The sequence below is a fragment of the Mycetocola saprophilus genome (assembly GCF_000718085.1).
Taxonomy (GTDB): Bacteria; Actinomycetota; Actinomycetes; order Actinomycetales; family Microbacteriaceae; genus Mycetocola; species Mycetocola saprophilus.
Map to the genome: position 1 here is coordinate 1,089,606 of NZ_JOEC01000001.1, position 56,167 is coordinate 1,145,772.

Here is a 56,167-nt window from a genome sequence, read left to right on the forward strand (position 1 = left end):
CGGCACCAGCATCAGCGCCGACTGGGTCGGGGTCAGTCCGCGCACGGTCTGATAGAAGAACACCAGCGGTAGGGACATGCAGGTGATGGTGAACCCGACGGTCGTGATGACCAGGTTACCCACCGAGAAGTTGCGGTCCTTGAACAGGTCCAGCGGGAGCAGCGGCTCGGACTTGGTGATCGCCTGCCAGCCCACAAAGGCTGCCAGCACCACGATACCGGCGATAATCAGGCCCCATACGCTGATCGGCCCCACGATGGTGCCCCAGTCATAGGTGCCACCCTCCTGGATGCCAAATACCAGCAGGAACATACCCGCGGCGCTCAGGAACACACCCACCAGGTCGAAGCGATGCGGGCTGGTAGCCAGCTGCGGCACGTTGCGCCACACCATGATGAAGCCGACGATACCCACCGGGACGTTGATGAAGAAGATCCACTCCCAGCCGACGCCGTCGACCAGGACGCCACCGAGGATCGGACCCACCAGGGTCGCTACACCGGCGGTGGCACCCCAGAGGCCCATGGCCGCGCCGCGACGATCCGGCGGGAAGATGCGGGTGATAACGGCCATGGTCTGCGGCGTCATCAGCGCGGCGCCGAGACCCTGCACGGTGCGGGCGATAATCAGGACCTCGACGCTGCCCGACAGACCACACCACAGTGAGGCCAGGGTGAAGATCGTCAGACCGATCAGGTAGAGGTTTTTCGGACCGAACCGGTCGCCCAGACGGCCGGTGATCAGCAGCGGAACGGCATAGGCCAGCAGGTAGGCGCTGGTCACCCAGATCACGGTGTTGATGTCGGTGTGCAGGCCGCGCATGATCGCGGGGTTTGCCACCGAAACGATGGTGGTATCAATCAGGATCATAAAGAACCCGATGACCAGCGACCACAGCGCCGGCCAGGGCCGCACGGCGGTAGCGGGAGGTGTTGACATGAGTGTCACTTTCTACTGAGGGGGGATCAAAAATTTAGGGGTTTGGAGCGTGTTTACGAGCCTTACGCTCGGCCGTCTGGGCCTTTTCTTCGGGGGTTCGGCTGTCCTGCCAGGACAGCTCACCCGCACGCAGGCGTTCAATCTGGGCTACCACCCACGTGATCTCAGCCTCGGCCATGGTGAGCATGTAGGGAACGTTGATCCAGTACATTTCGGGAACGTTGAGGGCAGTCACGGCGGCCACCTCGGCACGGATTCGCACCACTCGGGCTCGCATCTCCACCAGACGCTCGGAGAGGAGTTCAATTACCTGCTCCACGGGCAAGACGTGCGCCTCGGACAGCGCCTGAAGCACGCTCGGCCGCTCGATCTGCGGGGTACGCAGCAGTTCGGCCACATCGGCATAGAGCCGCTCGCGACCCGCGTCGGTGATCTCAAACAGGGTGCGTTCGGGGCGGGCACCCTCGCGCTCCACCTGGGCAACCCGCGCGTACTCCTTCTGCTCCAGCGCGTACACCGCGCGGTACAGCGAGCCCGGGCTGACCTTCACCACGGTGTCTTCGCGCCGCTGGGTGGCGATCTGATACATCTCATACGGATGCATCGGTCGCTCCAACAGCAAACCCAGTGCCGCGATCTCAATCGGTTTGAGTGTAACCTCTGCCACCATTACCTCCAACAAAACTATTCCACGTGGAATATACCCCGTGGAGGGGTCAATCGCCAAGCCATAGAGTCAGGCTGGTCTAGCAAAACGACAACCAATCGAGTTCACTGGGGATATGGACCCAACACTCACTGTGCGACCGTTCGAGGCAGCCGATGCCGCACCGCTTACCAATCTCCTGCATGCCGCGTATGCGGAGCTGGGCGCGATGGGGCTGAACTACACCGCCGTAAACCAGGACGTGGAGACCACCCGCGATCGCGCCCTCAGCGGTCAGTGCTGGGTCGTCGAGCAGGCAGGGCAGATTGTCGGATCGCTCACCATTTCGCTTCCTCCCTCGAGAGGCCTACGGGAGCTGACCGCTGTGGCCCGTGAGCGGAACCGCGCGTGGCTCAACCAGGTTGCCGTTTCCCCGTCCGTCCGCGGGCGCGGTATTGCAGGCCACCTGTGGCGCCTGGGGCTCACCTGGGCCGCAGGTCGGCACGCAGAATCAATCGGAGTGGACACGGCCATCCCCGCGGATCACCTTGTGCGACTCTACGAGTCATGGGGATTTGAGCGGGTCGACACGATCCACTGGCCCGGCAAGACCTACGACAGCGTAGTGATGACTCGTCCAGTGACCCCCAAGGACACATGATCGAAGGAAAAGCCCTCGTACCCGGGACAGAAAATCTGTGCCAGGCACGAGGGCGTACACGAGTCAGATTACGCGGGAGTGGCCTCCGCGGCGGCGCGGGCGGCGGCGGGCAGCGCCGCGAGGATCTGGGCGACGGCGTCCTCATCGTGCGCGGCCGAGACGAACCAGGCCTCGAAGACGCTCGGCGGCAGGTTGATGCCGGCATCCAGCATCGCGTGGAAGAACGGTCCGTAACGGTAGGCGTCCTGCGCCTGAACCTCGGCGTAGTTCACCGGGGCCTCCTCGGCGAACACAAACGAGAACAGGTTGCCGGCGCGCTGCACCACGTGAGGGACCTCGGCGACCGTAAGCGCGGCGGACACCGCGGACGAGAGGGTATCGGCGACGATGTCCAGGTGGGCATAGACCTCGGGAGTCGCGCGGCGCAGGGTCTCCAGGCCCGCGGCCACGGCGACCGGGTTTCCCGAGAGCGTTCCGGCCTGATACACCGGTCCGAGCGGGGCCAGGTGGTCCATGACCTCGGCGCGGCCCCCCAGAGCGGCTAGCGGCATGCCGCCGCCGATGACCTTGCCGAAGGTGAAGAGGTCCGGCACATAGTCCTCCCCCGCCGCGGCCTGCAGACCCCAGAATCCGGCCGGTCCCACGCGGAATCCGGTGAGCACCTCGTCCAGGATCACCAGGGCACCGTGGGCGTGGGCGAGCTCGGTCAGCGCGGCGTTGAAGCCCGGTGCCGGCGGGACCACACCCATGTTGGCCGAGGCGGCCTCGACGATGATTCCGGCGATGTTCTCGCCGTGTTCGGCGAAGACGGCGCGCAGCGCATCCAGGTTGTTATAGGGCACCACCAGGGTCTGCCCGGCGGTGGCCGCGGTCACCCCGGCCGAACCCGGCAGGGCCAGGGTCGCCAGGCCCGAACCGGCGGCGGCCAGCAGGCCGTCGGAGTGTCCGTGATAGTGACCGGCGAACTTCACCAGCAGCTCGCGCCCGGTGAACCCGCGCGCCAGCCGGATCGCGGTCATGGTGGCCTCGGTCCCGGTGGAGACCAGACGCACCTTCTCGATCGGGCTCACCCCGTTTACGCTCACACGCTCGCGGATCAGCTCGGCCAGCTCGGTCTCCGCCGGGGTCGATGCCCCAAACGAGAGTCCGCGCGCGGCGGCCTCCTGCACCGCGCGCACCACGTCGGGCTGCGCGTGGCCGAGGATCGCCGGCCCCCAGGAGCACACCAGGTCCACGTACTCGGTACCCTCGGCATCGGTCACCCGGGCACCCTGGGCGGATACCAGGAAACGCGGCGTTCCCCCCACCGAACCGTAGGCCCGTACCGGGGAATTCACCCCGCCGGGGATCGAGGACTTGGCGCGGGTGAAGAGGTCGGCGTTATCGGCGTGGGTCATGGGGGCTCCTAGATATCGGGAACGGGAAAGTTTAGGCGCGCAGCCAGGTGGCCAGCTCGGTGGCCCAGTAGGTGAGCACGGCGTCGGCACCGGCACGGCGGATGCCGATCACCGACTCCTCGATGGCTCGGCGACGATCGATCCAGCCGTGTGCGGCGGCGGCCTCGATCATCGCATACTCACCGGACACCTGGTACGCCCACACCGGGACGGTGGACATCGCGGCCACGTCGGCGAGCACGTCGAGATAGGACATCGCGGGCTTCACCATCACGATGTCCGCGCCCTCGGCAAGATCCAGCAGGGTTTCGCGCATGCCCTCGCGGCGGTTGCCGGGATCGAGCTGATAGGTGCGACGATCACCCTGGAGCTGCGAGTCCACGGCCTCGCGGAAGGGACCGTAGAACGCCGAGGCGTACTTGGCCGAGTAGGCCAGCAGTGCGGTGTCGATGTGACCGGCGCGGTCCAGGGCCGCGCGGATCGCGCCGACCTGGCCGTCCATCATGCCACTGAGGCCCAGCAGTGCCGAGCCGGCCTCGGCCTGAGCCAGCGCCATCGAGACGTAGCGCTCAAGGGTTGCGTCGTTGTCCACGGCACCGTCCTCGGTGAGCACGCCGCAGTGGCCGTGGTCGGTGAACTCGTCGAGGCACAGGTCGGTCTGTACCACCAGCGCGTCACCCACCTCGGCCTGCAGGGCGCGGGTTGCGCGCTGCAGGATGCCCTCGGGCGCATCGGCCTGACTTCCCACGGCGTCGCGCACGGTCGGGATTCCGAACAGCATCACGCCGCCCACGCCCGCCGCGGCGGCCTCGGTCGCGGCGGCCCGCAGGCTGTCCAGGGTGTGCTGGAATACGCCGGGCATCGAGCCGATCGCGCGCTTCTCGGTGAGGTCCTCATTCACAAACAGCGGGAGGACCAGCTGTGCGGGATCCACCCGGGTTTCGGAAACCAGGCGACGCATCGCCGGGGACTGGCGCAGTCGGCGGGGCCGCTCGGGCAGGGAATTCATGGGGTGTCCTCTCCGCCGTGATCGGGCACGGCGAGTCCGGGAGTGGTCTGAGAATAGTGGGTTTCCAGGGCCGCGACCATGCTCTCGGCATGTCGGATCGGCGCCTCGATGGTGATCGCCAGCCCGGCGACCTCGGCCGCCTCGGTGGTGCGATCCCCGATGCTGACCCGGACCACGTCGGCGGACAGGTCGGGCACCTGGGTGATGATCTGGACGGCAACGCTGCCCGAGGTCACCAGGATCGCGTCGATGTCGCCGACGGCCAGCGCGGTGCGTACCTCGGGGGTGAGCTCCACCGGGATCGTACGGTAGGCATGCACCCGGATCACGTCGGCACCGAGAACGGTAAGGCCGTCCACCAGGGTGGGGCCGGCGAGGGCCGAGTCCAGTACCAGGACCCGGCCGAGACCGGGGTGTGCGTTCAGCTCACCGAAGCTCGCGACCATACCGCGGGCGGTGTGATCCTCGGGCGGCATCAGATCCACCCGGTAGCGAGCCTCGGCCAGTGCGGCGGCGGTTGCGGTCCCGACCGCGGCGATCCGGGTGGTTTCCGGAATTTTTACGGCATGGGCACGCAGCACCCGGACCGTGGTTGCGCTGGTCACGGTCACCCAGTCGAATGTCCCCGCTGCCAGCGCCTCGAGCGCACGCTCCAGGGCCGCCGCGTCGGGGGCCGGCTCGAAGTCGATCACCGGCGCGATCACCGCGGTGGCACCGTGGGCGGCAAGGTTCTCGGCGACCTGCACACCCCAGCGTCCGTCACGGGGCACCAGCACCCGGCGGCCGGCGAGGGCCGAACAGGTGGCGTGAGTTTGGGGTTCTGCGTGCGTGTTCATCGGTCTAGGTCAGCGGCGCAATCTCGGCGGCACCGTCGGCGAGCAGCGCATCGGCCAGGTCGGATCCCAGCCCGGCGGCGACGCTCAGCAGCGTGTCCGCCGAGACCGCGACACCCTCGGTGCGCTCGCGCAGGTCGGTCCCGGTGGGGGCATAGACGGCCGCGTGCAGCGCCAGGGTCCCATCGGAAAGTAGCGCGTGGGCCCCAATCGGTGCCGCGCATCCGGCTTCCAGGCGGGCGAGCACCGCGCGCTCGGCGGCGGCCTCCGCACGGGTTTCCGGGTGCTCGATGGCGTTCAGGGCTGCGCGGATCGGATCGGTCACCGGTGCGGCCACGGACTCCGCCCGCACCTCGATCGCCAGCGCACCCTGGGCGGGAGCGGGCGGCCACTCGGACAGCTCGAAGCGCTCGGTGATCGCACCGTCACGGCCCAGGCGTTCCAGCCCGGCCACCGCGAGCACGACCGCATCCAGCTCACCAGAGCTCACAAAGCCCAGGCGGGTGTCGATGTTGCCACGGATATCCACGATCTCCAGATCGGGACGGCGACGACGCAGCTGGGCGATCCGGCGCGGGGATCCGGTCCCCACCCGGGCACCCTCGGGCAGCTCGGCGAGGGTCAGCCCGTCGCGCGCGCACAGCGCATCTCGGGCATCCGCCCGCACGGGAACCGCACCGATCGCCAGGCCCGGGGCCGCGGCGGTGGGCAGGTCCTTCATCGAGTGGACCACGAGGTCGCACTCCCCCGCGAGCAGGAAATCGCGCAGGGCAGACGCGAAGACGCCTGTGCCGCCGAGGCTCGCGAGCGAGGCCCGGGTCACGTCGCCGTGGGTGGTCACCGGGATCAGGACGGTCTCGATGCCGGTGGCCTCGGTGATCGCGCGGGCGATATCGCCGGTCTGCGCCAACGCCAGGGCGCTGCCCCGGGTACCGATCCGCAGAACGGTACCCGGGGCAGCGGGAGAAGACTGCTCGGTCACGGGGCGATTCCCGCCAGGGCCGGCTTGAAGCCCGCCCGCACGTTCTCGCAGCATCCCGGACGGCATACGTCATACCAGGGACCGAGGTCGGTCATCGCCGGACGCTCGGACACCGGGGTGCCGTCGCGACGCTCGAGAACCAGATCCACCAGACCCTTCACGAACTCGTGGTGGGTACCCGGGGTGGGCACCCGTAGCGAGTACAGACCGGCGTTTTCGGCCGACTCGGTGGCCTCGTTGTCGAGGTCCCAGAGGACCTCCATGTGGTCGCTCATGAAGCCCAGCGGCACGATCACGACGGCGCGGGTGCCGGTGGCCGGCAGCTCCTCGATCACGTCGTTGATGTCGGGCTCGAGCCAGGGCATGCTCGGTGGGCCCGAACGGGACTGGTAGACCAGCTCCCAGGGCACATCCTGGTCCAGGGCCAGCTCCTGCTGCACCGCGGCCATCACCACCTCGGCGACGGCCAGGTGCTGGGCGGCATACGCGCCACCCTCGCCGAAGTTACGCTCGGACGGACCCGAGCGCACGGCGTCGGTGGACGGAATCGAGTGGGTCGCAAACAGGACCTTGACCTCGCGGGCCAGGTCGATATCGCGCACATCCTGGACAATCTTCGCCAGCGCATCGCCGACACCCTCGATGAACGGGGTCACAAAACCGGGGTGGTCAAAGAACTGACGCACCTTGTCGATTTCGATCTGGCCCTCCAAGCCGGTCTCATCCAGCGCGATCGCGAAGTCCTCGCGGTACTGACGGCAGGAGGAGAAGGAGGAGTAGGCGCTGGTCGCGATCGCGATGAGCTTGCGGTAGCCCCGGTCGTGGGCCTCCTGCACGGCGTCGCGCAGGTAAGGGTTCCAGTTGCGGTTTCCCCAGATCACCGGCAGATCGATGCCGCGGCTGGCCAGCTCGGCCTCCAGGGCCGCCTTGAGCTCACGGTTCTGGTCGTTGATCGGGCTCACTCCGCCGTGGTGGCGGTAGTGCACGGCCACCTCTTCGAGGCGCTCCTCGGGGATGCCGCGGCCGCGGGTCACGTTGCGCAGGAACGGGATGACGTCGTCCTGACCCTCGGGTCCGCCGAAGCCGGCAAGCAGGATCGCGTCATAGTCCACCGGGGTCTCGACCCAGGGGGCACCGGAACGGGCGGCCTCGGTCGCACCGGGCACGAGAGCGACGGGCGCAGCAGTCTGGGACGGGGCGGCCTCGGTCGCACCGGGCACGATGTCCGCGGGAGCAGCAGCCTGGGGCACGGCAGCCTCGGTTGCCAAGGTATCGGCTGCGGCCGGCGCGGTTTCGATGGTCACGGCCTCGGCCGAGCCCTCACGCGAGCAGGCACAGTTGCCGCCGCAGCCGCCGGTCTGGGCGGGGGTTTGCAGATCACTCATCGGATCACCTCAACAATCTCGGCGGCCGGAATCCGCCGGCCGGTATAGAACGGTACCTCTTCGCGCACGTGACGACGGGCGTCGGTGGCGCGCAGTTCACGCATCATGTCGACCAGTTCGGTCAGCTCATCCGACTCGATCGGCAGAATCCACTCGTAGTCCCCCAGGGCAAAGGAGGACACGGTGTTGGCGATGGCCCCACGGAAGCTGGCGCCCATGCGGCCGTGCTCGGCGAGCATGCGCGCACGCTCGTCCTCGGGCAGCAGGTACCACTCGTAGCTGCGCACAAACGGGTAGACGGTGATCCACTGCTTGGGATCCTTGCCGGTCAGGAAGCCGGGCACGTGACGCTTATTAAACTCGGCCTCGCGGTGCACACCCAGCGCGTTCCAGGTGGGCAGCAGCTCGCGCAGCAGCTCGGTGCGGCGCAGCACGCGGGCGGCCGACTGCAGGTCCTCGGCGCGGTCGCCGTGGATCCAGATCATCAGGTCGGCGTCGGCGCGCAGGCCCGAGACGTCGTAGAAGCCGCGGGTGACCACACCGTTTTCGGCGAGGGTGTCCACGGCGGCGTTCAGCTCGGCCACGGCGGCATCGGAGTACTCGCCGCGGAAGGCGGGATTCCGGCGCAGGACAAGCCAGAGGGTGTAACCGAAGGGAGAGTCCGGGGTATTTACCGGGCTGGTGTCGATGGACAAAGCTACTCCTTTGAATTCGGACTGTTATCGGATGTGGGGGTCTGGGTGGGAGCGGCCAGTTCGCCGTTCTCCAGGTATTCGGCGGCGATCAGGTGGCGCACGCGCTTCGCCGCCGCGTGGGCGTCGGGGACCACCGAGGCAAGCCCGGTTCCCGACAGCCAGGCACCGGTGACATCGAGTCCCGGAACCGCGGCCACGGCCGCGCGGATCCGCTCGGCACGCTCCCGCGCGCCCTGGGCGGAACCCGGCGGGGTGCTGCGCCAGCGGGTGCGGGCGAATCCGGCCACGGTTTCGGCGGGCAGGTCCACGCCGAGGATCGCGGCGGCATCGGTGCGGGCGATCTCGGCCAGCTCGGCATCGTCTCGCTCCCCCAGGGCTACCGGATCGTAGGACAGCCGGACCGCGTGACGTCCGGGATGCTCGGCCAGCGCCTCGGCGAGCCAGGCCCACTTGGCACTCGAGTGGGTCAGGGCCTTCGCCTGGACGCCGCTCTGTCCGGCATGACCGGCGATCAGCACGCCGCTGCCGCGCGGGTGCCCGTCGAGGTTCGGCGCGTCCAGCAGCAGCGAGGCGAGGACCACCTCGGGGGAAACCTGAGCGGTCTCCTCGGCCAGGGCCGAAACAACCGGTCCCAGCAGGTCAAACGCGGGCAGCTCGGCCGTGGCCACGATCACCCGGTCGGCGTAGAGCACCGAGTGGTTTTCCAGGCGCAGGGTCCACAGCGTGTGCTCCCCCGGGCCCTCGGGAATCGAGTAGCCCTCGGTGGCCACAAAGTCTTCGGAGTCGATGATCGGCAGGTCCTCGGCGGACACCGCACCGGCGTGCAGCCCGGCCACCGGCGTTCCGGTCTGGATCACACCGCCACGGCGGATGATCTCCGCCGCCAATACCGAAACCAGCCGATGCATGCCGCCGATGATGCCCTCGACCTTGGCACCCGCGCGGGCGGGGCCTGCGGCATCGGTCAACTCGGCCACGGCAGCACCGAGCGAGCCGGTGCGGGTTAGTGCCTGGTTGAGACCCGGGGCGACGCGATCCACGTCGATCTCCTCGGGACCCACCGAATACACCCCGCGCACCACGGGCGTCACCAGCTCGGTGAGCACCGCGTCACCCATGCGCTTGCGCACGAGCTCGGCGAGGTTCTTTTCGCGGCCGATGGTCAGCACCGGACGCACGCGGTCCAGGTAGGCACGCATGACACCCTTGGAGCCGATGACCCGGCGCACGTCCTCGGCCAGCGGGTTGGCCGGGATCCCCAGCAGCGCGGTCTTGGGCAGCGGCACCGAGGCACCGTCGGTGCGGCGCAGCCAGGCACCGGCCGGGTTCGGAGCGACGATCTGCTCCTCAAGTCCCAGCTCCACCAGCAGTTCACGCACGTGACCGCCGCGGGTCGCATAGCTCTCGGCACCGCCATCCAGGACGATGTCGCCCACGGTGACCGGGGACACCGATCCGCCCAGCAGCTCGGCGGCCTCGATCACCGTGACGCGGATACCCACGCGCAGGCAGTCGAGTGCGGCCACCAGGCCGGCGACCCCGCCGCCGACGACCACAACATGACGCGGTTCGATCACAGCGAGTGCACCAGCTCTACCACGCGGGTCAGCACGGTCGGGTCGGTCTCCGGCGGGACGCCGTGACCGAGGTTCATCACGTGGGCGGGGGCATCGAGTCCGCGGCGGTGCACGTCTCGTACGTGCGCCTCCAGAATGTTCCAGGGGGCGGCGAGCATCGCCGGGTCCACGTTGCCCTGGACCGGGACGGAGGCGCCCAGACGGCGGATTCCCTCATCCAACGGCGTGCGGTAGTCGATCCCCACCACGTCGGCCCCCACGTCGCGCATCTGCGGGAGGATCTCGCCGGTGCCCACACCGAAGTGGACGATCGGCACGCGGGTTTCGGCGCCGGAGGTCTCGAAGGTCAGATCACGCACGAAGTCGAGCACGCGAGCGCTGGCCGGGGCCACGTGACGCACGTAGTCCTCGGGCGAGAGCGATCCGGCCCAGGAGTCGAACAGCTGCGCGGCCGATGCGCCGGCGAGGACCTGGGCACGCAGGAAGCGGCCGGTAATCTCGGCGGTCCAGGTCATCAGCGCGGCCCAGGACTCGGGGTCGGCGTGCATCATGGTGCGGGCGCGGATGTGATCCTTGCTCGGGCCGCCCTCCACGAGGTAGGCGGCGAGGGTGAACGGCGCACCGGCGAATCCGATCAGCGGCGTGGCGCCGAGCTCGGCCACGGTGCGGGCGACGGCGTCGATAATCGGGCCCAGGGCACTATCCAGCTGGGCGGGATCGTTCTGCACCAGCTCGGCCACGTCGGCGGCGGTGCGCACGGCCTTACCCATCACGGGTCCACGACCGGGCACGATCGACACATCCACGCCGACCAGCTTGAGCGGAACAACGATGTCGCTAAAGAAGATGCCCGCGTCCACCGCGTGGCGGCGCACAGGCTGCAGCGTGATCTCGCTGGCCAGCTCCGGGGTGAGGCACGCCTGGAGCATTTCGGTGCCGACACGCAGTTCGCGATACTCGGGCAGGGAACGTCCGGCCTGACGCATGAACCAGACGGGGGTCGTGGCGGGACGGATGCCGCGGTACGCCGAAATCAGCGGGGATTCGGCGGTGAGGCCCGCCTGAAGCGGGTGTGTGGTGGGGACAAGCATGAGTCCATCTTCTCAAACCTCGCGGCAAAAGTTGCCGACACCCGGTCGAGTCGCCGCCGACAGAGTGTCGGGAAGTATGTCCCGGTCAGACGCAAAAAATCTGGGGTTAGTATGGATGGGTGCTGATCTGTTTGACCGCGAGCCACAAGAACTCCTCCTTCGACCTTCTCGAACGTCTCTCCGCCGCCGAGGGACGCCTTGAGCGCGCCCTACTGGATGCCGACCCAACCATCGCCGGGGCCGTCATCATCAATACCTGCAACCGCTTCGAGGCGTATGTGGAACTCGACAGCGCGGGCACCCCACCCCAGGCACGCGCGGCCCTGACCGCGGCCGCCGCGTCCTCGGCCAATCTCGACTCCGCCGAGCTCGTGGACACCTGGGATCTGCACGTGGGCGAGGAGGCCGCGCGCCACCTGTTCGCCGTGTCCTCGGGCCTAGAATCCGTGGTCGTGGGCGAGGGAGAAATCGCCGGTCAGGTGCGCCGAGCGCTGGAATTTGCCCGCGCCGAGGACACCACCACGAGCGATCTCGAACGCCTGTTTCAGCGCGCCTCGCAGACCTCCCGCGCGGTCAAAAACAAGACCCCGCTGGGACGCGCCGGACGATCCCTGGTGCGTCTGGCCCTCGATCTCAGCGACAGTCGTGTCTCCGACTGGTCGGCCCTGCGGGTGCTGCTCATCGGTACCGGTGCCTACGCCGGAGCCAGCCTGGCTGCCCTGCGCGATCGCGGCGTGACCCAGGTGTCGGTCTACTCCCCCTCGGGGCGCGCGGCAAAGTTCGCCCAGGGTCACGATATCGAGCCGGTGGCCGCCACCGACTTTGAGACCGCGGTGGCCGAAGCCTCGCTGATCGTGACCTGCACCACGGCCACCGACTATGTCCTGGATGCCGACATCGTGGCCGCCGGAAGGCGACACGCCCCGCTCGCGCCGCCGCAGCTGGGGCATGAGGATGCACCCGGCTGCCCGGTGATCGCCCCCGCCCGCCAGCTGGTGATCGATCTGGGTCTGCCGCGCAACGTGAACCCCAACGTGGTGGAGGCCGGGAGCATCGAGCTACTGGATCTGGAGACCATCCGCCTGCACGCCCCGCTCGAGGAGGTCCAGGCCACCGATCATGCCCGCGTGCTGGTCAACCGGGCCGCCAAGAAGTTCATTCAGGTGACCTCCGAGCAGGGCCTGGACCCCGCCGTAGTCGCGATGCGTCGACACGCCCATGCGATCCTCGAAGAGGAGGTGGCCCGAGTGGCCCCGCGCGACCCCGACGGCGTGGCCGAACGCGCGCTGCGCCACCTGATGGGACGGATGCTGCACGTGCCCACCGTGCGCGCTCGGGAGCTGGCCCGCGCCGGCGAGCACGACCGCTACCTGGAGGCGTTGGAGACCCTGTTGGGGCTCGCGGTGCCCGCCGCCGCGGACCAGGTCGAGGTCGAGGTGCCGGAATCGAACCGTCGGGCGTCGTAGCGTCGACACCACGTCGGCACAATCCCCCCGGATTCGCGCTAGCGTGTGGTGAGGATCCCCTTACTACCCCACCCATCCACGTCGGGAGAAACATGACCCAGCAGGCATCGACGCTCGCCCCCTCAAGCGCCAAGCTGCGCACAGACGCGGTCTCGATCGGGTACGATCGCCGGGTCATCAGCTCCGAGCTCTCGGTCGAGATTCCCGACGGCTCGTTTACGGTGATCGTGGGCCCCAACGCGTGCGGGAAATCCACCCTGCTGCGCTCGCTGGCTCGGCTCATCACCCCGAGCGAGGGCACCGTGCTGCTGGACGGGGGCGACATCGCCAAGCTCGGCACCAAGGAGCTCGCGCGTCGCCTGGGTCTGCTTCCGCAGACCTCGATTGCGCCCGACGGTATCCGGGTGGCCGATCTGGTGGCCCGCGGACGCTACCCACACCAGGGCCTGTTTACCCGCTGGTCGGCCGCGGATGAGGCCGCCGTGTCCGCGGCGCTTGCCGCCACCAAGACCACCGGGCTGGCCGACCGCCTGGTTGAGGAACTCTCCGGTGGACAGCGCCAGCGCGTGTGGGTCGCGATGGTCCTGGCCCAGGAAACCGGTGCGGTGCTCCTGGACGAGCCAACCACCTACCTCGACATCGCCCATCAGATCGACGTGCTCGAGCTCTTCCGCGACCTCAACCAGGGTGGACAAACCCTGGTGGCCGTGCTGCACGACCTCAACCACGCCGCGCGCTACGCGACCCACGTGATCGCGATGAAGGACGGGGCCGTGCGTGCCAGCGGAACCCCGACCGAGGTCATCACCGAGGAACTGGTCGAGGATGTCTTCGAGCTGCCCTGCCGCGTGATCACCGACCCGGTCACCGGCTCCCCGCTGGTGATCCCGCTCGGCCGCTCCACCACAACCGAGGCCCCCGCCACGCTCTAACGTCGGCCCCGGCTACGGTACCGACCGCGTGGCGCAGGAACCACCCGGTTGCGCGCAGGGCGAGCATTCCACGATGCGTGGTCGCCAAGGAAACGCCCTAGCGCAGTCGCCGGTAGCGCTCGACCGCCTGCAGGTCCTGGTGCTGACCGCCGGAGTGGGTGATCGAGGTCTCGGCGAGGCTGAATTGGCTCGCGTGGGCGGCATGGGCGGCGCGCACGCGCACCGTGTGAGCGTCGCGGCGAATCTCCAGGTCGAAGTCCGTGTCCGCAGGATCCAGCACCACAAACAGCGGCACATCCAGCGCGGTCGCGACCCGCAGCGTGGCCTCGTGGGTGGCGAGGTGATCGGGGTGTCCATACCCGCCGTCGGAATCGTAGGTGACCAGCGCTCCGGGGGCAGACGTGGCAAACGTCGCGGGAGCAGCCGAGGCGGCCGATCCGACAGAAGCTCCGGGGGCGGGCGCGGCAAACGTCGCGGAAGCAGCCGAGGCGGCCGAACCGACAGAAGCTGCGGGAGCGGGCACGGGGACGGCCCCGAGCAGCGCGCGCAGGTCGGAATCCACCTCGTCCGGGTCGGCGGCGGTCAGAGCCTCGGGATCCCGGTCGGGGGCGGGTGCCGCCCGACCATCGGCGCCCCAGACCATGCCCGAGTCGCGGTAGTGACGTCGCCCCTCGCCCAGGTAGTGGTGCCGGGTCACGCCGAGCGCCGCCAGTGCCGCACGCAGCTCCTCGGCGCGCACGGCGGTCAGGTCGGCCCCCTCCGGAACCGAGCCGGGCACAATCTCTCCGCGTTCGCCACGGGTCGCGGTGATCACGGTCACGGGAATCTCCGCCTCGGCGAGCGCGGCGATCAGCGCCGAGGTGGTGAGCGTCTCATCATCGGGATGCGCGTGAACAAACACCACCCCGGTGGCAAACTCGGCGGGCAGCGCCCCCGTGCCGGCCGGATTAGTCACGGGCCGGAGCCGCAATCAGTTCGGTGTACAACTCGCGTACGCGGGCTGCGGCCACCCGGGAGTCGGTCTCCGCCGAGTACTCGCGGCCACGCTGACCCAGCTCGCGGCGACGCTCGGGATCATTCATCAGCGACATAATCGCCTCGGCCCACAGCTCGGGGCTGCGCTCATCCACCAGGAGTCCGCTCACCCCCTCACGCACCGCATCCTGCAGCCCACCGGCGCGCGAGGCGATCACCGGGACACCGCTGGCGGCACCCTCGGTGGCCACCAGGCCGAAGGTTTCCGAGTAGGAGGGGATCAGCACGATCGCGGCCGAGCGCATGGCCGCGGCCAGGTGCTCACGGTCCAGGCTGCCCAGCAGACGGATCTCCACGCCCGCGGCCGCCGCGTGATCGGTGATGCGGCGTCGGTGCGCGGGGGTTCCCCCGCCGGCGATGCGCAGCTCGGGACGCTCCTCCACGGGGATGTGGGCGAGCGCGTCGATGGCCAGGTCGATGCCCTTGACCGTGCGCAGGCGCGCGGCGATCAGCAGGTAGTCCCCGGCGGGTCCACCCGGGTGGAAGAGTTCGCGGTCCACGCCCGGGGCCACCACGCGCACGTTGCCCTCGGTGATCTGCGCGGCCTCGGCCCGGCTCAGCGAAATGACCAGGTCACTCTCGCGGGCGAGCCAGGCCTCGCCGCGGAACCGCTCGGGCTCCTGCGGGCCGGCCCCCGGCGGACGCAGGGTCGCGGTGAGGGCCGCCAGGGTGTGGAAGGTCTGCACGTGCGGGACGCCCCAGGCGCGGGCCACCGGCAGTGCGGCCATGCCCGAGTACCAGTAGTGCGAGTGGATCAGGTCGTAGCGCTCCCCGGCGGCCAGCTCGCGCGAGAACGCCTCGATCAGCGGCGGCAGCAGGTCCGGCTTGTCCAGATAGCGGGGGTCGCCGTCATCGATCAGGCGCACCCGCAGGCCCGGCTCAAGCTCGACCACGGCGGGGTCGGCGGGATCGGTGCGTCGCGTGATCAGATCCACCCGTTCCCCGGCGCGCACCAGGGCGCGGGCGAGGGTCAGCAGGTAGATGGTCATCCCGCCGGCCTCACCGGATCCAACCGGTTCGAGCGGGGACGAGTGCAGGGCGACAAGCGCAATGCGACGAGCGGTCACGGCGATATTCCTTCCGAAGGCTCGCGGTTTCTGAGGGCGAGCCACGGGTCAACGTTACCGGCTTCGCCACCGACTTCGCGCACCCGCGACGGGCGCCCCCACAAATACCCGACTTCGCGCACCCGACCTCACATTTTGCCGGTCCCGCGCGTTAGCCTGACAGAACATCCCAACCACCCCGAGGATCCCATGCCCACTCCCCTTCCGTTTGAAACCGCGATCGATGCGCACGGCGCCACCGTGCTCCGCGTCTGTCGCGCGGTCCTCGGCGGGCACGTCGATGCCGAGGATGCCTGGGCCGAGACCTTCGTGTCCGCGCTGGCCGACTGGGATCGAATCGCGCGGATCGAGAATGTGCGTGGCTGGCTGGTCACCGTGGCCCATCGCAAGGCCATCGACGTTCTGCGGGCCAAAAGCAGGCAGGGGCCCAGCCTCGATCTGGTGCCCGAGTCCCCCACCACGCGGGGACGCCCAGAGGCCACCCATCTGGACCTCTACCGCGCCATCGCCGCACTCCCACCCGGGCAACGCACGGCGATCACCCTGCACTATCTGGCTGGACTGCCCTATGCCGAGGTGGCCGCCGAAACCGGCATCAGCCCGGCCGCCGCCCGGCGGGCCGGTGCCGACGGAATACGCGCCCTGCGCGCCTCCGCCTCCCTCACCCTTCCCTTCCCGATCGATCCGGACGGAGAATCCGCATGACCTCCCTCACCACCGCCCCCGAGGAAACCGACGTGCTCACCCGGCTGCGCGGCGACCTACTCACCCATGCCACAACCACCGGGGCCCGCGAGGTGGCCTATTCGATCATCGAGACCCCGCTGGGCCGCCTGCTGCTGGCCGCGACCCCCGTGGGGCTCGTGCGAGTCGCCTTCGAACGCGAGGATTTCGACACCGTGTTGGGCACCCTCGCCGAGAAGATCGGACCCCGCATCCTGCGTGATGCCGACCCGGTGGATCGCGCCGCCCACGAACTGGCCGAATACTTTGCCGGCGAGCGTCGCGACTTCGATGTGACCCTGGATCGCCGCCTGACCACCCCCTTCCGCGGCGAGGTCCAGCGCTTTTTGCCCTCGATCGAGTTTGGGCACACGCTCAGCTATCGCGACGTGGCCGAGGCGCTGGGGCGTCCGCGGGCGATGCGGGCGGTGGGAACCGCCTGCGCGACCAACCCTCTGCCGATCGTGGTGCCCTGCCATCGGGTCCTGCGCACCGACGGGCAGCTGGGCGGCTACATTGGTGGGCTGGACGCCAAGCGAGCGCTCCTCGAATCCGAACGGACCCGCGCATGACCCAGGAATCCGACGCCACCACAACCGACCCGATCAGCATCGACCTGATCATCGGCGAGGACGGACTCGCCCGCCCACCCTGGGCCGCCGGGGACCCGCTGCTGCGCGCATACTACGACACCGAGTGGGGCATGCCGGTCCGCGATGAGAGCGGGATGTTTGAGCGCATCAGCCTCGAGGCGTTCCAGTCGGGCCTGTCCTGGGCCACGATCCTGCGCAAGCGTTCGGCCTTCCGGGCGGGCTTTGCCGGATTCGATCCGGAGCGCGTGGCGGCCTTTGGCGAGAAAGATATCGAGCGACTCCTGGGTGATGCGGGCATCATCCGCAACCGGCGCAAGATCGAGGCGACCATCACCAACGCCCGGGCGACTCTCGCCCTGCGTGATAGCGGCCCGGGCCTGGCCGAGCTGGTGTGGTCGTTCCAACCCGATCGGACCCCGCGGCCGCTGCGTTTTGCCGACATTCCGGTGCGCTCGGCCGAGTCCGAGGCACTGGCAAAACGGCTCCGCGCCGAGGGATTCACCTTCGTGGGGCCCACCACGATGTTTGCGCTGATGGAGGCGTGCGGGATCGTGGACACCCACCTGCTGGGCAGCCACCGCCGCGGCACCTCGGGGATCTGGCCCCGGTAGCGGTCGAGCCCTCGCGGTCGGCACCCCGTTCGCCCCGGCCCGCGTCACGCCGAGCCGCATCACTGCCGCCGTCCGACGGTCCCCACCGCGGCGTGGACAGGTGAATCCCCAGCTAAAAAACGGCATACTGAATCCAGCGGTGGCGTCCACGGCCCTCCCCCGGCACATTCGTGCGGGGCCGGCCCCGCGGAAGGACTGCGGATGACGACGACGCCGGTGCCCCCGGACCCACGCACGCGTATGACACGCCTGGGTGCCGAGCTCATGGGGTGGGGATCCGCCCTCCTGCTCACCGTCATCGCCCTGGCCCACCTGGTCAACACCGACCGTGCCTGGCTCCTGTTCCACGACGGCGACTCGGTGTTCCCGCTGCTGGTTCACGCCTCGATCGCCGCGGGCGAGCCGCAGCACTGGGCGCTCTCCAGCGTGCTATTCATTCCCGAACTCGGGCTCTACTTCGTGTTGGCCGCGGTGTTTGGTTCGGGACCGACGGCCCAGCTCGCCTTCGCCGTCTGCGCGATGCTGCTGATCTACGGGGCGCTGCGTTTTGCCGCGGGTGCTCTCCGACGCGACCTCGCCCAACCCGGACACACCAACCGGGCGATCATCGCGGCCCTGGCGGGTTTTGCCGTGCTGGTGTTTCTCACCCTGACCGAGTCGAGCATCAACCGTGGCAGCTTCGAGCTGACCACGCTGGTCATGACCGCCACGTACTATGCGGCCACCACGATCGCGCTGCTGTACGGGGCCGCGCTGTGTGCCTGGATCCTCGCCTCCGCCGGAGGGGACGCGCCCCGCGCGGCCAGCCGCCCCCGGGTGGTCCTGGTCTTTGTTGTGCTGGGTCTGCTGGTGGCGGTGTCCACCCTGAGCAATCCCCTGATCGCCGGATGGCTCTGTGCGCCGGCGATCCTGGCCCTGGGTTTCGGGTGGCTGCTGCGGCTCCCGCGCTCCCCCAAGGTCCCGATCCTGCTGGCGCTGACGCTGATTCTCGGGACCGTGCTGGGATATGCCACCCGAGCCGCGCTGGGTGACCTGATCGCCAAGTCCGCGGACACCTACGTTCGCCCCGATGGCCTCTCGATCTCGCTCGGTGCCTATGGCAAGGCCGCCGGCGAGTATCTCTCCACCGCCGGTGGAATCATCGGTGCCCTGATCGTGCTGGTGTGCCTGGGGACCGGCGTGTTCCTGATCGGCCGCTCGGTGCGCGAGCGCCGGCCGGTCACCCTGTTTCTGGCCCTGCTCTCCGTGGGCGCACCGCTCGTGGTGGTGGGCGGCGGACTCCTGCTGGGGACCGACGCCCCGCGCTATCTGACCCCGATCTTTTTTGCACCGCTACTGGCAGTGACCGCGCTGTTCGCCGATCATCGGGTGTGGCCCGGCTGGTTGGTGCGCACGGCCGAGGTCACTGCCCGCCGCTACTCGGTCACCCAGCGTGGCGCCTCGGTTGTGCTGATCGCCGCGGCGATGATCGTGATCACCGTGTCGGTTGTGCCCGATCGCACCCGGGCGAATCAGCACGAGGCGGATGTGGTCTGCACGGCCACCTGGCTGTCCAACCACGAGGGGGTCGCCGTGGGATCCTTCTGGGACGCCCGCCCGGTCAACGGTCGGCTTGCCGAACCGGGCAAGCTGCTGCAGGTGGACTACGCCTTCAACCGCTACATCTGGCTCGATAACCGGGCCACCCCGACGCCGCAGCGGGCATCCGTGCTGATTCAGGGACCCTGGGGCGCGGTAAAGACCCCGACCCTTCCCGCGGGCACCCGGGCTCCCGAGGTGACGCGCTGCGGACAGTACACGATCACCGATTACGGCACCCCGGTGATCCCGATCGGCCCGCCGCACGCCTAGCGTGTCGGTGCGGGGTGAGAGAATACCGGTATGCCCGATCCGTCGTCCCGCTCCGTGAACTGGCGCGACCGACTCATCCCGCTCGCGGCCACCCCGCGCCCGGACGAGCCCAAGCTGGCGCTGCGGGCCGAGCTGCGGGAGACGATCCCTCGGACGGCGGCGCGCTGGAATGGTCCCACCTCCCGGGCGGCGACCGCGGCAACCCTGGCAAATCCCGCCCGACACTCGCTGCTGCGCCTGGCCGTGCGTCCGGTGCTGCGCGGGGCGCGCGGATGGGTTACCACCGGGGTGGGCTGGACCACGATCGCGCATCAGCGTCACCGGCTGGGCCTGGGGGCCGCCGAACAGCAGTGGTTTGCGCAGTTCACCGCGCTGTACCGCTCAAGCGTGCCTGCAGAAACGGGCCAGGATCCGCAGTGGTACACGCTGGACAATTTTGATAATCCCCTGCTCTGGCCACTGCTGGCCCAGGCCGCCGCACTGAACATTCCGCTGGTGGGATCACGCACCACCCCCGAGGTGCGGATGGCCGCCTCCGCCCAGGTTTCGCTTGACCTGGCGCGAACGGATGGTGACGTCCTGGTGAGCCCGCGGGTCCTCGTCGACGAGGCCTCCGTTTCCCCCACCCATGCCCGGGCGCTCGGCACCCACGGCCTCTACGCGCTCTCCGAGGCGGCCCCCTACTCCCTCACCCTGGCACCTCTGAGCACACCGCTGCCCGCCGAGTATGCCGATCTACTCAGTGGGCCTCCGCTTCGCATTCCGCGGACCGAGCGGGCCGAGTTTGAGCGCGATTTCCTGCCGGCGCTGGTGGAGCGCGTGGAGGTCCGCAGCGCCGATGCGAGCATCCGCATTCCCGAGCCACGTGCCACCACCCTGGTGTTGCACGTACAGCACGAACCGCGGCACGTGATGGCGCTGCGCTGGGAGTGGGAGCACGTGCGCGCGGGGGTCATCCCGGACCTTTCCGCGGTGCTCCCCGAGGGCACCCTGCCCGCGGATTGGCCGATCGATTCGGCCCCGGGCGCGGTTTCGAGCACCGGCTCGGGCAGCCTCCCCGCCCCGCGCAAGCTGCGCGACTTTGACGCGGCCGAGTTCTCCACCGAGCTGCTGCCGACCCTGCGAAACCTCCCCGGGGTCCGCGTCGAGCAGCACGGGATGTCCCCCGAGTATCGTCACCTCACCGGCACCCCGATCATCAGCGTGCGGGCCGAGCCGGGAACCCGCACCGACTGGTTTGATCTCGGCGTCACGGTCACCGTGGACGGTATTCAGATCCCGTTTGAGCCCCTCTTCCGCGCCCTCGCCCGGAACGCCCGTCGACTCAAGCTGGTGGACGGCACCTACTTCTCGCTCAGGCACCCGGCCTTTGCCCCGCTGGCCGAGCTGATCCACGCGGGCACCGATGCGCCCGAGTGGGAGACCGGAATCGGCGTGGGCCCCGCCCAGGCGGGTCTCTGGCGCGAGCTGGCCGACCAGGCGGACCACGTCGAGGCGGATCCCGCCTGGCAGCTGCTGGTCGATGCTCTCACCGCCGACACCCCCGCAGACGCCCCCGAACCCGAGGGACTCGCGGCCACCCTGCGCCCCTATCAGCGCACCGGACTGGGCTGGCTGCGCTTCGGTTATGAGCACGGCCTGGGTGGCATCCTCGCCGACGATATGGGCCTGGGCAAGACCCTGCAGTGCCTGGCGCTGATCCGGCACGCACGCACCCAGAACCCGGAGGCCGGACCCTTTGTGGTGGTGGCCCCGACCTCGGTGGTGGCGAACTGGGCGGCCGAGGCGGCCCGCTTCGCCCCGGGTCTCGTGGTGCGCACGGTGCGCGGCACCCGTGCCTCGGGTGAGGATTCGATCGCGGCCCTGGCCGAGGGTGCCGACATCCTGATCACCAGCTACACGCTGCTGCGCCTGGATGCCGCCGAGTATAACAATCCCGCGCGCCCCTGGGCCGGACTGATCCTGGACGAGGCCCAGGCGGTCAAAAACGCCACCTCGCAGACCCACGCCCGCGTGCGCGAGTTTCCTGCCGAGTGGAAGCTCGCCCTCACCGGGACGCCGCTGGAGAACTCCCTGGCCGACCTGCACGCACTCTTCGCGATCGTAACCCCGGGACTGCTCCCCCCGGCCGCGCGCTTCACCCTCGAATACATTCGCCCGATCGAATCCGAACCCGCGGGCATCTCCCGCGGTATCGGCGCCGGTAGGGGCCCGGCCGATCGTGCCGCACACCGACGGGCGCTGTTTGCCCGGCTGCGCGAGCGAATCCGGCCGTTTGTGCTGCGACGCACCAAGGAATCGGTGGCACCCGAGCTGCCGGAGCGTCAGGAGCAGATCATCGAGGTGGACCTCGCCCCCGCGCACCGCGATCTCTACGATGTCTACCTGCAGCGCGAACGCCAGAAGGTGCTGGACCTCCTGGAAGACCTGGATCGGCAGCGCTTTATCGTGTTCCGCTCACTCTCGCTGCTGCGCATGCTCGCGCTGGATCCGGCCCTGATCGATGCCGAGGAGCACGCGGATATCCCCGCCCGCAAGATCGACCTGCTGATCGAACACCTGCGCGAGGCCCACGCCGAGGGGCACCGGGCGCTGGTTTTCAGTCAGTACCCGTCGTTCCTGCGCCGCATCGGCGACCGGCTGGCTCGGGCGGGCCTGGCCTGGGAGATGCTGGATGGATCCACCACGAACCGCCAGGACGTCATCGATCGCTTCCAGAACGGCGACGCCCCGGTGTTCCTGCTGAGCCTGCGCGCGGGCGGGGTGGGCCTCAACCTCACCGCCGCCGACTATGTGTTCCTGCTGGATCCCTGGTGGAACCCGGCGGCCGAGAACCAGGCCATCGACCGGGCCCACCGGATCGGCCAGACCCGGCACGTGTTTGTCTACCGGATGATCGCCCGCGACACCATCGAGGAGAAGGTCCTTGCCCTGCAGCGCAAGAAGGCGGCCCTGTTTGACGCGATGTTCGCCGGTGACGACGCGGTGGGCGCCGCCCTCACCGCCGAGGACATCCGCGCGCTGCTGAGCTAACGCGCTGGCCGCTCCGAGCCTAGGCCCAGCGCCTATTGGCCCAGCGCGCAAAGAGTCCAATCAGCGCGTCGCTGAGCTTACCGAAACCTGTCTAAGCCCAGCGCTTATTAGCCCAGCGCGCAAAGAGCCCAATCAGGGCATCGCTGAGCTTGCCGATGATGGCCAGCAGCAGGATCGCCAGGAAGATCCGGTCGGTGCGGCCGTTGTTCTGCGAGTCCGAGAGCAGCCATCCCAACCCCATCGAGGCGGCCAGGAGTTCGGCGGCCACCAGGAACAGCCAGGCCTGGGCGAGGGCGAGACGCAGGCCGGAGATCACCGAGGGCAGCACCGCGGGCAGCTGCACGGTGCGGAACAGCGCAAAGCCGTTCAGGCCAAACGCCCGCGCTGCCTCCACCAGGTTCTTATCCACGTGCCGCAGCGCCGCGGACACCGTGGTGTAGACCGGGAAGAATGCGCCGATCGCGATCAGGGTGACCTTGGACACCTCCCCGTACTTGAGCCAGATGATCAGCAGCGGCACCCAGGCCAGCGAGGGTACCGTGCGCAGCGCGCCGAGGGTCGGGGCCAGCAGAATATCGCCGAACCGGGAGAGCCCCACGATCGCGCCGAGGAAGAGCCCCGCCGCCGCACCGAACGCGAAGCCGAGGAACACCCGCTGCACCGAGATCCCGATATTGGGCAACAGCAGTCCACGCTGAGCGAGGTCCACACCGGCGTTCCACACCATCGCCGGGGAGGGCAGCTGCGAGGTCGGCATGACGCCCAGGGACGCGATGGTCTGCCAGGCGGCCAGCAGGATGAGCGGAAGAACGGCACCGCCAAGCACCACGGTCAGGGTGCGGGATCGCGGCGCACGCGTGCGCCGCGCGGGGAGGGTGGGAGCTGAAGCGTTAGTCATGACTCTTCCAAGGGATCATGGGTCGACCGCGCGCGGCGGCCGACCCATGCGGTTAGGAGCGGTTGGTGGTTTTCGCGGCCTGGGCGAAGCTCGGCTCGAACAGGGACTTCAGGGCGTCGTCCACCTGGGCCTGGCCCGCCACATCACCGGTTTCCACAAAGACCGGGCCGATGACCTTGAGGACCTTAGCCTGGGCGTCGCCGGGCACCGGGTCCACGTCGAAGTTGGTGCGGTCGGTGATCACGCTGGTGGCCACCGCATCGTCAAGGCTCGCGGTCTTGGCCAGGATGGTTGCGGTCTCCTCGGGGTTCTTCAGCGCCCACGCCCGTGCATCCGCATAGGCGTTCACCACGGTCTGGGCGATGTCCGGACGCTTCTGAATGAAGGACTCGGTCGCGGCCACCACGTCATAGGAGCTGAAGTCCACGTTGCGATAGAGGAACTTCGCGCCGTTTTCCAGCGCCCCGCCCATGATCGGGTCGAGGCCCGCCCAGGCATCCACCGAGCCACCCTGGAGGGCCGACCAGCCATCGGCGTGCTGCAGGTTTTCGATGGTCACGTCCTCGGGGCTGAGGCCCGCCTCGGCCAAGGACTGCAGCAGGAAGAAGTAGGGGTCGGTGCCCTTGGTTGCGGCGATCTTTTTGCCCTTGAGCTCGGCCACGTTCGCGACCGTGGAGTCTTTACCCACCACCAGGGCCGCCCACTCGGGCTTATTGGCGATCGTGATGGCCTTGATCTGCGATCCGTTGGCGCGGTTGAGCAGGGCCGCGGCGCCCGCGGTGGATCCCACGTCCAGCGCGCCCGCCCGCAGACCCTCGTTGGCCTTATTCGAGCCGGCCGACTGGATCCAGTTGACGCTGACACCCTGGGACTTCAGGTCCTCCTCGAGCCAGCCCTTGTCCTTGATGATCAGCGAGAGCGGATTGTAGGTGGCGAAGTCGATATTCAGGGTGCCGCCCTTGGATCCACCCTCGGCCGGGATACCGTCCTCCCCCGCGCAGGCCGACAGGCCCAGGGTCGTGACCGCGGCGAGCGCGATGGCGGCAAACAGGGTGCGTGAACGGATTTTCATGGGTTCCTCTGTGACTCTCGACGATGATGGACTATCAGCCTGGGGAGGGCTAGGGCGGAAACGGATAGGGTGCCGGCCCGGGAGGGAGCGGCGCGGAGCGCACTAATACGGAAAGACGGGGATCCCAGCCTCGGTTTCGATGCCGCGAGCGCTGCCGTGGCGGTCGATACCCAGTCCCGAAAGCAGCCGCCCGCGCAGCTCGGCGAGCTCCGCCGACCCGCGATCACGGGGGCGTGTGCCGGGCACCGTGAGTTCCTCGATGATCGTGGCCCCGGGTGCCCCGGCCTGGTGACCCAGGACGATCACGCGGTCGGCCAGCTGAAGCGCCTCGTCCACGTCATGGGTCACCAGCAGGATGGTTGCCGGTTCGGCCGCGTGGATGCTCAGCAGCAGGTCCTGCATGCGTAGCTTGGTGAGGGCGTCCAGGGCCCCGAAGGGTTCATCCAACAGCAGGACCCCCGGCGTGCGGGCGAGCGCCCGCGCCAGCGAGGCGCGCTGGGCCATGCCGCCGGAGATCTCTCGCGGACGGTGATCGGCAAACTCGGTGAGCCCCACCAGCTCAATCAGTCGGGCAATCCGCGCACGCCCCTCGGCCGCCGGCGTGCCCGCGGGCAGGCCGAGGGCGACGTTCTGGGTGACCGTACGCCAGGGCAGCAGGCGGGGTTCCTGGAAGCCGATCGCCGTGCGCGTATCGATTCCGGCGATCGGATCACCGTCGAGCGAGACCGCGCCGCCACTGGCCGCATCCAGGCCACCCACGATGCGCAGCAGGGTGGACTTGCCACAGCCGGAGGTGCCCAGAATCGCGATCACCTCGCCGGGTGCTACATCCAGGCTTACATCCCGCAGCACCGGGCGTACGGCCTCGTCGCGGCTGGCCCCGGCGAAGGACTTTTCGACGCGATCGAAGCGAACACGGGCGGCGGTACTGGTGGGCACGGGGACTCATCTCGATGCGGGCGGGCAGGCGGCCTAGGGCGATCCACCTAGCGGATTAGAGACCACGCTATCCACTCGCCGGGAGCGGTTTGTCATCGAACGTCATGAAACGTCATCTTTTCCCATAACACCCGCTCCGTTTATTCGACCCGACGCGGGAGAGGAATCCACGACCACCTTAAGTAACATTTAATGTTACTCTTTCGACATGGGCGCAAATAGCAAACTGACCATCGCCATCCACGCACTCGTCTGGGCCGCTCTGAACGAGCGTCAGGGGAGCACGTACTCCACCTCCGAGGAGATTGCCAACAGCATCAAAACCAATCCGGTTGTGGTGCGCCGGATGATGAGCGACCTCACCAAGGCTGGACTCATCGAATCCCGGCGCGGCGCCGGATGGCGACTCAGTGTGCCGGCCGAGAAAATGACCCTTTGGGACATCAACCTCGCGCTCGGCCCCGAGGAAACCTTTGCCCTACACCGCAACGAGCCCAGCGCGACCTGCCCGGTCGCCCGGGGTATTCGACCGGCCCTGCGCTCCACCTTTGCGCGGGTGGACGAGGTGGTTCGTCAGGAACTCGCCCGCACCACCCTCGCCGATGTCTTCGACGAAACCCTCTCCCCCTCACAGAATTGACGCCACCATGTCCCTCTCCTATGCAGTACTCACCACCACCCGACAGGGCGTGACCCGCAACCTCCCCCACGGACCCGAGGACCTGTTGTGGGTCGCCAACGCGGCCACCCTGATCCTGGGCGAGAAGCACGCGATCCTTGTGGATACGTTCACCACGATCGAGCAGAACGAGGAGCTGATCGCCTGGATCCGCACCTTCGGGCGCGAGCTCACCCACGTCTTCATCACCCACGGCCACGGGGATCACTTCTTCGGAATCGGCCAGCTGCTTGAGGCATTCCCCACGGCCCGGGCCGTCGCCTCCGCCGGCTCGGTGGCCGGTGCCCGCGTCCAGGGCTCCCACGCCACCATCGAGAATTTCTGGGGCAGGCTGTTCCCCGGCCAGATTCCCGCCGTAGTGCTCCCGGAGGCGCTGGATTCCTCTCGGATCTCGCTTGAGGGACATGATCTCGAGGTCATCGAAACCGGGTTTACCGACACCGCCGACAGCACCGTGCTGTGGGTTCCCGATCTCGGACTCATCGTGGGCGGCGACGTGCTCTATAACGACACCCACCAGTACACCGCCGAGACCACCACCGAGAGCCGCGAGCAGTGGGCGCGGGCGGCCGAGGGACTGGCGCGGCTCGCGCCCACCGCCGTGGTTGCCGCCCACAAGCGCCCCGACGCCCCCGATAGCCCCGCCATCCTGGCCGAAACCGCGCGCTATCTGCGCGACTTCAACGAGGTCGCGGCGGCCACTGACAGCGCCGAGGAGCTGTACACCCGCATGCTGGAACGCTACCCGCGCCGGGCGAACCCGGGCGCGCTGTGGGGCGGGGCCCAGGTGGCCAAGCCGATTCGGCCGTAGCGCGGCACTCCGGGGGTGACGGGGATACGATAAGTCACCCGTCACTCCCGCGGGCGGCGACTCCCCCAACCTCGGCGATCAGCGCGAGCAACGCGCGGGCGCGCGCCGATGGCCGGGCACCCCGGGCCCACACCGCACTCAACGGACGGGTGATGCGCAGCCCGCGCACGCACACCGCAACCAGCGTGCACGAGGTCAGCGCCTCGCTCACGGCGAGCACACTCAGCACCGCCGGCGCCTCCCCGGCAAGCACCGTCGCGCGCACCATCGCGGTGGTGGGGAGGACCGCATACGGTGCGACCGGTGCCGAGGCGATCCCCTGGGCCGCGAGCGCCACCTCGAGCGCCCGACGGGTGCCGGATCCCTGCTCCCGGGCGATCAACGGTGTTCGCGCCAGCTCCTCCGCGGTAATCCCCGAGCGACGCCGAGCCCACGGATGCGTGGGGGCCACCACAACCACCAGTTCGTCACTTGCCACGCGCGCGGCCTCCAGCCCCGCGGGAGCCTCGGGGGTCTCCAGGAATCCGAGTTCCACGGTCCCCGCGCGCACCAGATCGGCCACGCCCGCGCTATTGGTCGCGGTCAGCTCGGCACGAACATCTCCGGCCGCCCGCAGCCCGCGCAGCCACTCCGGCACCAGATACTCGGCGATGGTCAGGCTCGCGGCAATGCGCAGCGGGGCGGAGGAGGCCGCGGTCAGGGTTGCCACGGACTCGCCGAATCGATCGGCGGCGGCCAGTACCTCGCCGGCCCAGCCGGCGATCACGGTCCCCTCGGGGGTCATGGTAGATCCGCGTGGGGAGCGCCGCACCAGGGCGGTTCCCAGCCGCGCTTCGAGGGTCCGCATGCGCGCGGAAACCGCCTGCTGGGTGATCCCCAGCCGCGCGGCGGCGGCGGACAGGCTCCCGGTTTCGGCCGCGGCTACCAGAACCCGGAGTGCCGCAATTTCGATGTCCGACATACGCTCCTGTCACAACGCCTGTTTGTATGCTCCCAATCGTATCCGACTACCCGGGCGCGGCTCCCGCGAGCAGGATGAAAATATGAACACCGCCACGCGCCGCCTCGGCGTCTCGAATCTAACCCCCAACTGGTTTGCCACGGTCATGGGCACCGGGATCATCGCCACGTCCGCCGCCACCCTGCCCCTGCGCGCGCCCTGGCTACTCGTGGCCGCGCGGGGCGTCTGGGTGCTGGCAACCCTGCTGTTGCTGGTGCTCCTGGCCGCAACCCTGCGCCACCACCGCCGATACCCCCGGATCGCGCGCTCCCATCACGCCCATCCCGTTCTTGCGCACTTCTACGGTGCCCTGCCCATGGCGATCCTGACGGTGGGGTCGGGAGCACTGCTCCTCGGGGAGCCGATGCTCGGCCGGGCGGCGGTGGGGCTGGCCTGGATCTGCTGGCTGGTGGGCACGGTGGGCGGGGTGGCCTGTGCGGTGATCATTCCGCTGCTGAGTTTCACACGCCTGCACCTCGGGCCGGGCGACGCCTTCGGCGGCTGGTTGATGCCCGTGGTACCGCCGATGGTGTCGGCGACCGGCGGGGCCCTCCTCACGCCCACCCTGGACACCGCCGCCCGGCGCGCCGACATGATGCTGGTGTGCGCGGCACTGTTCGGGATGAGCCTGATCGCCTCGCTGATCATCATCGGGTTTATCTGGATGCGCCTGATTCGCCGTGGCATCGGGGCCGCGGGTGCCGTGCCCACCTACTGGATTGTGCTGGGTCCGCTGGGCCAGTCGGTCACCGCGGCGAGCGCCCTGGCCGCGGCCGCTCGCGGCACGCTCTCCCCCGAACACGCCGACCTGATGAACGCACTGGCGGTGGCCTACGGCGTGCCGGTGCTGGGATTCGCGTTCCTGTGGGCAATCCTGGCCACAGCTATCACCATAAAAACGCTCGTCCGCGGACTGCCGTTTTCCCTCACCTGGTGGTCCCTCACCTTCCCGGTCGGCACCTGCGTCACCGGCCTCAGCGGCCTGGCGGCCCGCACCGGCTCCCCCGCCCTGGCCGCCCTCGCCGTCATCGCCTTCACCCTCCTCGTCGCGGTATGGGCGCTCGTGGCTACCCGGACGGCCTGGGGCACCTTCGTGCGCCGCGACCTCCTGTCCCCCGCGCCCTCGCTCCCCGAGTCTCGGGCGGTGGGGGTAGTCTCCTAGGGCCGCTTCCGCAATGTCCGCATGTGCCTCGCGAATTACCCCCGCACCCCCGGAAACCCGGGGGGCACAACGTGTCGCAACGATCAGAAATTGATTAATTCGAGTTTTTTCGTACTTGTGGGTGGATGGTTGTGCTTACACCATCTCAGAGGAGCTACGAATGTCATCTTCCACCACCCGGTTCCCGGCCGGACTGTACGCGCTCGCTCTCGGGGGGTTCGGTATTGGGCTCACCGAGTTCGGAGTGGTGGGCCTACTTCCGCCCATCTCTGCAGAGTTCGGGGTTTCGGCCGCGCTCTCGGGGGTCCTCGTGTCGGGCTACGCCATCAGCGTGGCGGTCGGGGCAATCCTGCTTACCGCCCTCCTGGCTCGATTTGAACGCCGCGGGGTGCTCCTCGGGCTCGTGGTGCTGTTTGTGTTGGGCAACCTGCTTTCCGCACTGGCCCCCGATTTCTCGATTCTGCTCCTCGGCCGGCTGATCGCCGCGCTCTGCCACGGCGCGTTCTTCGGGGTCGGTGCCGTGGTCGCCGCGGACCTGGTGCCCGTGCAGCGCCGAGCCAGCGCCATTGCGCTGATGTTTACGGGCCTCACCGTTGCTAATGTGCTCGGAGTTCCGTTTGGTACCTTCCTGGGTCAGAGCTTTGGCTGGCGCTCCACGTTTTGGGCACTCACCGTTATCGGAATCCTCACGCTGGTGGGTATCCGTCTTCTCGTGCGGCACACCCCGGCACCCCACAGTGAGCGAGGAATCCTCGCCGGGCTCCGCACCCTGGGGCGGCCGGTCATTCTGGTGTCGGCGCTGGTCAGCATCTTCACCTTCGGTGGTTTGGTGGGCGCATATACGTACATCGCCTTTACGCTGACGCAGGTCAGCGGACTACCCGAGGCGTCCCTCCCCTGGATGCTGTTGCTGTTCGGACTGGGGAGTTTCATCGGCAATCTGATCGGTGGCCGGTTAGCGGATCGAGCACTCAATCGATCCCTGCCGATCATCCTCGCGCTGCTCACCCTCCTGCTGGCAGGGTTTGCCGCCTCGGCAACCATCTGGTGGGTTGCCCCGATCGCCCTCTTCGCGCTGGGTGTGATCGGATTCGCCTCGGCTCCGGGACTCCAGGTACGAATCATGCAGCTTGCACCCGATGCTCCCACCGCCGCATCGGGTGCCAATATCGCCGCCCTCAACATCGGGAACGCGATTGGTGCCGCGATCGGTGGCGCTCTCCTCGCCGCCGGATTCGGTGCCACCGCACCCGTATGGACCGGCAGCGCCCTCGCCCTGTTAGCGCTCATCACCCTCGTCTCGGCGACGGCCTTTGCACGCCGCCGCCTCACACCCTAAGGAACCCACACGAATCATCGAAATCACGGCAATACGAACTTGTTTCCCCTGCTAGCGTTGGCAGTCCAACGCTAAACGCACCTGAGAGCTCGCCTCCTACTCGCTCACTCAGTTTGAGCCCAAGCAACTTACAAATGAAGTCGGTTTCTACTCGGACAAGGCCTTCGGAAGCCTGAGAACCAGGGCAATCAGGATCGCCGCCACGAGGGCAATGACCGCATTGACCGCAATCGAGAGCTGAAGACCAGCGAGGAGTCCCACCGCGAGCTGACTCGCCAGGATTGCAGACATAACAGGCGTCCCGAGGGTGATGCCGACCTGCTGACTCATCGTCACCAACCCCGTAGCCAGCCCCTGCTGTTCGGCGGGAACCGCGGTGGTAGCGGTGACCGTGTACCCCACAATCGCGACCAGGTTGGCGATGCCCCCGATAAACGTGAGGATCAGCAACGGCACAACCCACCCGCTTGATCGGTCCGCGAAGGCGAGCGGTAGCGTGGCTCCGGCCTGGACCAGGAGACCGATGACGATTGCGAACTTGGAGTTGGTTCGACCAATCACCCGAGGGGCAATCAGCCCGCCGATAACGGTCCCAATTCCCAGAACCCCCAACATGAGCCCCGCGGTGACCGCGTTGAACCCCAGAATCTCCTGCAGGTAGAGCGTCAGCACAAACACCAGCGAGGTCTCGGTTGCAAAGGCCAGGAGGCCGGCGATGTTGCCCCAGGCCACATTGGCACCGCGTAGCATCGAGAGTTCCACCAGCGGTTGACCCACTCGGCGCTCAATCAACCAGAAGAGCAGGAAGAGCAGGAGAGCGAGCGCTATTGGTGCCCAGGCGGTGGGGCTCGCCCATCCCGACTGCCCCGCGGAGGTGATCCCAAAGACCAGCGCACCGAGAGCCAGGGTCACGGTAATCGCCCCGGGAACATCCAGCCGTGGACGCTCCCCCGCGCGTTTCTCGTGCAGCACGAAGGGGGCGATCACGATGACCGCGAGCGCCACGACCACGTTGATAAAGAAGGCCCAGCGCCAGCTCACCACGCCGGTCAAGACACCGCCCAACACCGCCCCGCCGGTGAATCCGGCGGCCATCAGCGCACCATTGAGCCCGAGCACGCGACTGCGTGCAGGACCTTCCGGGAACGTGGTGGTCATCAGGGAGAGCGCCGCGGGGGTGACCATTGCGGTCGCGATTCCCTGACCCACCCGCGCCACGATCAGAATGGTGGGATCCGGCGCGAGGCCACCCGCAAGCGAGCTCACTCCCAAGAGCACAATCCCGATCAGAAACAGACGCTTGCGCCCAAACAGGTCCGCGACTCGGCCGAAGAACAGGGTGAAGCCCGCCGCGCACAGCGCGAACGAGGTCACGATCCATTGCAATCCCGCGGTAGGGAAACCGAGTTCGGCCCCAATATGCGGTAGGGCAACGTTGAGGATCGAAAAATCTACGGCCAGGGTGAAGTTGGCCGTGAGGAGTACCGCGAGGGCAAGGCGCTGGACGGTGGTGGGCCGCGTCACCGCGGAGGCTGTCGCATCCGGAGGGGTTGAGTGATGTGTTGACATGTCCCCCATCCTCCGACCATGATCGGGCGCTAGCCAGATCCCCAGGGTTCCTAACACTGGGAGGGATACGGTGGCTTCGCCCAGGCAGAGAACAATGGGGATATGGAAGACTTCGCTTTCCCACTCCCGTCCGCCGCCGATACGCTCGGTGGTAGCGACGCCCGTACCCATGCCCAAGAGCATCAGGCGGGCGAGCTCGGGAGGTTCTTGCGTTCGCGTCGAGACCGGCTGACGCCCGAAGATGTGGGGGTTCCTTCGTATGGACGTCGTCGCGTAGCGGGCCTCCGGCGCGAGGAGCTTGCCCCGCTGGCGGGAGTGTCGGTCACGTATTACACCCGGCTGGAGCAGGGGCAGTCGCAGAATGCCTCGGACTCGGTGATCGAGTCCCTCGCACGCGCACTGCAGCTGCGTCCTGATGAACGGGCCCACCTGTTTGCCCTCGCCCGCCCGGGCATGATCAAACGCCGGGAGATCATCCAACCCGAAATCCCCGACCCCGGCGCGCGACAGCTTCTCTACGCGATGACCTCGGTGCCCGCACTTCTCCTGGGGCACAGCAACGACATTCTGGCATGGAACCGCGCCGGTCATCTACTCCTGGCCGACCATCTCCCCGTCGATGCCCCCGATACCGAGGCGCACCGGCCGAACCACCTGAAGATGCTCTTTTTAGACGCCACCTCCCGCACTCTCTATCGTGATTGGGAGACGGAGGCCTCGGAGGCCGTGGGTTCCCTGCGTTACATTGCCGCACAGTTCCCCGAGGATCGACGGCTCTTCGAGCTGATCGGTGAGCTCAACGATCGCAGCCGTGATTTTTCCCGTCTCTGGACCGAGCACACGGTGCGGTTGTGCACCAGCGGGACCAAGCGGCTCAGGCATCCCCTGGTCGGCCCCCTGGAACTGAACTATGAGCTCCTCCATCTCCCCGACCGCGAGGGGCAGCGGATCCTGACCCACTCTGCCCCGGCCGGGAGCGCGGCGCAGAACACCCTGCAGAGGCTCCTCGACACACTCTAGACTTTCGAAACGCTTCAGACTTTTGACCATCACCCGGTTCCAGTAGCCACTCCCTGCCAAGGGTAGGCACCCAACGGACACGCTGGCCGGCGACGAGGAAATAAAAAACACCCCGTCCGAAGACGGGGTGTTTTTTGTGCCTAGTGCACGTTGGGTGGATCTGAGGGGACTCGAACCCCTGACCCCCTGCATGCCATGCAGGTGCGCTACCAGCTGCGCCACAGACCCGGATTGTTATTCACTCGGCCGTGGCCTCGTGTTCAACATGTTTAGATTACAACACGAGGACACGGCGAGGAAAATCGGACACGCCGCACGGGCGCGTCGCCCGCGCGAACGGGACCTACTGCGTGATGGAGACGGGCTCCGGCAGGGTGATCTCGATCTGCGGGCAGTCCTTCCACAGGCGCTCGAGGTCGTAGTAGGAACGCTCCTCATCGTGGAAGACGTGGACCACAACCGAACCGAAGTCCAGCAGCACCCAGCGTCCGCCGGCACGGCCCTCGCGACGCTTGGTCTTCACGCCGGCCTCGTTGAGCTTGTCCTCAACCTCGCCGGCGATGGCGATGACGTTACGTTCGTTGCGACCGGTGGCGATCAGGAATGCGTCAACAAAGGGCAGCGGCTGGGAGACGTCCAGCGCGATCAGCTCGGATCCGCCCTTTGCGTCCGCCGCCTGTGCGGCGATCTGGATCGCCTCGGTGACGGAGAGTTCGGAAGTCATAAATACCTTTCGGTGGTGTGTGGGGTGGGTCAAATGGACCCGGAAACGATGGCGATAATCACGACGGCCACCAGGGCCACCGCGAGGACTCCGGCCGTAACCGACAGGGTCATCAGCAGTCGATTGTTCTTGACGGGGGCGGGCGGCGCAATCACGTCGCGGGTCGCGGTGTGCGAGCTCACGGCGCGGCTGGCCGAGACGGGGTTACCCGCGGTTACCGGCTGCGGGTCCTCGTCGTGGTCAAACATGGTGTCCAGATCGCCCTTTTCCAGGCGGTTCTGGTTGGTGTTGGAGAGGCTGCCGGGCAGGTCGATGGTGCCGGTCACGATGACCTCACCCGAGCCGAGTACCGGACCGCTCAGCGGACCGCTGCCGGGAACCGAGGGCAGGATCAGCGCGTTGGTGGTGGTGGAGCTGCCGCCGGTGGTGTCGACGCCGCGGGCAATGATGTCATCAAAGCCGGTGGCCTTGCCGCGACCCGCGCCGTTCAGCCCGAAGGCATCGCCCAGGTGAGGCATCGCCTGGGTCTCGTCGATGTTGCCTGGAAGCACCCCGAAGGAGGCACCGGGCAGCTGCACGTCCGGAGTCGCCGCGGGGGCTGCCTGCGCCCGTGCCGCACGCTCGCGCTCGGCCTCGGCCCGCTCGGCGGCGGCGCGCTCCTCGGCGGCCTGCGTCTCCTCGGCAACACGACGCGCCTCGGATTCGGCGGCGGCTTCGGCGGCGGCCTTCTCGGCCTCGTCCTTGCGGGAGGCCTTCTTCAGCGCACGCTTGCTGCGCGCGCTGAGCTGCTCGTTGGCAACCCGATCGGCCTCGGCCTTCTCGGCGGCGGCCCGTTCGGCAGCCTCGCGCTCGGCACGCTCACGTGCGGCCTTCTCGGCGGCCACCCGCTCGACCTCGGCGCGCACCGCGGCGGCGCTGGCTTCGGCCTCGGCGGCGCGATCACGCGCGGGTGCCAGGAAGGCATCGGACAGGGTCGGGGTCTGCGGGGCGTTCGTGGGTGCGGGACGCTCGGTGCTCACGCCCCGGGCGGCGTCGGCGGCGGTTCCGGTCCCCCGGGCCCGCTCCAGATCGCGCATCTGGCGACGGGTTAGCGTCGCCCCGCTGCGCTCGGCCTCGATCAGCGCACGAATCGCACCGGCATCCAGCGGAGCGGTGGTGTTCGTGTCCGGCGCCGATGCTTCGGTGCCGGTCGCCGAAGCGGCTGGACGCGCCTCGGCGGGCGGAGTCTGCGGCGCGACGACGGGAACCTGCGCCGTCTGGCCCGCCTGCGTGCGCTCTCGCAGCTGACGACGCGACAGCGGCTTATCGTCGGATGATGTACTCATGCATTACTCCGATACAGGTGGTGTTTGCTGATGTACTGAACGACGCCGTCCGGTACGAGATACCAAACCGGCGAACCGTCTTTGACACGGGCACGGCAGTCGGTGGAGGAAATCGCCATTGCGGGAACCTCAAGCACGGCGACATCCTTATTGGGAAGCGCTTCCTCGGTGAGCACGTGGCCCGGGCGGGTGACCGCAACGAACTTGGCCAGGGACCACAGCTCGTCGACGTCCTTCCAACCCAGGATCTGCTGGACCGCGTCGGCCCCCGAGATGAAGTACAGCTCGGCGTCGGGACGCTGGCGCTGCAGGTCCCGCAGGGTGTCGATCGTGAAGGTGGGACCCTCACGGTCAAGATCCACCCGGCTCACGGTGAACCGCGGATTGGAGGCGGTCGCGATGACCGTCATCAGGTAGCGGTGCTCCCCCTCGGTCACGCGGCTCTTCTGCCACGGACGACCGGTGGGAACAAACACCACCTCATCCAGGTCGTACGACTGGGCTACCTCGCTGGCGGCCACCAGGTGACCGTGATGAATCGGGTCAAAGGTTCCACCCATGACCCCGATCCGCGGGCGCCGTGTACCGGCCTGCATCCTGACGAACCTACCTTAGTGGTGGCTACCGGCACCCGGCTGTGCGGCCGGCTTCTGGCTGTGACGGTTGGCTACGTCGCGGTAGGTGAAGGTGGTGACACCGAGGATCGCCAGCGCTACCAGCGCAACCACGCCATACATGAAGGGGGGCATGGGCAGCTCGGTGTGCGCCGCCTCAGCAGCGGAAACGAGGATGGTCGAGATCGACATCAGTTCTCCAATTCACAGTTCGGGCAAGAATCGCCTCGGACCAGTCTACCGGTTAGATTCGGGCCTGACCCGCGCCACGCACGATCCACTTGGTGCTGGTCAGCTCGGACAGCCCCATCGGGCCGCGCGCGTGCAGCTTCTGGGTGGAAATACCCACCTCGGCGCCGAAGCCGAATTCGCCGCCATCGGTGAACCGGGTCGACGCGTTAACCATGACCACGGCGGAGTCGACCTCGGCCAGGAATCGCTCGGCGGAGCGCACATCCTCGGTGATGATCGACTCGGTGTGTCCGGTCGAGTACTCGCGGATATGCGCGAGGGCACCATCGAGGTCATCCACAATCTTGACCCCCAGGGTCAGGTTCATGTGCTCGGTGGCCCACGTCTCGGCCGTGGCGATTTCCACGTTCGGGTAGAGCTCGCGGGTGCGCTCATCGGCGAGCAGGCGCACACCCGAGCGAGACACCGCGTCCAGGACCGCGGGCAGGACCCGCTCGGCGGCACCGCGGTGCACCACCACGGTATCAACCGCGTTGCACACGCTGGGGCGCTGCACCTTGGCGTTGTGCACGATGTCCACGGCCCAGTCCAGACGCGCGGACTCATCCAGGTAGATGTGGACCACGCCGGCACCGGTTTCGATTACCGGAACCTTGGCGGTGTTGAGCACCGCCTGAATCAGCGAGGCGCTGCCGCGCGGAATCAGCACGTCGACCAGGCCGCGGGCGGCCATCAGGGCGTTGGCGCCGTCGCGGCCGAAGTCATCCACGCTCACGATGGCATCGGGGTTCAGCCCGTTCGCGGCAAGCCCATCCCGCAGGACACGAACCAGGACGAGGTTGGAGTTCTCGGCGGCCGTTCCCCCGCGCAGGGCGATCGCGTTACCGCTCTTGATGGCCAGCGCCGCGATGTCGATGGTGACGTTGGGTCGGGCCTCGTAGATCGCCCCGATCACGCCGAAGGGAACCCGCACCTGGTCGAGCTTGATGCCGTTGGGCAGGGTGCTGCCACGCACGGTCTGACCCAGGGGGTCGGGCAGCGCGGCGATCTCGCGCACGGCGCGGGCCAGCGCGGCGATGCGCGGTGCGTCCAGGCGCAGTCGATCCAGTAGCCCGGCACCGATATCGGCCCGCTCCCCCGCCTCAAGATCCAGCGCATTGGCGGCGATGATCGCCTCGGTGTGCTCCTCGATCCCGGCGGCGATGGATTCCAGGACCGCGTTACGCAGGTTTCCGTTGGCAATGGCGAGTCCTCGGGCAGCCTCGCGGGTGCCCCGCAGGCGCTCAAATACGACGGACTCTACCTGCTGGGCATCGCGTTCACTCATGCCGTTAGTGTAGCGAGTTCGCGCCGACACGCGTCGCTTCTGTGACAAACCCGAGAAACGGTGCAGGCGGGCGTGTCCCCCGTTGTGGGGCGCTACGCCTGCGGGCGCGGCTCGAACCAGGTACCCAGGTCTTCCCCATCCAGGGCGCGGGCAACGTTCGGGGTCGAAGTAATCAGCACGGCGGTGCCGCTGTCGGCGGCCAGGCGCGCGGCGGAGGCCTTGGTGGCCGCTCCCCCGGTGCCCACGCCGGCCTTGCCGGGCTCGCCAAACTCCACCCCGTCCAGCTCGACACCAAAGGGCACCAGCGGGATCGGCTCGGCCCCGGGCTCGCTCGGCGGCCGGGTGTAGAGGCACTCGATATCGGAGAGCAGCACCAGGGCATCGGCCCCGATCAGCCGCGCCACCATCGAGGCCAGGTGATCGTTGTCACCGAAGCGGATCTCGTGGGTGGCCACGGTGTCGTTTTCGTTGACGATGGGGAGGATGCGCAGACCCAGCAGCCGGGACATGGCCCGCTGCGCGTTGACGCGGTGAGCATCCAGCGCCAGGTCGTTGGCGGAGAGCAGCACCTGCCCGGCGATGATGCCGTGACGGTCCAACTCCTCCTGGTAGCGGTGAATCAGCTGATTCTGCCCGACCGCGGCCGCCGCCTGCTGGGTAGCAAGGTCGGTTGGCCGGCGGTCGAGGTTCAGGAATGGCAGACCCGTGGCGATGGCACCCGAGGACACCAGGACGATCTCGGTGCCCCGGGCGTAGGCCGCCGCGAGGGCGTCCACGAGCGGGGTGATCTGAGCGACGTTATCGCCGCTGATCGAGGAGGATCCCACCTTCACAACCACGCGGCGGGCGCCACGCAGTTCGGCACGGTTCTGCAGGGTCACGCGGTTTTACTCGCTTTCGCCGCGAAGCTGAATGACCTCAACCCCGTGGTCGTCGTCGAAATCGCCGTCCTCATCGTCGTAGTCCACGGCACCCTCGGCGAGGATCGCATCCTCGGCGATTTCCGCGTCCACGTCCCAGAAGCCGGTCTCGCCCTCGCGGCGGAGCTCCTGACGGGCCTCCTCCTTGGCGTCCATGCGGTCCAGGTACTCGGCGCGACGCTGCTTGGCGGTGGGGCGGTGCAGCTGATCGAGGCGCGGGTCGGTTCCACGCGGGGTCGCGATCTCGGCGGAGGAGCTCATGGTGGGCTCCCAGTCGAAGACCACGCCGTCACCTGTACCGATGACCACGGTGGATCCGGCCACGGCACCGGCCTTGAACAGGCCGTCTTCCACACCGAGCTTGTGCAGGCGGTCGGCCAGGTAACCCACGGCCTCGTCGTTGTTGAAGTCCGTCTGCTGGACCCAGCGCCACGGCTTTTCGCCGAGCACGCGGAACAGGTTTCCGTAGGATCCACCCTCGACGCGGATCTGGAAGCCCGAGCGATCCACGGCCTTGGGTCGCAGCACGATGCGCGGCGAGGCCTCGATCGCGGCCACAACCTCGGCGCGGGATTCCTCCACCAGCTCGCCCAGGGCGTAGTTCAGCTGGGTCAGGCCCTCGCGGCTCACGGCGGAGATCAGGAACACGCGGTAGCCGCGCGCCTCCAGGTCCGCCTTCACGAACTCGGCGAGTTCGCGGGCCTCGGGGACGTCGATCTTGTTCAGGGCGATCAGCTGCGGACGCTCGGTCAGCGGCTTCTGGCCCTCGGGGACCGGGTAGGCCTCCAGCTCGCCGAGGATGATGTCGAGGTCGCTGATCGGGTCGCGACCGGGCTCCAGGGTGCCGCAGTCGAGCACGTGCAGCAGGGCCGCGCAGCGCTCGACGTGGCGCAGGAACTCCAGGCCCAGCCCGCGGCCCTCACTGGCACCCTCGATCAGTCCGGGGACATCGGCGATGGTGTAGCGGGTGTTCCCCGAGTCGACCACACCGAGGTTCGGGTGCAGGGTTGTGAAGGGGTAGTCGGCGATCTTCGGCTTGGCCGCGGACATGGCCGCGATCAGGCTCGACTTACCGGCCGACGGGTAGCCCACGAGCGCCACATCGGCGACGGTCTTGAGCTCAAGAATGAGGTCGCGCTCGACACCCGGGGTGCCCAGCAGCGCGAATCCGGGGGCCTTGCGCTTGGAGTTGGCGAGGCCGTTGTTGCCCAGGCCTCCGTGTCCACCCTCGGCGGCCACAAAGCGGTCGCCGGCCTGGGTCAGGTCCACGAGGACCTCGCCCTCGGGGGTCTTCACGACGGTTCCCAGCGGAACCGGCAGCACCAGCTCCTCGCCGTTGGTTCCGCCGCGGTAGTCACCCATACCCGGACCACCGTTGTCCGAGCGACGGTGCGGGGAGCGGTGGTAGGCCAGCAGGGTGGTGGTGTTGGGGTCGGCCACGAGAACGATGTCACCACCGCTACCGCCGGGGCCACCATCGGGCCCGCCCAGCGGCTTGAACTTCTCGCGCTTTACCGAGACGCAACCATCGCCGCCGTTACCGGCGTTGAGGTGGAGAGTGATCTGATCGACAAACGTGGTCACGGTCTGTACCCCTTGTAGAAAATGCGCGGGATCTCGCGCGAAAGCAGGTTCTCCGAAGGTTCCCGGAAAACACGTGAGGGGTAAGCCGAAGCTCACCCCTCACATAATGTAGCGGAAACGCGACTTAGGCGTCGACCGCCACGATGTTGACAACCTTGCGGCCACCCTTTGCACCGAACTCAACCGAGCCGGCTGCCAGAGCGAACAGAGTGTCATCGCCACCACGGCCCACGTTCACACCGGGGTGGAAGTGGGTTCCGCGCTGACGCACGATGATCTCGCCTGCGTTGACGGTCTGGCCGCCGAAACGCTTTACACCGAGACGCTGAGCGTTCGAGTCACGACCGTTGCGAGTGGAGCTCGCACCCTTCTTATGTGCCATTAGAGGATCTCCTTAGCGTCTCTACTTGATGCCGGTGATCTTGAGGCGGGTGAGCTCCTGACGGTGGCCCTGACGCTTCTTGTAACCGGTCTTGTTCTTGAACTTCTGGATGACGATCTTCGGGCCGCGGAGGTCGTTCAGAACCTCGGCGGTCACGGCGACCTTCTCAAGCGACTTGGCGTCGGAGGTGATCTTGTCACCATCTACGAGGAGAACGGCAGCAAGCTGCACGTTCCCGTCCTTGTCGCCCGCGATGCGGTTGGTGGTGATGATCGAGCCGACCTCAACCTTTTCCTGCCGGCCACCGGCGCGTACTACTGCGTAAACCACTGTAGATACCTATTCTCTGGGGAGCTGAGCTCCGATTACGTGCATATCTGAGTGTCACTGCCCTGCCGGAACCCAGTGGGATCAGAGTAACGGCTGTCAGAAAACTTTGGTTTTACGTGTGGGATAAGCACACGCGTTCCAAGGTTCAAGGTTAGCCGATTAACGCCCGCTTACCAAATACCCTCGGGCTCGTGTCGTCGCCCGGCGTGTTTTCGGTGACAACCGGGAATGAAACGGAACACCATCTGCTTAGACTCTGTGACATGACAATCCTGATTGATAACCCGATGTGGCCCAACCACGGCACCCTCTGGTCGCACCTGGTCAGCGATGAGTCCCTCGACGAGCTGCACACCTTCGCCGCCGAGAATCAGATTCCGCGCCGGGGATTCGACCTGGACCACTATGACGTCCCGGCCCGGGTCTACCAGAGCCTGATCGCCGCCGGTGCCACACCGGTCTCCCCCAAAACCCTCACCCGTCGCCTGATCGCCAGCGGCCTGCGCATCACCGAGCGCGAGCGTCGGCTGGCCCGTGCCGAGTCGCGCACCCTGCAGAGCCACTAGCAACACGAAGGCGGGGCGGCATCCATTTCGGATGCCGCCCCGCCTTTTGGGTGGTTAGGCGCTGGCCAGTTCGACCGCATCAACCAGACCCTGTGCCTGCTCGGGCGTGATCGCGCCGAAGGCCACCAGCTGGGACATCGGCATCTGCTCGGCCATCTTGCGCAGGTGCGGGTCGTTCAGCATGCCGCCCACGGCGGGGGTTGCCTCGAGCACCTGGGCGAAGGCCTCGTTGAGGATCGGCGCGCCCACCGGGTGGGCGAACCACTCACCGAGGGTCGAGTTCACACTCAGCGGGATCGGCGAAGGGTCGCCCTCGATCTGAATATCCAGGCGGGCCCGGATGTCGCGGGAAGACGCGGCGATCTCGATGACATACGTTCCCCCCTCGACGCTCCACACATCGGCGGCGGTGGAGAAGTAGGCCAGGTCGGCCACCGGGAAGCTGAGCTCCACCTGCCGGGTCGTCCCCGCGGGGATCTCCACCGAGGTGAAGGCTCGGAGCTCGTGGACCGGGCGCGAGACCTCGGCACCGGGCAGGCCACTGTACACCTGGACAACCTCGCGGCCGTCGCGGGTGCCGGTGTTGGTGACCTGAACGCTCACGTGGACGGTGTCACCCTCAACCCGCACCGCCTCATGGGCGTAGTCAAACGAGGTATAGGACAGTCCGAACCCGAACGGGTAGGTGACCGCGGCCTCGCGGGTGTCATAGTGGCGGTATCCCACGTACAGCCCCTCGGCGTAGCGCACCGAACCGTGCTCCCCGGGGAAGCTGGTGTAGGCGGGGACGTCCTGCAGGCGCTCGGGGATCGATTCGGTGAGCCGGCCCGAGGGGTTGACGACGCCGTAGAGCACATCGGCGATCGCGCCACCGCCGGCCTGACCGAGCAGCCAGCCCTCGACCAGCGCGGGCACCCGCTCGTTCCAGTCCGAGACGCGCACCACGGCGCCGTTACTCAGAACGACAACGATCCGCGGGTTGGCCTCGATCAGACGCTCCAGCAGCGCCACCTGGTCGGCGGGCAGCTCGATGTCCTCGCGGTCAAAGCCCTCGGACTCGGCGCTCGACGGCAGCCCGGCGAAGTACAGCACGGTCTCGGCCGAGGCGGCCAGGCGCACGGCCTCGTCGGCGAGGACAGGATCCGACTCCCCCTCGAGCACAAAGCCCGGGGCAAACGGCACGTCCTCCCCCGCGGCCGCGCGGATCGCGTCCAGCGCGTTGTCGAGTCGGGTGGGCACAATCTGCGAGCTGCCGGCGCCCTGATAGCGCGGGGTGCGGGCGAACTCGCCGATCACGGCCACCGGTCCGGCCCCCGGGGTCAGCGGCAGAATGGCGTCCTCATTGCGGAGCAGGACGATACTGCGGCCGGCGATCTCGCGGGCGATGGCGTGCTGAGCCTCCACGTCGAGTTCGGCGTCCGGCCACAGTCCCTCGTGACCGTTCAGCGCGAGCTCGATCAGGCGACGCACCGCGGTGTCCACCACGGCGATCTCCAGCGAACCGTTCTTCACCGCGGCCACCACATCGGCGTCGGTGCGTCCGTTGGTCGAGGGCATTTCCAGATCCAGACCCGCGGCCAGCGAGGGTACCCGATCGCGCACGGCACCCCAGTCCGAGACCACCACACCCTCAAAACCCCACTCGTCGCGCAGCACGGTGTTGAGCAGCCAGTTGTGCTCGGAGGCGAAGATGCCGTTGACCTTGTTATAGGAGCACATGACCGTCCACGGCTGGGTTTCGGTCACCACGCGGCGGAAGGCGGGGAGGTAGAGCTCGCGCAGGGTGCGGGTGTCGATCTCGGCGCTGACACGGAGACGGTCGGTCTCCTGGTTGTTCGCCGCATAGTGCTTCAGCGAGGTGCCGACCCCCTGGGACTGCACGCCGCGCACAAACGCACTGCCCAGCACGCCCGCGTGCAGCGGGTCCTCGGAGAGGTATTCGAAGTTGCGGCCACAGCGCGGGTCTCGCTTGATGTTGATGCCCGGACCCAGCAGCACGCTCACGCGCTTGGCCTGCGCCTCGCGCCCCAGGGCCTCACCCACACGCTCGACCAGCTCGGGGTCCCAGCTGGACCCGAGGCCCACGGCGGGCGGGAAACAGGTCGCGGGCTCGCCGTCGAGCAGGCCCAGGTGGTCGCCCCCGGTGGACTGGCGGCGCACCCCGTGGGGGCCGTCGGAGACAATAATCGAGGGGATCCCGGCCTCCTCAATACCCTCGGTCTCCCAGAAGGTCGCGCCGCTGAGCAGCGACGCCTTCTGTTCGAGCGTGAGTCCGGCAAGGATCGTTTCGGTCTGCGGGTGTACTGACATGATGACCTTTCTAGGGGGTGGAACTAGCTAGCGAACGGATCGAACGGGAATCACGGCAAGTCCGCCCAGGATTACCAGGACGATGCCGATCGGGAAGAGAAGTGCGTAGCCAAAATTGAGGGCGATGAGTCCGGCGAGGGCCGGGGCGAGCGTCTGGGGCAGCGTGGCGGCAATATTGATCACCCCGAGGTCCTTGGCGAAGTCCTCCTTGCTGGGCAGCACCTCGCTGATCAGCGCGGTATCCACCGACTGGAAGATCCCGAAGCCAAAGCCCGACACCAGGGAGAACAGCGCCATGCCGCCCTCGTTGGGCATCAGCAGCGGGATCAGCAGGGCCAGCGCGAGGAACCCGGCCGAGACCATGACAAATACGCGGCGCCGACGCAGCCTGTCCGAGAGCGGACCGGCCACCAGCGTGGAAACCAGCAGGGCCGCCATGCTCAGCAGCGCAAACTGCGGGGTGAGTTCGATCGCGCGCTCCTTACTGACCCCGATGTACTCCTGCAGGATAAAGATCATGTAGGTGCTGACCATGAGGTAGCCGGCATTGAGCAGCAGCCTTCCGGTGAAGGCCCAGAAGAAGTCGGGGTGCTTGATCGGGTTGACCCAGAAGCCGCCGAGGAATACCTTCAGGTCGAACGGGTCGCGCGGGCGCTCGCGGTTATCCCGATCCGGGTTCAGCGCCACAAACAGTGTCAGCACCACCAGCGCGATCCCGGCGAAAAACACGTAGCCCACCGGGATGTTCCGGGCGAAGAGCGATCCCACCATTTGGCCGCCGACCATGCCGAGCATGAGCCCCAGGCCGATGATCGCCGAGAAGGTTCCGCGCAGGGCGCTGGGAACCCGGTCGGGCATGACCGCGCTCAGCGGGCCCTGGGCGAAGTTATAGGCGATCTGCACGGCGATCCAGGCGATCATGATCTGCCAGACCGTGGTGCCGAGACCCATCCCCACCAGCGCGAGGCCGCCCACCAGGGCACCGCCCACGATCCAGGGGGCGCGGGGCCCGAACCGGCTGCGGGTCCGGTCGGAAACCAGGCCGGCCAGCGGCTGCGCGATCATCGCACAAAACGCCCCCACGGTGAGCACCAGGGAGAGGTTGGTTTCCTTCTTGTCCGGGTCAATCTCCTGAATCTGCAGCGAGAGCAGCAGCGAGGCGGTGGCACCCCAGACCATGAACATCGCGATATTTGCCGGCAGCAGGGTACCCAGCAGAACCCGGAGTTTGGGGTTAAAGCGTGCAGCCTCCGCCCCCGCGTCGGGGGCCTGGGTGGGAAGTGGTGATTGTGTCACGGTGCTCCTTTGGGTCGACGCTGACGATCAAAAGCATACAGTGAACGGTTTTATCACAACAGGGGGTGGCTGATATACGATGGGCCAATGTCTGATCGCTCCCCCCTCTCACCTAAAGGCACCCGGCAGCGCGAAAAGATCCTCACCGTCGCCCTGGAGGTATTTGCCGACGAGGGCTACCGCGGCACCTCGCTGCGCACGGTGGCCGCACGCTGCGAGCTGAGCCTGGCCGGCGTCATGCACTACTTTGAATCCCGCGAGGACCTGCTGGTGCAGATCCTGCAGCGCCGAGACGAGGTTGACGCCGCCACCATCTCGGCCGAGCATCCGATCCGCGACTTTATCGCGGTCCTCGAGGCCAATACGACCCGTCCCGGGCTGGTGGAGCTGTTTGTGACCATGTCGGCGGCGGCCAGCTCCCCCGATCATCCGGCCGCCGCCTATTTCCGCGATCGTTACGCCCGCATCGTTGATGAGCTGTGTGAGTTCCTGGACCAGCGCGGGGACACCCGCCCGCTCGCCGATCGCGCACGGGATGCGCGTGCGCTGATCGCCCTGGCCGATGGGCTCCAGCAGCAGTGGGTCACCAATCGCACCCTCAGCATCGCCGACGAGTTCGCCTACGCGCTGGCCACCCACTCCAACGGCCTCCTGCGCGCGGACTAGTACACCGGGAAACAGCAATCGCCGCCCCGAATCCGGGACGGCGATTGCTGTTGAGGGGTGCTACTCGGCGGTGGGCTGAGCCTCACCGTCGTGACGCACCGGGGTTCCGGTCAGCGCCTGGGTGCTCACCCGACGGTTACGGTTGCGACCCTTGCCCGGCTGCTTGGGCTCGGGCAGGGCGTCCAGGACCGAACCCAGCAGGTCCTCGGCCACCTTGACATCCACCTTGTGGTTCTTCCGCACGGCTTCCAGCGGAATGTCCAGCAGCGGCAGGGTCTCGTGTCCGCCGCGACGGCTCGCACGTCCACGACCCCCGCGGGCCGGACGCTCGGGGCGCTCGGGGCGCTCGGCGGGAGCGTCCTCGGCGACCGGCGCGGACGCGGTCTCGGGAGTGGCCGGGGTACCCGACACGGCCGGGGCCGCCGGGGCGGTCTCGGTCACGGGCTGCAGCAGGGCTGCCAGCTCGGCGGCCGGTGACTCGGTCTGCTCCAGGAGCAGCTGCGAGTCACGGTTCTTTCCGCCGCGACGACGCTTCTTGCGCACCTCGACCACCGGGGTCTCGGCCGAGGCCTCGGCGGCACCCTCGTGTTCGTGGGTTCCGGCGATGGTGCTGGCCGCAATCTGGGCCAGCATGTTCTTGGCATCGTCGGTGATCGCGTGGGTCGCGGCCTTGGCGGCGGGCTGCTGCTGAGCGGCACCGTTGTTGTGGCCACCGTTCTGCTGCTGAGTGTTCTGCTGCTGGCCGGCACCACCCTTGCCGCGACGACGCTGCTCGGGCTGCGGGGTCTGCTTGTGCTTGACCACCGGGTCGTGGTGCACGATGACACCGCGGCCGGCGCAGGTCTCACAGGGCTCGCTGAAGGATTCCAGCAGCCCCAGACCCAGCTTCTTACGCGTCATCTGAACCAGACCCAGCGAGGTGACCTCGGCCACCTGGTGCTTGGTGCGGTCGCGGCTCAGGCACTCGATCACGCGGCGCAGCACCAGGTCGCGGTTGGACTCCAGAACCATGTCGATGAAGTCAACCACGATGATGCCACCGATGTCGCGCAGACGCAGCTGACGAACGATCTCCTCGGCCGCCTCCAGGTTGTTCTTGGTGACGGTCTCCTCAAGGTTTCCGCCCGAGCCCACGAACTTACCGGTGTTGACGTCGATCACGGTCATTGCTTCGGTGCGGTCGATGACCAGCGAACCACCCGAGGGCAGCCAGACCTTGCGGTCCAGGGCCTTCTCGATCTGCTCGGTGATGCGGTACTCGTCGAAGACGTCCTTGCTACCCTCGTAGCGCTCGACGCGGTCGACCAGGTCCGGAGCCACCTGCTGGAGGTAGCTGGTGATGATCTCGCGGGCGTCGTCTCCGGCGATCACCATCGACTGGAAGTCCTCGTTGAAGACGTCGCGGACGATCTTGACCAGCAGGTCGGGCTCGCTGTGCAGCAGGGCCGGGGCGTTGGCCTTCTTGACCTGCTCGGAGATGTGCGCCCACTGCGAGGTGAGGCGGTTGACATCCAGGGTCAGCTGCTCCTCGGTGGCACCCTCGGCCGCGGTGCGAACGATGACGCCGGTGTTCTCGGGGAGCACGGCCTTGAGGATCTTCTTCAGGCGGGCACGCTCGGTGTCCGGCAGCTTGCGGGAGATCCCCGACATGGAGCCGTTGGGTACGTACACCAGGTAGCGGCCGGGCAGCGAGACCTGGCTGGTCAGGCGGGCACCCTTGTGGCCCACCGGGTCCTTGGTGACCTGGACGAGGATCTTGTCGCCGGGCTTGAGCGCGAGCTCGATCCGACGGGGCTGGTTACCGGTGGTACCGGCGGCCTCCCAGTCGACCTCACCCGAGTAGAGCACGGCGTTACGACCGCGTCCGATGTCCACAAACGCGGCCTCCATGCTGGGCAGCACGTTCTGCACGCGACCGAGGTACACGTTGCCGATCAGCGAGGCTTCCTCGTTGCGGGCGACGTAGTGCTCCACCAGGACCTTGTCCTCGAGCACACCGATCTGGATCTTCTGGTTCTTCTCACGCACCACCATGGTGCGATCCACGGCCTCGCGGCGGGCGAGGAACTCGGCCTCGGTGACCACGGCGCGGCGACGACCGGCATCGCGGCCGTCCCGGCGGCGCTGCTTCTTGGCCTCCAGGCGGGTCGAGCCCTTGATCTTCTGCGGTTCGGTGATCAGCACGGCCTCGCGCGGCTCGCGGGCCGGACGGGTGTTCTCGCGACGGTCGCCGTCGCGGTAGTTGTCCCGGGTGTTCTCACGGTAGCCATCGCGGCCACCGTCGCGGGGGTTGTCGCGGACGTTGTCGCGGGCGCTCGGGCGCTCATCACGCGCGTTGTCGCGGTCGCCGCCACGACGACGCGAACGACGACGGGTGGACGAGTACTCCTCGTCCTCCTCCGGCTCAAACTCGGCTCGCGCGGGGCGGGCGGGCAGCGGGGGCAGATCCGGTGCCAGGAAGATCAGGGCGGTGGACGGTGCCGACACAAACGGTACCGGCAGCGGGCTGACAATCTTGGGGGCTGCGGTTGCGGGTGCCTCGGTGGCGGCCTCCGCCTCGGGAGCAGCGGCGGTAGTGGCGGCAGCGGTGGTGGAGGCCGAGTCTGCGGCAGCGGAGTTCACGGCTTCGGCAGGTGCCTCGGCGGCCTCGGTCTCGGTTGCCTCGGTCTCGGTGGCCGGCGTGGAAGCGTCCTCGACGGTTGCACCCTCGGCAGCCTGACGGGCGGCGGCCTCGGCGGCCTCCGCCTTGGCAAGCTGCTCGGCCTTGGTCGGGCGGCCTCGACGACGCTGACGCGGAGCCACCGGCTCGGCGGCGTCCACTGCGGGAGCCTGCTCGGCAGCCGGCTCTGCGCTGTCCGAATCTGCGCTAGCAGACACAGCGCCAGCCGACTCCGCGGCGGCCTGCTCCGTGTCGGGCGTCTCGATGGCGGCCGTGTCGACACCGTTCGCTTCGGTGGCACTTACCTCGGCGGCAGTCCCGTTGGCACTCGAGGCATCGACACTCGCCGTCTCGGCTGCGACGGACTCGGCACCGGCACCGGCACCGGCGGCAGCCTCGGTGGATACCACTGCATCACTTGGCGCGGTTGCGGCACCGGCGGACGCACTCACTCGACGCGAGCCCCGGGTGCGACGCGGGGCTCGTGCCGGCGTCTCCTCGGTTGCCGGGGCCTTCGTCTCCGAAACCTCGGTGGTTGCTGCATCATTATTGTCGGCAGGTACTGCCTCGTTTTTGTTTTTATTCACCATTACTGGTGCACTCCTCATCCGATTAGTAGCCGCGCTACCATCCGGGAATCTTGGGCGAATCTCTACGCCTGGGCGTTCAACTCACCAAATCCTATGCACTACAGCGATCGGCCCCGTGGCTCGGATCGCTTTGCGGGGGGCGTTTCCCAACGCTCACTCGCGCATCAGGCGCGCTCGGCACCTGACAAGCCTTCGTTCATCCAGGTTTCGCGCGGCGAAACCTGCACAGCTCTCATTATCGCATGCGGGAGGCATCAACATGCGAACGGCCTTCGCTTTTTTCCCAAATCGCTATGTCATAATTCGAGCATGACCAGCACCGAAACGACGCGTCAACCACGCCTGCTCGCCATCTTCCTCATTGTGGCCGGCCTGGTGGGATGGCTAGCGGCCTTTGAACTCACAGTCGAGAAGATCAACACCCTCACCAACCCCGGCCAAGCGCTGGGCTGTGACGTCAGCGTTCTCGTTCAGTGCTCGGCGAACCTCAACTCCTGGCAGGGTGCGGTCTTTGGGTTCCCGAACCCGATCATCGGCCTCGGTGCCTGGGTCGCACCGATCGTGGTGGGTGTCGCGATCCTGGCCGGTGCCCGTTTCCCGCGCTGGTTCTGGGTTGTGTTCAACGTGGGCATGCTCGGCGGAATCGTCTTTGTGATCTGGCTGATCAGCCAGTCCATCTTCGTGCTGGGAACCCTGTGCCCCTGGTGCATGCTGACCTGGTCGGTCATGATCCCCTCGTTCCTCTCGGTCACCCTCTACAACCTGCGTGAGGGCAACCTGCCCGCCAGCGCGGGCGTGCGCCGCGTGGCCGGAGCCCTGCTCTCCTGGATCATTCCGCTGACCCTGGCCGTGTACATCATCATCGCCGTGATCGCCCAGCTGCGTCTGGATGTCCTGAACCACCTCTAACCTCGGGCGTGTCGCCCGGCACACAAAAACACCGTGTCCCCCAGTAGGGGTGACACGGTGTTTTTATGTGGTGACGCTAGTCCGCGAGCGATGCCGCCGATTCGGTCGTCGGCGCCGTCGCATCGGATTCGGCCGCCTGCGCGCGCGCCGGATGCTCGGCCGGAATCGCGCAGCCATCGGGACCGCAGGCCTCGGCGGAGGGATCCCCGATCAGCGTGAACGGGCTGCTCATGCGCCACGCTCCGCGCTGACCTGGGTCAGGACCTGCTCGAAGGCCTGCGCCTCCTGAGCCCCGGAAACCCCGTACTTGCCGTCGATCACAAAGAACGGAACACCCTGGATGCCATAGCCCTGGGCCTGCGCCTGGTCGGCACGCACATCGGCCAGATAACGGTCGGCCTCGAGGGCGGCGGTCAGTTCCGCGGCGTCCAGGCCCACGGTGGCGCCCAGCTCGGCCAGATCGGCGATGTTTCCCACGTGCTTTCCGTCGGTGAAGTAGGCGCGGAAGAGGACCTCGGCGAGCTCGCGCTGCTTGCCGTGCGCCTTGGCAAAGTGCAGAGCCTGGTGGGCAAGCACGGTGTTGGTGTGACGCAGCTTGTCGAAGTTGAACTCCAGGCCGCTCTGGGCGGCGATCCCGGTCACGCGCCCCAGCATCTCGGTGATCTGCTCGGCGGGCATGCCCTTGTGGCTCACCAGGAAGTCCAGCTCGCTTCCCTCGAAGTCAACCGGGGTGTCCGGGGCCAGCTCGAAGGAGTGGTACTCCACCTCGACCGGGGTATCGGAACCGGCGGCGAACGCGGCGACGCCCGCCTCGAACTTGCGCTTGCCGATGAAGCACCACGGACACGCGATGTCGGACCAGATGTCTACCTTGATGGGTTCAGTCATACCCAGGCCAACCCGGCACCCGGACAAAACATTCCCAAAAGAAATTCCTCGGACCACTAGTCCATTAGTCGAGTAATGGACTAGAGTGGTACCGTGTTCACAGGTACCACTCCCCTCTTCCAGCAGCTCGCCACGCGGCTCGCCGATGACATCGTCTCCGGAACCTACCCGGAGGAATCGGCGGTGCCCTCGGCGACCGACCTGGCCGTGTTTTTTGATCTGAACCCGGCCACCGCTTCCAAGGGCGTCAACCTCCTGGTTGAGCAGGGAGCCCTCTATAAGAAACGCGGAATCGGCATCTTTGTTGCCCCCGGTGCCCGCGAGCTCCTGCTCGCGCAGCGTCGGGATCGACTGCGCGCCGACTTCGTTGAACCCCTGGTTCGCGAAGCACGCCTCCTCGGGCTGCGCCCCGCCGAGATCGAGCGACTCGTCCGCGACACCCTCGCAAAGGAACCCTCATGACCGACCACCTTGTCCTCGACGGCGTCACCCGACGCTTCGGCTCACACACGGCGCTCGACGACGTGTCCTTCACCCTGGCCGCCGGCAGCATCTGCGGCCTACTCGGGCGCAATGGCGCGGGCAAAACGACGCTACTCTCGCTCATCGCCGGCCAGGACCTGCCCAGCGCGGGCACCATACACGTGAACGGGCACTCCCCGTTTGAGCATGCCCCCACACTCGCCGGGATCAACCTGGTGCGCGACAACCAGCGCTATCCCGACGACTTCACCGTGGGTAATGTCCTCTCCATTGCCCCGCGCTTCCTGCCCCACTGGGATGCGGATTTCGCGAAGCGTCTCGTCGCGGGCTTCCGGGTCCCGCTGAATCAGTCGGTGAAGAAGTTCTCCCGCGGCCAGCTTTCGGCCGTCGCCATCGTATTGGGATTGGCCTCCCGCGCGCCGCTCACGCTGATGGATGAGCCCTATCTCGGGCTCGACGTCAACGCACGCCGCTATTTCCACGAGGCTCTGGTCCGAGATGTGGCCGAGCACCCGCGCACCGTGATCCTCTCGACCCACCACGTGGAGGAGTCCGAGTCGCTGTTTGACCGGGTGCTGATCGTGGATTCGGGGCGAATCCTACTCAATGCCGACATTGACGAAATCCCCGAGATTGCCTTCACCGTGAGCGGACGCGACGATGCGATCCGCGAGCTGACGGCCGGCCTGGACGTCCTGCGCCTGCACACGGTGCCGGGCCTCGCCTCGGCCACCATTCGAGGCAGCGCCGACGACGCGTTTCTGGTCCGGGCCGAAGCGGTCGGTGCGCGCATCCAGGGGGTCAGCGTGGCCGATCTGGTGACGGCTTTTGGCAGCGAATCCGCGGCCGAGGCGGTGGCAGCATGACCGTCCTCGGCACCCCTGCACAGACCCGCACACCGGAAGCCTCCGACGTGACCTCCAACTTCAACTCCAGCTCCAGCTCCACGAAGGGACCCGCCATGAATCCGGTGCTCGCGGTTACTCAACTGCACCTCACACGAAAGCGGATGACGTTCGGGGTGCCGGTGCTCTATGTTGGCGTCGTCGCGGTGCTCTCGATCCTCATCTCTCTGATTGCCTGGCGAGCGGGGAGTCAGCCGGGGTCCACGGGATGGATCGTCAGTTCCCGCTCCAACCCCGGGCTGGTCTGGGCGCTGGGTGGGTTCCTGGGGTACATGGGCGTGTCCTCGACCGCGACCACGTTCCGATTCGCGATCACCCTGGGGGCCACCCGTCGAGCGTTTACGCTGGGCACCCTGCTGTGGAACCTGGTGATCGCCAGCTACCTGGCCGTGGTGCTGACGGTCCTCGCCGCGCTGGAGCTGGCAACCAACCACTGGTTTGTTGGCTTCTACATCTTTGACATCGCCATCCTGGGCAACGGCAACCTCCCCGCAACGTTTGCGATCGTCCTCCTCGGGGTGCTGGCAATGCTCACCGTGGCCGGAGTATTCGGGGCTGCCTGGATCCGTTTCAGTAACCGTGGACCGATCCTGCTGGGCATCGGCATCGGACTGGTAATCGTGGTGGCCGTGCTGATCCTGGTCCCCCAGGCCGCTCAGATTGTCGCCGCATTTGAACCGTGGTGGCTGGCCATAGCCGCGGGCGTCGCCATAATCGCCGCGAGCCTCGGTTCCTGGCGCCTGCTACGCCGCGCGATCATTCGATAGTTCGTGGCAAGGTCTGCCCCCGGTACGCCTCGGTGGCATGGCTGAGGCAACCAAAAAAACGGCACCCCACGGGGTGCCGTTTTTTTGGATGCCTACTAGTCGAACCAGAGACCCAACTCGCGCTGAGCGGACTCGACGCTGTCGGATCCGTGGACCAGGTTCTGCTGCACGGCCAGGCCCCAGTCACGGCCGAAGTCGCCGCGGATGGTGCCGGGGGCGGCAAGGGTGGGGTCGGTGGTACCGGCGAGGACGCGGAAGCCCTCGATCACGCGGTCACCGGCCACGCGGATGGCCACAACCGGGCCCTCCAGCATGAAGGCAACCAGGGGCTCGTAGAACGGCTTGCCCTGGTGCTCGGCGTAGTGCTGCTCGAGACGCGAACGCTCCGGCTGGACCATGCGCAGGTCAACAACCGAGTAGCCCTTGGCCTCGATCCGGCGGATGATCTCGCCACTGAGCTTGCGGGCAACACCGTCCGGCTTTACAAGGACGAGGGTTTCTTCAACGGCCATGGGGACCTCCTAGGTCTGGGAAAGGGGAGGGCAAAAGCCCACACACACGATAACAAGCCAGCAGTTCCGGCGGGGAACCGTGGCGGCGCGGCGAACGAACATCTGTCACCCACGTCCATCCCACGCCCCCTCGAACTGGGGTGTATTCCAGCCGCGGCCGCGCTGTTGCCGCGGCGGGACATGGCGCTACATTCGCAGTAGCGGGGTGGGGTTTCCGCTCCGATACACGTCACCGTCGTCGCGGGCGCGAGGCGCGGGGAACACGGGGAATGAGAAAAACATGACGGATTCGGTACGCACGACCAGCGCATGGGCACGGTTTTGGGAGCGTGGCGGATGGTGGCGGGCGATTGTGCTGGCCGTCGCCTACATCGGGTTGTACAACGTGTTCTCACTGGCCTTTATCCCCCTGGCCAAGCACGTGGCGGAGGGATCGGCCGCGGCCATTCTGGTGGAGTACATCCTCCCACTGGCAATCGGCGGCGCGCTGCTGGTCGGGTTTGCCCTCTCGCTGGGATGGCTCGGACCGCTGTTTGCCCGGCAGCGCATCACCGGCCACGGCTGGATGTGGATCGCCGTCATCGCCGTGCTGACATTCAATATCCTGCACCTTGTCACCATCGACTATGCGGCCATCGGATTTGAGGTGGTTGCCACCTGGCTGCTCGCCGGGCTGTTTATCGGCTTTGCCGAGGAACTGCTGACTCGAGGCCTCGTGATCCGACTGCTGAGAAACGCCGGCTACCGCGAGATTACGGTGGCCCTGGTGTCCTCGGCCGTATTCGCCGGACTTCACGCCAGCAACCTCCTGACCGGACAGACGCTGTTTGCCACCGCGTTTCAGCTGGTCTACACCTTCGCCTTCGGGCTGTGCATGTACCTCGCGCTGCGGGTCACCGGCAACCTGATTTGGCCAATCCTGCTGCACGCCTCGACCGATCCCACCATTTTCCTGTCCTCGGCGCACTCGGTGGACTCCCCGCTGACGGCGATCGCCGGTCTGGGAAACTTCGCGGTCATCGCGGCCGCCCTCGCCCTGGTGTGGTTTATCCGGGACGACCGGAAGACGGAGCTCAAGGCCCCGGTGCACATGCGCTAGGGCGCTCCCTCGGGTGCCTTCCTCGGGGCGTTTTCCTCCGGGACGTTTTCCTCCGGGCACCTTCCTCCGGGCACCTTCCTCCGGGCGTCTACCTCGGGGAGCTCCGGTCGGCGTCACACGGGCTCGGACAGAATCCCGCCAGGCAGAACCACGCCGGGCAGACCGGTCGAGGGCGCCGCCGGTTCGGGTAGCGGGGGTCGGGCGGGCGCCGACTCCTCGATGTGGACCACCGTCACCTGGATACCGGCCACGGCATCCGCGCGGGCGCGGAGCACAGCCTCCACCGCCGCGTGGGTGCGCCGGGCGGTGTCGACGGCGCCCGCGGACGAGTCCACCCCGATCGCCACGCTCACCCGAACCGCATCGGATTCCCGCTCCAACACCACCAGGGTCGCCGCGCCGTCGCGCAGTCCCAGCAGGCGTGCGCCCACCTCGACCACCCGAGTCATGGTGAGACCCGCCTGGAAGACACCGGTGACGCCCGGAAGGGCCCGCACCGTCGCCTCAATCTCGACGGCCAGATCAAAGTCTTCGGCGCTACTCATCGGTTATCCTCCGGATTGATATCAAGCGAGTGGATCTCTCGCGTCGGCTCGGAACCGGCCGGTTCCGGCCACGCCGGTTCGCCACCCGCGACGACAATCGGCGCCGAAACATCGCGCACCGAGATGTCGATCCCGGTCACGTTCAGCCCGGTGTGGGTCCGCAGCCGGGCCGCGATCTCTGTGCGCAGCAGCTCCACACTTGCGGGAATCGGGGTGCCAAAGGCCACGCCGATTTCCAGTCGAATCCGCACCGGAACCCCGAACTCCTCGACCTCACCATCGATAAAGCAGCGTCCCACCAGCACCCCGGGCACGGCGGTTTCGGCCGCGCGGATCAGCCCGCGAATGGCTCCCTCGGTGATCCCCAGATCCCGTCCGGGCACCTCCTCGGTCAGCGGGATCCGGCGCCCGGCGCGGGCATCCAGCGCGATCCCCGCGAGAATCCCCTGCACCCAGCCCTCATCGGTGGCCGGTTCCGCCGCCACATCGGCGGCCAACAGCTCGGGGGTCAGCGCACGCAGGCGCTCCAGCGCGTCGAGCGCGAGTCTGCACCCGGCCGACTCCTCGATCGCCGGATTGGGCGGGGTGCGGCCCTCATCCAGGTAGTCGGTGAGGTCCTCGAGGGTAAACCCGTCGAGCTCCTCCGGCTCCACACCGAGGGTTTTCAGGTCATAGTCTGGTTCACCGGTCATCGCCACTGCTCCATCCGTACGATGATGTATTTTCGGGCGCGGGCCAGGAGGCCACGGACGGTCGAGAGTGGCAGATCCAGTTCCTCGGCGATCTCGTCATACCCGTAATCGCCAAGCTCTCGAAGCACCCAGCACTCGCGCTGGGCGTCCGGCAATTCTTTCAGCGCCGCGCTGAGTGCCGCAACACTGGCCAGGGCCTCGGCCCGTCTCGGCGGGGTCGCGGCGGGCGATGCCACGGGCTCCACCAGATCGATATCCGCATGGGGCCGGGAGCTGCGCAGCCGATCCACGGCCTTGCGGCTGGTGATACGCATCAGCCAGCTCTTGACCCGCTCGAGATTTTCCAGCTCGGGCAGCTGCGCCCAGGCGGTGATGAAGGTGTCCTGCACCACATCGTCCACCTCGGCGCTGCCGGGCAGGATGCGGCGTGCATAGGCGCGCATCATCGGGGTGTACCGCCGAACCAGAACCGCGAAGGCCGCGGCATCACCGTCGGCAGCCCGCCCGGCAACGATCCGGTCATCCGCGTTTTCCAACGCACTAGAGAATCGTTCACCGCTCATACCCCGTCCCCCTCAGTCGATGAGTATTCGCCGCCGGCCACACACGGATTGCTCCGCCGCGTGCCCGGTTGTGAACTCATCCTCTCCCGCCGTCTCGGACGAAACAAGAGTATTTTGTCCATTCGTTATCTATCGTCACGTGAACGGGGGCGAACCACCCGGTTCGCCCCCAATCGACTACTTCTTGAAGGCGTCCTTGACGTCCTCGACGGTGTCCTTCACGTCACCCTTGACCTGATCGGCCTTGCCCTCGGCAACCAGCTTGTCGTTGTCGGTGACGGTGCCGATGACCTCCTTGGCCTTT

56 protein-coding genes and 1 tRNA gene (2 of these 57 only partly in view) are annotated in these 56,167 nt (G+C 67.6%); 20 read left to right on the forward strand and 37 right to left on the reverse strand.

Annotation, left to right across the window (positions count from 1 at the left end; genetic code table 11):
* Positions 1–939: the 5' portion of a DHA2 family efflux MFS transporter permease subunit gene (locus IE92_RS0104855; RefSeq protein ID WP_030143746.1), read on the reverse strand. It extends 576 nt beyond the left edge of the window; the window shows 939 of its 1,515 coding nt (coding positions 1–939); the start codon lies at positions 937–939; its stop codon lies beyond the left edge, outside the window.
* A 34-nt stretch (positions 940–973) separates the two neighbouring features.
* Positions 974–1,609 (reverse strand): PadR family transcriptional regulator, encoded by a 636-nt coding sequence (locus IE92_RS0104860; RefSeq protein ID WP_051701827.1) that lies wholly within the window; start codon positions 1,607–1,609, stop codon positions 974–976.
* 112 nt (positions 1,610–1,721) lie between these two features.
* Between IE92_RS0104860 and IE92_RS0104865 the strand changes: the two genes are divergently transcribed.
* Positions 1,722–2,246, forward strand: a complete 525-nt coding sequence (locus IE92_RS0104865) for a GNAT family N-acetyltransferase (RefSeq protein WP_043321972.1) — start codon at positions 1,722–1,724, stop codon at positions 2,244–2,246.
* A 68-nt stretch (positions 2,247–2,314) separates the two neighbouring features.
* On the opposite strand, the gene hemL is transcribed toward IE92_RS0104865, so the two are convergent.
* From hemL to hemE, 8 genes are all read right to left on the reverse strand, one after another.
* The gene (gene hemL / locus IE92_RS0104870; protein ID WP_030143749.1) at positions 2,315–3,643 is read right to left on the reverse strand and encodes a glutamate-1-semialdehyde 2,1-aminomutase; all 1,329 of its coding nucleotides are present in this window, start codon (positions 3,641–3,643) and stop codon (positions 2,315–2,317) included.
* 31 nt (positions 3,644–3,674) lie between these two features.
* Positions 3,675–4,652, reverse strand: coding sequence for a porphobilinogen synthase (gene hemB / locus IE92_RS0104875; RefSeq protein WP_030143750.1), 978 nt, complete (start codon positions 4,650–4,652; stop codon positions 3,675–3,677).
* Positions 4,649–5,488: a uroporphyrinogen-III synthase gene (locus IE92_RS0104880; RefSeq protein WP_081864051.1), complete on the reverse strand. Its 840-nt coding sequence runs from the start codon at positions 5,486–5,488 to the stop codon at positions 4,649–4,651. The genes hemB and IE92_RS0104880 overlap by 4 nt, the downstream gene beginning before the upstream one ends.
* 4 nt (positions 5,489–5,492) lie before the next feature.
* The gene (gene hemC, locus IE92_RS0104885) at positions 5,493–6,467 is read right to left on the reverse strand and encodes a hydroxymethylbilane synthase (protein WP_030143752.1); all 975 of its coding nucleotides are present in this window, start codon (positions 6,465–6,467) and stop codon (positions 5,493–5,495) included.
* A complete protein-coding gene (locus tag IE92_RS0104890; RefSeq protein ID WP_030143753.1) occupies positions 6,464–7,633 on the reverse strand; it encodes a ferrochelatase in 1,170 nt (389 codons plus the stop codon). The genes hemC and IE92_RS0104890 overlap by 4 nt, the downstream gene beginning before the upstream one ends.
* 215 nt (positions 7,634–7,848) lie before the next feature.
* Entirely contained in the window at positions 7,849–8,541 is a 693-nt protein-coding gene (gene hemQ, locus IE92_RS0104895; protein ID WP_043322043.1) for a hydrogen peroxide-dependent heme synthase, read from the reverse strand.
* A gap of 8 nt (positions 8,542–8,549) precedes the next feature.
* Positions 8,550–10,124: a protoporphyrinogen/coproporphyrinogen oxidase gene (locus tag IE92_RS0104900; protein ID WP_051701826.1), complete on the reverse strand. Its 1,575-nt coding sequence runs from the start codon at positions 10,122–10,124 to the stop codon at positions 8,550–8,552.
* A complete protein-coding gene (gene hemE / locus IE92_RS0104905) occupies positions 10,121–11,215 on the reverse strand; it encodes a uroporphyrinogen decarboxylase (protein WP_030143756.1) in 1,095 nt (364 codons plus the stop codon). The genes IE92_RS0104900 and hemE overlap by 4 nt, the downstream gene beginning before the upstream one ends.
* Positions 11,216–11,334: 119 nt before the next feature.
* Here hemE and IE92_RS0104910 point away from each other — a divergent pair, with 119 nt between their 5' ends.
* Both IE92_RS0104910 and IE92_RS0104915 read left to right on the forward strand, forming a co-directional pair.
* Positions 11,335–12,681, forward strand: coding sequence for a glutamyl-tRNA reductase (locus IE92_RS0104910; RefSeq protein ID WP_030143757.1), 1,347 nt, complete (start codon positions 11,335–11,337; stop codon positions 12,679–12,681).
* A 92-nt stretch (positions 12,682–12,773) separates the two neighbouring features.
* Positions 12,774–13,613, forward strand: a complete 840-nt coding sequence (locus IE92_RS0104915) for an ABC transporter ATP-binding protein (RefSeq protein WP_030143758.1) — start codon at positions 12,774–12,776, stop codon at positions 13,611–13,613.
* Between the two features lie 97 nt (positions 13,614–13,710).
* Here the strand turns inward: IE92_RS0104915 and IE92_RS16430 are convergent, their stop codons facing one another.
* Both IE92_RS16430 and IE92_RS0104925 read right to left on the reverse strand, forming a co-directional pair.
* The gene (locus IE92_RS16430; protein WP_051701825.1) at positions 13,711–14,568 is read right to left on the reverse strand and encodes a PIG-L family deacetylase; all 858 of its coding nucleotides are present in this window, start codon (positions 14,566–14,568) and stop codon (positions 13,711–13,713) included.
* Complete coding sequence (locus IE92_RS0104925) at positions 14,561–15,715, reverse strand: glycosyltransferase (RefSeq protein ID WP_051701824.1); 1,155 nt, start codon at positions 15,713–15,715, stop codon at positions 14,561–14,563. The genes IE92_RS16430 and IE92_RS0104925 overlap by 8 nt, the downstream gene beginning before the upstream one ends.
* 189 nt (positions 15,716–15,904) lie before the next feature.
* Between IE92_RS0104925 and IE92_RS0104930 the strand changes: the two genes are divergently transcribed.
* From IE92_RS0104930 to IE92_RS0104950, 5 genes are all read left to right on the forward strand, one after another.
* A complete protein-coding gene (locus IE92_RS0104930) occupies positions 15,905–16,420 on the forward strand; it encodes an RNA polymerase sigma factor (RefSeq protein ID WP_030149802.1) in 516 nt (171 codons plus the stop codon).
* A complete protein-coding gene (locus tag IE92_RS0104935) occupies positions 16,417–17,010 on the forward strand; it encodes a methylated-DNA--[protein]-cysteine S-methyltransferase (RefSeq protein WP_030143762.1) in 594 nt (197 codons plus the stop codon). Before IE92_RS0104930 ends, IE92_RS0104935 begins: the two co-directional genes overlap by 4 nt.
* The gene (locus tag IE92_RS0104940; RefSeq protein ID WP_030143763.1) at positions 17,007–17,642 is read left to right on the forward strand and encodes a DNA-3-methyladenine glycosylase I; all 636 of its coding nucleotides are present in this window, start codon (positions 17,007–17,009) and stop codon (positions 17,640–17,642) included. Before IE92_RS0104935 ends, IE92_RS0104940 begins: the two co-directional genes overlap by 4 nt.
* A gap of 201 nt (positions 17,643–17,843) precedes the next feature.
* Complete coding sequence (locus IE92_RS16435) at positions 17,844–19,493, forward strand: hypothetical protein (protein WP_156027393.1); 1,650 nt, start codon at positions 17,844–17,846, stop codon at positions 19,491–19,493.
* A gap of 30 nt (positions 19,494–19,523) precedes the next feature.
* Positions 19,524–22,526 carry a DEAD/DEAH box helicase gene (locus IE92_RS0104950; protein WP_043321968.1) on the forward strand — a complete coding sequence of 1,001 codons (3,003 nt, stop codon included), beginning with the start codon at positions 19,524–19,526 and terminating at the stop codon, positions 22,524–22,526.
* A 91-nt stretch (positions 22,527–22,617) separates the two neighbouring features.
* Here IE92_RS0104950 and IE92_RS0104955 read toward each other — a convergent pair whose 3' ends face one another.
* The 3 genes from IE92_RS0104955 to IE92_RS0104965 form a co-directional block, all read right to left on the reverse strand.
* Positions 22,618–23,424 (reverse strand): ABC transporter permease, encoded by an 807-nt coding sequence (locus tag IE92_RS0104955; RefSeq protein ID WP_030143765.1) that lies wholly within the window; start codon positions 23,422–23,424, stop codon positions 22,618–22,620.
* Positions 23,425–23,476: 52 nt separating this feature from the next.
* A complete protein-coding gene (locus IE92_RS0104960) occupies positions 23,477–24,496 on the reverse strand; it encodes an aliphatic sulfonate ABC transporter substrate-binding protein (RefSeq protein ID WP_030143766.1) in 1,020 nt (339 codons plus the stop codon).
* 102 nt (positions 24,497–24,598) lie between these two features.
* The gene (locus IE92_RS0104965; RefSeq protein ID WP_030143767.1) at positions 24,599–25,435 is read right to left on the reverse strand and encodes an ABC transporter ATP-binding protein; all 837 of its coding nucleotides are present in this window, start codon (positions 25,433–25,435) and stop codon (positions 24,599–24,601) included.
* Positions 25,436–25,643: 208 nt separating this feature from the next.
* Between IE92_RS0104965 and IE92_RS0104970 the strand changes: the two genes are divergently transcribed.
* Together IE92_RS0104970 and IE92_RS0104975 are read left to right on the forward strand one after the other, a co-directional pair.
* On the forward strand, positions 25,644–26,075 hold the full coding sequence (locus IE92_RS0104970) for an Rrf2 family transcriptional regulator (RefSeq protein ID WP_030143768.1): 432 nt from the start codon (positions 25,644–25,646) through the stop codon (positions 26,073–26,075).
* A 7-nt stretch (positions 26,076–26,082) separates the two neighbouring features.
* Entirely contained in the window at positions 26,083–26,925 is an 843-nt protein-coding gene (locus IE92_RS0104975; RefSeq protein WP_030143769.1) for an MBL fold metallo-hydrolase, read from the forward strand.
* Positions 26,926–26,959: 34 nt separating this feature from the next.
* On the opposite strand, the gene IE92_RS0104980 is transcribed toward IE92_RS0104975, so the two are convergent.
* Positions 26,960–27,886, reverse strand: coding sequence for a LysR family transcriptional regulator (locus tag IE92_RS0104980; protein WP_030143770.1), 927 nt, complete (start codon positions 27,884–27,886; stop codon positions 26,960–26,962).
* Between the two features lie 82 nt (positions 27,887–27,968).
* On the opposite strand from IE92_RS0104980, the gene IE92_RS0104985 reads away from it, so the two are divergent.
* Both IE92_RS0104985 and IE92_RS0104990 read left to right on the forward strand, forming a co-directional pair.
* Positions 27,969–29,087 (forward strand): TDT family transporter, encoded by a 1,119-nt coding sequence (locus IE92_RS0104985; protein ID WP_030143771.1) that lies wholly within the window; start codon positions 27,969–27,971, stop codon positions 29,085–29,087.
* Positions 29,088–29,247: 160 nt separating this feature from the next.
* Positions 29,248–30,426, forward strand: a complete 1,179-nt coding sequence (locus tag IE92_RS0104990; protein ID WP_030143772.1) for an MFS transporter — start codon at positions 29,248–29,250, stop codon at positions 30,424–30,426.
* Between the two features lie 147 nt (positions 30,427–30,573).
* Here IE92_RS0104990 and IE92_RS0104995 read toward each other — a convergent pair whose 3' ends face one another.
* Complete coding sequence (locus tag IE92_RS0104995; protein ID WP_081864047.1) at positions 30,574–31,995, reverse strand: MFS transporter; 1,422 nt, start codon at positions 31,993–31,995, stop codon at positions 30,574–30,576.
* 102 nt (positions 31,996–32,097) lie between these two features.
* Here IE92_RS0104995 and IE92_RS0105000 point away from each other — a divergent pair, with 102 nt between their 5' ends.
* A complete protein-coding gene (locus IE92_RS0105000) occupies positions 32,098–33,015 on the forward strand; it encodes a helix-turn-helix transcriptional regulator (RefSeq protein ID WP_081864046.1) in 918 nt (305 codons plus the stop codon).
* A 155-nt stretch (positions 33,016–33,170) separates the two neighbouring features.
* Here IE92_RS0105000 and IE92_RS0105005 read toward each other — a convergent pair.
* The 10 genes from IE92_RS0105005 to rplU form a co-directional block, all read right to left on the reverse strand.
* Positions 33,171–33,243, reverse strand: a tRNA-Ala gene (locus IE92_RS0105005).
* A gap of 115 nt (positions 33,244–33,358) precedes the next feature.
* Positions 33,359–33,739, reverse strand: coding sequence for a ribosome silencing factor (gene rsfS, locus IE92_RS0105010; protein ID WP_030143775.1), 381 nt, complete (start codon positions 33,737–33,739; stop codon positions 33,359–33,361).
* A 29-nt stretch (positions 33,740–33,768) separates the two neighbouring features.
* Positions 33,769–35,064 carry a hypothetical protein gene (locus IE92_RS17160; protein WP_030143776.1) on the reverse strand — a complete coding sequence of 432 codons (1,296 nt, stop codon included), beginning with the start codon at positions 35,062–35,064 and terminating at the stop codon, positions 33,769–33,771.
* Positions 35,061–35,660: a nicotinate-nucleotide adenylyltransferase gene (nadD, locus tag IE92_RS0105020; protein ID WP_030143777.1), complete on the reverse strand. Its 600-nt coding sequence runs from the start codon at positions 35,658–35,660 to the stop codon at positions 35,061–35,063. Before nadD ends, IE92_RS17160 begins: the two co-directional genes overlap by 4 nt.
* 15 nt (positions 35,661–35,675) lie before the next feature.
* Positions 35,676–35,870, reverse strand: coding sequence for a hypothetical protein (locus IE92_RS16445; protein WP_043321966.1), 195 nt, complete (start codon positions 35,868–35,870; stop codon positions 35,676–35,678).
* Positions 35,871–35,922: 52 nt separating this feature from the next.
* Positions 35,923–37,197: a glutamate-5-semialdehyde dehydrogenase gene (locus tag IE92_RS0105030; protein ID WP_051701903.1), complete on the reverse strand. Its 1,275-nt coding sequence runs from the start codon at positions 37,195–37,197 to the stop codon at positions 35,923–35,925.
* Between the two features lie 92 nt (positions 37,198–37,289).
* The gene (proB, locus tag IE92_RS0105035; RefSeq protein WP_030143779.1) at positions 37,290–38,078 is read right to left on the reverse strand and encodes a glutamate 5-kinase; all 789 of its coding nucleotides are present in this window, start codon (positions 38,076–38,078) and stop codon (positions 37,290–37,292) included.
* 6 nt (positions 38,079–38,084) lie between these two features.
* Complete coding sequence (gene obgE / locus IE92_RS0105040) at positions 38,085–39,701, reverse strand: GTPase ObgE (RefSeq protein WP_081864045.1); 1,617 nt, start codon at positions 39,699–39,701, stop codon at positions 38,085–38,087.
* A gap of 124 nt (positions 39,702–39,825) precedes the next feature.
* Positions 39,826–40,083 (reverse strand): 50S ribosomal protein L27, encoded by a 258-nt coding sequence (rpmA, locus tag IE92_RS0105045; protein ID WP_030143781.1) that lies wholly within the window; start codon positions 40,081–40,083, stop codon positions 39,826–39,828.
* A 21-nt stretch (positions 40,084–40,104) separates the two neighbouring features.
* Entirely contained in the window at positions 40,105–40,413 is a 309-nt protein-coding gene (gene rplU / locus IE92_RS0105050; protein WP_030143782.1) for a 50S ribosomal protein L21, read from the reverse strand.
* Between the two features lie 263 nt (positions 40,414–40,676).
* On the opposite strand from rplU, the gene IE92_RS0105055 reads away from it, so the two are divergent.
* Positions 40,677–40,979, forward strand: coding sequence for a DUF4031 domain-containing protein (locus tag IE92_RS0105055; protein WP_030143783.1), 303 nt, complete (start codon positions 40,677–40,679; stop codon positions 40,977–40,979).
* Between the two features lie 54 nt (positions 40,980–41,033).
* On the opposite strand, the gene IE92_RS0105060 is transcribed toward IE92_RS0105055, so the two are convergent.
* Positions 41,034–43,289 (reverse strand): glycoside hydrolase family 3 C-terminal domain-containing protein, encoded by a 2,256-nt coding sequence (locus IE92_RS0105060; RefSeq protein WP_030143784.1) that lies wholly within the window; start codon positions 43,287–43,289, stop codon positions 41,034–41,036.
* A 27-nt stretch (positions 43,290–43,316) separates the two neighbouring features.
* Positions 43,317–44,585 (reverse strand): MFS transporter, encoded by a 1,269-nt coding sequence (locus tag IE92_RS0105065; RefSeq protein WP_052367280.1) that lies wholly within the window; start codon positions 44,583–44,585, stop codon positions 43,317–43,319.
* An 87-nt stretch (positions 44,586–44,672) separates the two neighbouring features.
* On the opposite strand from IE92_RS0105065, the gene IE92_RS0105070 reads away from it, so the two are divergent.
* Entirely contained in the window at positions 44,673–45,251 is a 579-nt protein-coding gene (locus tag IE92_RS0105070; protein WP_081864044.1) for a TetR/AcrR family transcriptional regulator, read from the forward strand.
* Positions 45,252–45,311: 60 nt separating this feature from the next.
* Here the strand turns inward: IE92_RS0105070 and IE92_RS0105075 are convergent, their stop codons facing one another.
* Complete coding sequence (locus IE92_RS0105075; protein WP_051701822.1) at positions 45,312–48,500, reverse strand: Rne/Rng family ribonuclease; 3,189 nt, start codon at positions 48,498–48,500, stop codon at positions 45,312–45,314.
* Between the two features lie 309 nt (positions 48,501–48,809).
* Here IE92_RS0105075 and IE92_RS0105080 point away from each other — a divergent pair, with 309 nt between their 5' ends.
* Entirely contained in the window at positions 48,810–49,409 is a 600-nt protein-coding gene (locus IE92_RS0105080) for a vitamin K epoxide reductase family protein (protein ID WP_030143788.1), read from the forward strand.
* 76 nt (positions 49,410–49,485) lie between these two features.
* On the opposite strand, the gene IE92_RS18170 is transcribed toward IE92_RS0105080, so the two are convergent.
* A complete protein-coding gene (locus tag IE92_RS18170) occupies positions 49,486–49,641 on the reverse strand; it encodes a hypothetical protein (protein WP_156027394.1) in 156 nt (51 codons plus the stop codon).
* Positions 49,638–50,297, reverse strand: a complete 660-nt coding sequence (locus IE92_RS0105090) for a DsbA family oxidoreductase (protein ID WP_030143789.1) — start codon at positions 50,295–50,297, stop codon at positions 49,638–49,640. The genes IE92_RS18170 and IE92_RS0105090 overlap by 4 nt, the downstream gene beginning before the upstream one ends.
* A 93-nt stretch (positions 50,298–50,390) precedes the next feature.
* On the opposite strand from IE92_RS0105090, the gene IE92_RS0105095 reads away from it, so the two are divergent.
* From IE92_RS0105095 to IE92_RS0105105, 3 genes are read left to right on the forward strand one after another with little or no spacing between them, the layout of a single operon-like run.
* On the forward strand, positions 50,391–50,759 hold the full coding sequence (locus IE92_RS0105095) for a GntR family transcriptional regulator (RefSeq protein WP_030143790.1): 369 nt from the start codon (positions 50,391–50,393) through the stop codon (positions 50,757–50,759).
* Positions 50,756–51,646 carry an ABC transporter ATP-binding protein gene (locus IE92_RS0105100; protein ID WP_030143791.1) on the forward strand — a complete coding sequence of 297 codons (891 nt, stop codon included), beginning with the start codon at positions 50,756–50,758 and terminating at the stop codon, positions 51,644–51,646. Before IE92_RS0105095 ends, IE92_RS0105100 begins: the two co-directional genes overlap by 4 nt.
* Positions 51,643–52,452, forward strand: coding sequence for a hypothetical protein (locus tag IE92_RS0105105; RefSeq protein WP_245601217.1), 810 nt, complete (start codon positions 51,643–51,645; stop codon positions 52,450–52,452). The genes IE92_RS0105100 and IE92_RS0105105 overlap by 4 nt, the downstream gene beginning before the upstream one ends.
* A 95-nt stretch (positions 52,453–52,547) precedes the next feature.
* Here the strand turns inward: IE92_RS0105105 and ndk are convergent, their stop codons facing one another.
* Positions 52,548–52,964, reverse strand: a complete 417-nt coding sequence (gene ndk, locus IE92_RS0105110; RefSeq protein ID WP_030143793.1) for a nucleoside-diphosphate kinase — start codon at positions 52,962–52,964, stop codon at positions 52,548–52,550.
* A 280-nt stretch (positions 52,965–53,244) separates the two neighbouring features.
* On the opposite strand from ndk, the gene IE92_RS0105115 reads away from it, so the two are divergent.
* Positions 53,245–54,063 (forward strand): CPBP family intramembrane glutamic endopeptidase, encoded by an 819-nt coding sequence (locus IE92_RS0105115; protein WP_030143794.1) that lies wholly within the window; start codon positions 53,245–53,247, stop codon positions 54,061–54,063.
* A gap of 113 nt (positions 54,064–54,176) precedes the next feature.
* Here the strand turns inward: IE92_RS0105115 and IE92_RS0105120 are convergent, their stop codons facing one another.
* The 4 genes from IE92_RS0105120 to IE92_RS0105135 form a co-directional block, all read right to left on the reverse strand.
* On the reverse strand, positions 54,177–54,608 hold the full coding sequence (locus IE92_RS0105120) for a hypothetical protein (RefSeq protein WP_030143795.1): 432 nt from the start codon (positions 54,606–54,608) through the stop codon (positions 54,177–54,179).
* On the reverse strand, positions 54,605–55,300 hold the full coding sequence (locus IE92_RS0105125) for an Asp23/Gls24 family envelope stress response protein (protein ID WP_211250753.1): 696 nt from the start codon (positions 55,298–55,300) through the stop codon (positions 54,605–54,607). Before IE92_RS0105125 ends, IE92_RS0105120 begins: the two co-directional genes overlap by 4 nt.
* A complete protein-coding gene (locus tag IE92_RS0105130; protein ID WP_030143797.1) occupies positions 55,297–55,863 on the reverse strand; it encodes an RNA polymerase sigma factor in 567 nt (188 codons plus the stop codon). The genes IE92_RS0105125 and IE92_RS0105130 overlap by 4 nt, the downstream gene beginning before the upstream one ends.
* A gap of 177 nt (positions 55,864–56,040) precedes the next feature.
* A protein-coding gene (locus IE92_RS0105135) for a CsbD family protein (protein ID WP_030143798.1) crosses the window boundary here: on the reverse strand, positions 56,041–56,167 show its 3' portion. The gene runs 47 nt beyond the window's last position; the window shows 127 of its 174 coding nt (coding positions 48–174); the start codon falls outside the window, past its right edge — the gene reads right to left on this strand; its stop codon occupies positions 56,041–56,043.

Bases quoted from the DNA above. Each gene is read 5' to 3' on its own strand.
- IE92_RS0104860 (WP_051701827.1), bottom strand. From the start codon at position 1,609: ATGGTGGCAGAGGTTACACTCAAACCGATTGAGATCGCGGCACTGGGT.
- IE92_RS0104865 (WP_043321972.1), top strand. From the start codon at position 1,722: ATGGACCCAACACTCACTGTGCGACCGTTCGAGGCAGCCGATGCCGCA.
- hemL (WP_030143749.1), bottom strand. From the start codon at position 3,643: ATGACCCACGCCGATAACGCCGACCTCTTCACCCGCGCCAAGTCCTCG.
- hemB (WP_030143750.1), bottom strand. From the start codon at position 4,652: ATGAATTCCCTGCCCGAGCGGCCCCGCCGACTGCGCCAGTCCCCGGCG.
- IE92_RS0104880 (WP_081864051.1), bottom strand. From the start codon at position 5,488: ATGAACACGCACGCAGAACCCCAAACTCACGCCACCTGTTCGGCCCTC.
- hemE (WP_030143756.1), bottom strand. From the start codon at position 11,215: ATGCTTGTCCCCACCACACACCCGCTTCAGGCGGGCCTCACCGCCGAA.
- IE92_RS0104915 (WP_030143758.1), top strand. From the start codon at position 12,774: ATGACCCAGCAGGCATCGACGCTCGCCCCCTCAAGCGCCAAGCTGCGC.
- IE92_RS0104930 (WP_030149802.1), top strand. From the start codon at position 15,905: ATGCCCACTCCCCTTCCGTTTGAAACCGCGATCGATGCGCACGGCGCC.
- IE92_RS0104935 (WP_030143762.1), top strand. From the start codon at position 16,417: ATGACCTCCCTCACCACCGCCCCCGAGGAAACCGACGTGCTCACCCGG.
- IE92_RS0104940 (WP_030143763.1), top strand. From the start codon at position 17,007: ATGACCCAGGAATCCGACGCCACCACAACCGACCCGATCAGCATCGAC.
- IE92_RS16435 (WP_156027393.1), top strand. From the start codon at position 17,844: ATGACGACGACGCCGGTGCCCCCGGACCCACGCACGCGTATGACACGC.
- IE92_RS0104950 (WP_043321968.1), top strand. From the start codon at position 19,524: ATGCCCGATCCGTCGTCCCGCTCCGTGAACTGGCGCGACCGACTCATC.
- IE92_RS0104955 (WP_030143765.1), bottom strand. From the start codon at position 23,424: ATGACTAACGCTTCAGCTCCCACCCTCCCCGCGCGGCGCACGCGTGCG.
- IE92_RS0104960 (WP_030143766.1), bottom strand. From the start codon at position 24,496: ATGAAAATCCGTTCACGCACCCTGTTTGCCGCCATCGCGCTCGCCGCG.
- IE92_RS0104970 (WP_030143768.1), top strand. From the start codon at position 25,644: ATGGGCGCAAATAGCAAACTGACCATCGCCATCCACGCACTCGTCTGG.
- IE92_RS0104975 (WP_030143769.1), top strand. From the start codon at position 26,083: ATGTCCCTCTCCTATGCAGTACTCACCACCACCCGACAGGGCGTGACC.
- IE92_RS0104980 (WP_030143770.1), bottom strand. From the start codon at position 27,886: ATGTCGGACATCGAAATTGCGGCACTCCGGGTTCTGGTAGCCGCGGCC.
- IE92_RS0104985 (WP_030143771.1), top strand. From the start codon at position 27,969: ATGAACACCGCCACGCGCCGCCTCGGCGTCTCGAATCTAACCCCCAAC.
- IE92_RS0104990 (WP_030143772.1), top strand. From the start codon at position 29,248: ATGTCATCTTCCACCACCCGGTTCCCGGCCGGACTGTACGCGCTCGCT.
- IE92_RS0104995 (WP_081864047.1), bottom strand. From the start codon at position 31,995: ATGTCAACACATCACTCAACCCCTCCGGATGCGACAGCCTCCGCGGTG.
- IE92_RS0105000 (WP_081864046.1), top strand. From the start codon at position 32,098: ATGGAAGACTTCGCTTTCCCACTCCCGTCCGCCGCCGATACGCTCGGT.
- rsfS (WP_030143775.1), bottom strand. From the start codon at position 33,739: ATGACTTCCGAACTCTCCGTCACCGAGGCGATCCAGATCGCCGCACAG.
- IE92_RS17160 (WP_030143776.1), bottom strand. From the start codon at position 35,064: ATGAGTACATCATCCGACGATAAGCCGCTGTCGCGTCGTCAGCTGCGA.
- nadD (WP_030143777.1), bottom strand. From the start codon at position 35,660: ATGCAGGCCGGTACACGGCGCCCGCGGATCGGGGTCATGGGTGGAACC.
- IE92_RS16445 (WP_043321966.1), bottom strand. From the start codon at position 35,870: ATGTCGATCTCGACCATCCTCGTTTCCGCTGCTGAGGCGGCGCACACC.
- IE92_RS0105030 (WP_051701903.1), bottom strand. From the start codon at position 37,197: ATGAGTGAACGCGATGCCCAGCAGGTAGAGTCCGTCGTATTTGAGCGC.
- rpmA (WP_030143781.1), bottom strand. From the start codon at position 40,083: ATGGCACATAAGAAGGGTGCGAGCTCCACTCGCAACGGTCGTGACTCG.
- IE92_RS0105055 (WP_030143783.1), top strand. From the start codon at position 40,677: ATGACAATCCTGATTGATAACCCGATGTGGCCCAACCACGGCACCCTC.
- IE92_RS0105060 (WP_030143784.1), bottom strand. From the start codon at position 43,289: ATGTCAGTACACCCGCAGACCGAAACGATCCTTGCCGGACTCACGCTC.
- IE92_RS0105070 (WP_081864044.1), top strand. From the start codon at position 44,673: ATGTCTGATCGCTCCCCCCTCTCACCTAAAGGCACCCGGCAGCGCGAA.
- IE92_RS0105075 (WP_051701822.1), bottom strand. From the start codon at position 48,500: ATGGTGAATAAAAACAAAAACGAGGCAGTACCTGCCGACAATAATGAT.
- IE92_RS0105080 (WP_030143788.1), top strand. From the start codon at position 48,810: ATGACCAGCACCGAAACGACGCGTCAACCACGCCTGCTCGCCATCTTC.
- IE92_RS18170 (WP_156027394.1), bottom strand. From the start codon at position 49,641: ATGAGCAGCCCGTTCACGCTGATCGGGGATCCCTCCGCCGAGGCCTGC.
- IE92_RS0105090 (WP_030143789.1), bottom strand. From the start codon at position 50,297: ATGACTGAACCCATCAAGGTAGACATCTGGTCCGACATCGCGTGTCCG.
- IE92_RS0105100 (WP_030143791.1), top strand. From the start codon at position 50,756: ATGACCGACCACCTTGTCCTCGACGGCGTCACCCGACGCTTCGGCTCA.
- IE92_RS0105105 (WP_245601217.1), top strand. From the start codon at position 51,643: ATGACCGTCCTCGGCACCCCTGCACAGACCCGCACACCGGAAGCCTCC.
- ndk (WP_030143793.1), bottom strand. From the start codon at position 52,964: ATGGCCGTTGAAGAAACCCTCGTCCTTGTAAAGCCGGACGGTGTTGCC.
- IE92_RS0105115 (WP_030143794.1), top strand. From the start codon at position 53,245: ATGACGGATTCGGTACGCACGACCAGCGCATGGGCACGGTTTTGGGAG.
- IE92_RS0105120 (WP_030143795.1), bottom strand. From the start codon at position 54,608: ATGAGTAGCGCCGAAGACTTTGATCTGGCCGTCGAGATTGAGGCGACG.
- IE92_RS0105125 (WP_211250753.1), bottom strand. From the start codon at position 55,300: ATGACCGGTGAACCAGACTATGACCTGAAAACCCTCGGTGTGGAGCCG.
- IE92_RS0105130 (WP_030143797.1), bottom strand. From the start codon at position 55,863: ATGAGCGGTGAACGATTCTCTAGTGCGTTGGAAAACGCGGATGACCGG.